At 61.8% G+C, this 55181-nt stretch carries 56 protein-coding genes, 2 tRNA genes and 1 other RNA gene (1 of these 59 running past the window's edge); 32 read left to right on the forward strand and 27 right to left on the reverse strand.

Annotated elements, in window-relative coordinates:
• Nucleotides 1-1452, forward strand: a 1452-nt coding sequence (dnaA, locus tag ACSQ2Z_RS00005) for a chromosomal replication initiator protein DnaA (RefSeq protein WP_436079318.1), incomplete at its 5' end; no start/stop codon positions are given.
• A gap of 247 nt (nt 1453-1699) precedes the next feature.
• Here the strand turns inward: dnaA and ACSQ2Z_RS00010 are convergent.
• Complete coding sequence (locus ACSQ2Z_RS00010) at nt 1700-3091, reverse strand: leucyl aminopeptidase family protein (RefSeq protein WP_436079319.1); 1392 nt, start codon at nt 3089-3091, stop codon at nt 1700-1702.
• 141 nt (nt 3092-3232) lie between these two features.
• Between ACSQ2Z_RS00010 and ACSQ2Z_RS00015 the strand changes: the two genes are divergently transcribed.
• A complete protein-coding gene (locus ACSQ2Z_RS00015) occupies nt 3233-4057 on the forward strand; it encodes a tetratricopeptide repeat protein (protein ID WP_436079320.1) in 825 nt (274 codons plus the stop codon).
• 148 nt (nt 4058-4205) lie between these two features.
• On the opposite strand, the gene ACSQ2Z_RS00020 is transcribed toward ACSQ2Z_RS00015, so the two are convergent.
• The 9 genes from ACSQ2Z_RS00020 to ACSQ2Z_RS00060 form a co-directional block, all read right to left on the reverse strand.
• Nucleotides 4206-5192: a type II secretion system F family protein gene (locus tag ACSQ2Z_RS00020; protein ID WP_436079321.1), complete on the reverse strand. Its 987-nt coding sequence runs from the start codon at nt 5190-5192 to the stop codon at nt 4206-4208.
• 11 nt (nt 5193-5203) lie between these two features.
• Entirely contained in the window at nt 5204-6214 is a 1011-nt protein-coding gene (locus ACSQ2Z_RS00025) for a type II secretion system F family protein (protein WP_436079322.1), read from the reverse strand.
• Nucleotides 6215-6222: 8 nt separating this feature from the next.
• Entirely contained in the window at nt 6223-7701 is a 1479-nt protein-coding gene (locus ACSQ2Z_RS00030) for a CpaF family protein (RefSeq protein WP_436079323.1), read from the reverse strand.
• A 35-nt stretch (nt 7702-7736) separates the two neighbouring features.
• Nucleotides 7737-9026, reverse strand: coding sequence for a CtpF protein (locus ACSQ2Z_RS00035; protein WP_436079324.1), 1290 nt, complete (start codon nt 9024-9026; stop codon nt 7737-7739).
• A gap of 30 nt (nt 9027-9056) precedes the next feature.
• Nucleotides 9057-9701, reverse strand: a complete 645-nt coding sequence (locus tag ACSQ2Z_RS00040) for a CpaD family pilus assembly protein (RefSeq protein ID WP_436082920.1) — start codon at nt 9699-9701, stop codon at nt 9057-9059.
• A gap of 102 nt (nt 9702-9803) precedes the next feature.
• A complete protein-coding gene (locus tag ACSQ2Z_RS00045; protein WP_436079325.1) occupies nt 9804-11324 on the reverse strand; it encodes a type II and III secretion system protein family protein in 1521 nt (506 codons plus the stop codon).
• Nucleotides 11325-11346: 22 nt separating this feature from the next.
• Nucleotides 11347-12162, reverse strand: a complete 816-nt coding sequence (gene cpaB, locus ACSQ2Z_RS00050; protein ID WP_436079326.1) for a Flp pilus assembly protein CpaB — start codon at nt 12160-12162, stop codon at nt 11347-11349.
• 172 nt (nt 12163-12334) lie between these two features.
• Nucleotides 12335-12847, reverse strand: a complete 513-nt coding sequence (locus ACSQ2Z_RS00055; protein ID WP_436079327.1) for an A24 family peptidase — start codon at nt 12845-12847, stop codon at nt 12335-12337.
• Nucleotides 12848-13028: 181 nt separating this feature from the next.
• On the reverse strand, nt 13029-13211 hold the full coding sequence (locus tag ACSQ2Z_RS00060) for a Flp family type IVb pilin (RefSeq protein ID WP_436079328.1): 183 nt from the start codon (nt 13209-13211) through the stop codon (nt 13029-13031).
• A 284-nt stretch (nt 13212-13495) separates the two neighbouring features.
• Between ACSQ2Z_RS00060 and ACSQ2Z_RS00065 the strand changes: the two genes are divergently transcribed.
• The 7 genes from ACSQ2Z_RS00065 to ACSQ2Z_RS00095 all read left to right on the forward strand — a co-directional run bounded on the left by ACSQ2Z_RS00065 (nt 13496) and on the right by ACSQ2Z_RS00095 (nt 19106).
• Nucleotides 13496-13924 (forward strand): pilus assembly protein N-terminal domain-containing protein, encoded by a 429-nt coding sequence (locus ACSQ2Z_RS00065; RefSeq protein ID WP_436079329.1) that lies wholly within the window; start codon nt 13496-13498, stop codon nt 13922-13924.
• Between the two features lie 220 nt (nt 13925-14144).
• On the forward strand, nt 14145-14759 hold the full coding sequence (locus ACSQ2Z_RS00070) for a TadE/TadG family type IV pilus assembly protein (protein WP_436079330.1): 615 nt from the start codon (nt 14145-14147) through the stop codon (nt 14757-14759).
• Nucleotides 14760-14769: 10 nt separating this feature from the next.
• A complete protein-coding gene (locus ACSQ2Z_RS00075; protein ID WP_436079331.1) occupies nt 14770-15366 on the forward strand; it encodes a TadE/TadG family type IV pilus assembly protein in 597 nt (198 codons plus the stop codon).
• 173 nt (nt 15367-15539) lie between these two features.
• Nucleotides 15540-16760: a phosphopentomutase gene (locus tag ACSQ2Z_RS00080; RefSeq protein WP_436079332.1), complete on the forward strand. Its 1221-nt coding sequence runs from the start codon at nt 15540-15542 to the stop codon at nt 16758-16760.
• Complete coding sequence (locus tag ACSQ2Z_RS00085; RefSeq protein ID WP_436079333.1) at nt 16757-17725, forward strand: adenosine deaminase; 969 nt, start codon at nt 16757-16759, stop codon at nt 17723-17725. Before ACSQ2Z_RS00080 ends, ACSQ2Z_RS00085 begins: the two co-directional genes overlap by 4 nt.
• Nucleotides 17726-17833: 108 nt before the next feature.
• A complete protein-coding gene (gene upp, locus ACSQ2Z_RS00090; RefSeq protein WP_436079334.1) occupies nt 17834-18463 on the forward strand; it encodes a uracil phosphoribosyltransferase in 630 nt (209 codons plus the stop codon).
• A gap of 130 nt (nt 18464-18593) precedes the next feature.
• Complete coding sequence (locus tag ACSQ2Z_RS00095; protein ID WP_436079335.1) at nt 18594-19106, forward strand: TIGR02281 family clan AA aspartic protease; 513 nt, start codon at nt 18594-18596, stop codon at nt 19104-19106.
• Here ACSQ2Z_RS00095 and deoA read toward each other — a convergent pair.
• The 7 genes from deoA to ACSQ2Z_RS00130 all read right to left on the reverse strand — a co-directional run bounded on the left by deoA (nt 19096) and on the right by ACSQ2Z_RS00130 (nt 26094).
• Nucleotides 19096-20415, reverse strand: a complete 1320-nt coding sequence (gene deoA / locus ACSQ2Z_RS00100; protein ID WP_436079336.1) for a thymidine phosphorylase — start codon at nt 20413-20415, stop codon at nt 19096-19098. The two genes, ACSQ2Z_RS00095 and deoA, sit on opposite strands and share 11 nt — an antisense overlap.
• Nucleotides 20412-21185 (reverse strand): deoxyribose-phosphate aldolase, encoded by a 774-nt coding sequence (deoC, locus tag ACSQ2Z_RS00105; protein WP_436082921.1) that lies wholly within the window; start codon nt 21183-21185, stop codon nt 20412-20414. The genes deoA and deoC overlap by 4 nt, the downstream gene beginning before the upstream one ends.
• Nucleotides 21186-21267: 82 nt before the next feature.
• A complete protein-coding gene (locus ACSQ2Z_RS00110) occupies nt 21268-22065 on the reverse strand; it encodes a purine-nucleoside phosphorylase (RefSeq protein ID WP_436079337.1) in 798 nt (265 codons plus the stop codon).
• Nucleotides 22062-22454, reverse strand: a complete 393-nt coding sequence (locus tag ACSQ2Z_RS00115; RefSeq protein ID WP_436079338.1) for a cytidine deaminase — start codon at nt 22452-22454, stop codon at nt 22062-22064. Before ACSQ2Z_RS00115 ends, ACSQ2Z_RS00110 begins: the two co-directional genes overlap by 4 nt.
• Before the next feature lie 2 nt (nt 22455-22456).
• A complete protein-coding gene (locus tag ACSQ2Z_RS00120) occupies nt 22457-23428 on the reverse strand; it encodes an ABC transporter permease (RefSeq protein ID WP_436079339.1) in 972 nt (323 codons plus the stop codon).
• Nucleotides 23429-23431: 3 nt separating this feature from the next.
• A complete protein-coding gene (locus ACSQ2Z_RS00125) occupies nt 23432-24562 on the reverse strand; it encodes an ABC transporter permease (protein ID WP_436079340.1) in 1131 nt (376 codons plus the stop codon).
• Nucleotides 24559-26094, reverse strand: a complete 1536-nt coding sequence (locus ACSQ2Z_RS00130) for an ABC transporter ATP-binding protein (protein WP_436079341.1) — start codon at nt 26092-26094, stop codon at nt 24559-24561. Before ACSQ2Z_RS00130 ends, ACSQ2Z_RS00125 begins: the two co-directional genes overlap by 4 nt.
• Before the next feature lie 278 nt (nt 26095-26372).
• Here ACSQ2Z_RS00130 and ACSQ2Z_RS00135 point away from each other — a divergent pair, with 278 nt between their 5' ends.
• Nucleotides 26373-26582 carry a SlyX family protein gene (locus ACSQ2Z_RS00135; protein ID WP_436079342.1) on the forward strand — a complete coding sequence of 70 codons (210 nt, stop codon included), beginning with the start codon at nt 26373-26375 and terminating at the stop codon, nt 26580-26582.
• A gap of 78 nt (nt 26583-26660) precedes the next feature.
• Here the strand turns inward: ACSQ2Z_RS00135 and ACSQ2Z_RS00140 are convergent, their stop codons facing one another.
• The 3 genes from ACSQ2Z_RS00140 to ACSQ2Z_RS00150 all read right to left on the reverse strand — a co-directional run bounded on the left by ACSQ2Z_RS00140 (nt 26661) and on the right by ACSQ2Z_RS00150 (nt 29170).
• Nucleotides 26661-27653 (reverse strand): BMP family lipoprotein, encoded by a 993-nt coding sequence (locus tag ACSQ2Z_RS00140; protein ID WP_436079343.1) that lies wholly within the window; start codon nt 27651-27653, stop codon nt 26661-26663.
• A gap of 443 nt (nt 27654-28096) precedes the next feature.
• Nucleotides 28097-28744 (reverse strand): peptide-methionine (S)-S-oxide reductase MsrA, encoded by a 648-nt coding sequence (gene msrA, locus ACSQ2Z_RS00145; RefSeq protein ID WP_436079344.1) that lies wholly within the window; start codon nt 28742-28744, stop codon nt 28097-28099.
• A 108-nt stretch (nt 28745-28852) separates the two neighbouring features.
• Nucleotides 28853-29170, reverse strand: coding sequence for a hypothetical protein (locus tag ACSQ2Z_RS00150; protein ID WP_436079345.1), 318 nt, complete (start codon nt 29168-29170; stop codon nt 28853-28855).
• 303 nt (nt 29171-29473) lie between these two features.
• Between ACSQ2Z_RS00150 and ACSQ2Z_RS00155 the strand changes: the two genes are divergently transcribed.
• The 4 genes from ACSQ2Z_RS00155 to ACSQ2Z_RS00170 all read left to right on the forward strand — a co-directional run bounded on the left by ACSQ2Z_RS00155 (nt 29474) and on the right by ACSQ2Z_RS00170 (nt 31617).
• Nucleotides 29474-29563 (forward strand) — tRNA-Ser (locus ACSQ2Z_RS00155).
• Nucleotides 29564-29743: 180 nt separating this feature from the next.
• On the forward strand, nt 29744-31009 hold the full coding sequence (locus ACSQ2Z_RS00160) for an alpha/beta hydrolase (protein ID WP_436082922.1): 1266 nt from the start codon (nt 29744-29746) through the stop codon (nt 31007-31009).
• A 279-nt stretch (nt 31010-31288) separates the two neighbouring features.
• Nucleotides 31289-31471: a hypothetical protein gene (locus ACSQ2Z_RS00165; RefSeq protein ID WP_436082923.1), complete on the forward strand. Its 183-nt coding sequence runs from the start codon at nt 31289-31291 to the stop codon at nt 31469-31471.
• Between the two features lie 14 nt (nt 31472-31485).
• Nucleotides 31486-31617: a hypothetical protein gene (locus ACSQ2Z_RS00170; RefSeq protein ID WP_436079346.1), complete on the forward strand. Its 132-nt coding sequence runs from the start codon at nt 31486-31488 to the stop codon at nt 31615-31617.
• Between the two features lie 13 nt (nt 31618-31630).
• Here the strand turns inward: ACSQ2Z_RS00170 and ACSQ2Z_RS00175 are convergent, their stop codons facing one another.
• Nucleotides 31631-31888: a BON domain-containing protein gene (locus ACSQ2Z_RS00175; RefSeq protein WP_436079347.1), complete on the reverse strand. Its 258-nt coding sequence runs from the start codon at nt 31886-31888 to the stop codon at nt 31631-31633.
• Nucleotides 31889-32313: 425 nt separating this feature from the next.
• On the opposite strand from ACSQ2Z_RS00175, the gene ACSQ2Z_RS00180 reads away from it, so the two are divergent.
• Complete coding sequence (locus ACSQ2Z_RS00180; RefSeq protein WP_436079348.1) at nt 32314-33258, forward strand: AEC family transporter; 945 nt, start codon at nt 32314-32316, stop codon at nt 33256-33258.
• A 75-nt stretch (nt 33259-33333) separates the two neighbouring features.
• Here the strand turns inward: ACSQ2Z_RS00180 and ACSQ2Z_RS00185 are convergent, their stop codons facing one another.
• Nucleotides 33334-33978: a c-type cytochrome gene (locus ACSQ2Z_RS00185; protein WP_436079349.1), complete on the reverse strand. Its 645-nt coding sequence runs from the start codon at nt 33976-33978 to the stop codon at nt 33334-33336.
• Between the two features lie 156 nt (nt 33979-34134).
• Between ACSQ2Z_RS00185 and ACSQ2Z_RS00190 the strand changes: the two genes are divergently transcribed.
• The 3 genes from ACSQ2Z_RS00190 to ACSQ2Z_RS00200 all read left to right on the forward strand — a co-directional run bounded on the left by ACSQ2Z_RS00190 (nt 34135) and on the right by ACSQ2Z_RS00200 (nt 37021).
• Nucleotides 34135-34887, forward strand: a complete 753-nt coding sequence (locus ACSQ2Z_RS00190) for a 3-deoxy-manno-octulosonate cytidylyltransferase (protein ID WP_436079350.1) — start codon at nt 34135-34137, stop codon at nt 34885-34887.
• 13 nt (nt 34888-34900) lie between these two features.
• Entirely contained in the window at nt 34901-35755 is an 855-nt protein-coding gene (locus ACSQ2Z_RS00195) for a prephenate dehydratase (RefSeq protein WP_436079351.1), read from the forward strand.
• Between the two features lie 195 nt (nt 35756-35950).
• Nucleotides 35951-37021, forward strand: coding sequence for a porin (locus ACSQ2Z_RS00200; protein WP_436079352.1), 1071 nt, complete (start codon nt 35951-35953; stop codon nt 37019-37021).
• 63 nt (nt 37022-37084) lie between these two features.
• Here the strand turns inward: ACSQ2Z_RS00200 and nudC are convergent, their stop codons facing one another.
• Nucleotides 37085-38059: an NAD(+) diphosphatase gene (nudC, locus tag ACSQ2Z_RS00205; protein WP_436079353.1), complete on the reverse strand. Its 975-nt coding sequence runs from the start codon at nt 38057-38059 to the stop codon at nt 37085-37087.
• A 2-nt stretch (nt 38060-38061) separates the two neighbouring features.
• On the reverse strand, nt 38062-38466 hold the full coding sequence (locus ACSQ2Z_RS00210; RefSeq protein ID WP_436079354.1) for an HIT domain-containing protein: 405 nt from the start codon (nt 38464-38466) through the stop codon (nt 38062-38064).
• A gap of 103 nt (nt 38467-38569) precedes the next feature.
• Here ACSQ2Z_RS00210 and ffs point away from each other — a divergent pair.
• The 5 genes from ffs to ACSQ2Z_RS00235 all read left to right on the forward strand — a co-directional run bounded on the left by ffs (nt 38570) and on the right by ACSQ2Z_RS00235 (nt 43153).
• Nucleotides 38570-38666: signal recognition particle sRNA small type (gene ffs, locus ACSQ2Z_RS00215), an RNA gene on the forward strand.
• A gap of 52 nt (nt 38667-38718) precedes the next feature.
• On the forward strand, nt 38719-40596 hold the full coding sequence (locus ACSQ2Z_RS00220; protein ID WP_436079355.1) for a DNA polymerase III subunit gamma/tau: 1878 nt from the start codon (nt 38719-38721) through the stop codon (nt 40594-40596).
• 39 nt (nt 40597-40635) lie between these two features.
• Entirely contained in the window at nt 40636-40959 is a 324-nt protein-coding gene (locus ACSQ2Z_RS00225) for a YbaB/EbfC family nucleoid-associated protein (RefSeq protein WP_436079356.1), read from the forward strand.
• 71 nt (nt 40960-41030) lie between these two features.
• Nucleotides 41031-41636 (forward strand): recombination mediator RecR, encoded by a 606-nt coding sequence (gene recR / locus ACSQ2Z_RS00230; protein WP_436079357.1) that lies wholly within the window; start codon nt 41031-41033, stop codon nt 41634-41636.
• Nucleotides 41637-41956: 320 nt separating this feature from the next.
• A complete protein-coding gene (locus tag ACSQ2Z_RS00235; protein WP_436082924.1) occupies nt 41957-43153 on the forward strand; it encodes a lytic murein transglycosylase in 1197 nt (398 codons plus the stop codon).
• Nucleotides 43154-43177: 24 nt separating this feature from the next.
• Here ACSQ2Z_RS00235 and ACSQ2Z_RS00240 read toward each other — a convergent pair whose 3' ends face one another.
• Entirely contained in the window at nt 43178-44806 is a 1629-nt protein-coding gene (locus ACSQ2Z_RS00240; protein ID WP_436079358.1) for an MFS transporter, read from the reverse strand.
• 266 nt (nt 44807-45072) lie between these two features.
• Here ACSQ2Z_RS00240 and rimP point away from each other — a divergent pair, with 266 nt between their 5' ends.
• From rimP to ACSQ2Z_RS00265, 5 genes are all read left to right on the forward strand, one after another.
• The gene (gene rimP / locus ACSQ2Z_RS00245; protein WP_436079359.1) at nt 45073-45720 is read left to right on the forward strand and encodes a ribosome maturation factor RimP; all 648 of its coding nucleotides are present in this window, start codon (nt 45073-45075) and stop codon (nt 45718-45720) included.
• Between the two features lie 57 nt (nt 45721-45777).
• Entirely contained in the window at nt 45778-47385 is a 1608-nt protein-coding gene (nusA, locus tag ACSQ2Z_RS00250; RefSeq protein ID WP_436079360.1) for a transcription termination factor NusA, read from the forward strand.
• Between the two features lie 32 nt (nt 47386-47417).
• Entirely contained in the window at nt 47418-48104 is a 687-nt protein-coding gene (locus ACSQ2Z_RS00255; protein ID WP_436079361.1) for an RNA-binding protein, read from the forward strand.
• Nucleotides 48105-48208: 104 nt separating this feature from the next.
• Nucleotides 48209-50899, forward strand: a complete 2691-nt coding sequence (gene infB / locus ACSQ2Z_RS00260) for a translation initiation factor IF-2 (RefSeq protein WP_436079362.1) — start codon at nt 48209-48211, stop codon at nt 50897-50899.
• A gap of 149 nt (nt 50900-51048) precedes the next feature.
• Nucleotides 51049-51498 carry a hypothetical protein gene (locus ACSQ2Z_RS00265; protein ID WP_436079363.1) on the forward strand — a complete coding sequence of 150 codons (450 nt, stop codon included), beginning with the start codon at nt 51049-51051 and terminating at the stop codon, nt 51496-51498.
• Between the two features lie 30 nt (nt 51499-51528).
• On the opposite strand, the gene ACSQ2Z_RS00270 is transcribed toward ACSQ2Z_RS00265, so the two are convergent.
• Complete coding sequence (locus ACSQ2Z_RS00270; RefSeq protein WP_436079364.1) at nt 51529-51978, reverse strand: DoxX family protein; 450 nt, start codon at nt 51976-51978, stop codon at nt 51529-51531.
• Nucleotides 51979-52167: 189 nt separating this feature from the next.
• On the opposite strand from ACSQ2Z_RS00270, the gene ACSQ2Z_RS00275 reads away from it, so the two are divergent.
• Together ACSQ2Z_RS00275 and ACSQ2Z_RS00280 are read left to right on the forward strand one after the other, a co-directional pair.
• Nucleotides 52168-52449: a SelT/SelW/SelH family protein gene (locus tag ACSQ2Z_RS00275; protein ID WP_436079365.1), complete on the forward strand. Its 282-nt coding sequence runs from the start codon at nt 52168-52170 to the stop codon at nt 52447-52449.
• Nucleotides 52450-52513: 64 nt separating this feature from the next.
• On the forward strand, nt 52514-52891 hold the full coding sequence (locus tag ACSQ2Z_RS00280) for a YqaA family protein (protein ID WP_436082925.1): 378 nt from the start codon (nt 52514-52516) through the stop codon (nt 52889-52891).
• A 56-nt stretch (nt 52892-52947) separates the two neighbouring features.
• Here ACSQ2Z_RS00280 and ACSQ2Z_RS00285 read toward each other — a convergent pair whose 3' ends face one another.
• Nucleotides 52948-53367 carry a BA14K family protein gene (locus ACSQ2Z_RS00285; RefSeq protein ID WP_436079366.1) on the reverse strand — a complete coding sequence of 140 codons (420 nt, stop codon included), beginning with the start codon at nt 53365-53367 and terminating at the stop codon, nt 52948-52950.
• 215 nt (nt 53368-53582) lie between these two features.
• On the opposite strand from ACSQ2Z_RS00285, the gene ACSQ2Z_RS00290 reads away from it, so the two are divergent.
• Both ACSQ2Z_RS00290 and ACSQ2Z_RS00295 read left to right on the forward strand, forming a co-directional pair.
• On the forward strand, nt 53583-55010 hold the full coding sequence (locus tag ACSQ2Z_RS00290) for a phosphomannomutase (RefSeq protein ID WP_436079367.1): 1428 nt from the start codon (nt 53583-53585) through the stop codon (nt 55008-55010).
• Between the two features lie 139 nt (nt 55011-55149).
• Nucleotides 55150-55181: transfer RNA gene (locus ACSQ2Z_RS00295), tRNA-Leu, on the forward strand (it continues 55 nt past the right edge of the window).

Here is a 55181-nt window from a genome sequence, read left to right on the forward strand (position 1 = left end):
ATGGGCCATAGCGCACTTTTCGAGCGGGTCAGTGCGCGTTTGAAAGCCCAGGTGGGCGCCGATGTTTTTGCCAGCTGGTTCGGCCGGTTGAAACTGCATTCCGTTTCAAAGAGCGTGGTGCGGCTCTCCGTGCCGACGACCTTTTTGAAATCCTGGATCAACAACCGCTATCTCGACCTGATCACGAGCCTCTTCCAGCAGGAGGACGCCGAGATCCTGAAGGTGGAAATCCTTGTGCGCAGCGCCACGCGCGGTGCACGGCCCGGCCTTCACGAGGATGCCCCGCAGGCAAATCACACAGACACGGTATCATCGGCCACGGCGCGCCGGGCATCGCCGCAGCCGCTTGCCCATCATGCGGCCGCTACGGTCAGCACCCTTCAGAAGCCGCAGCCGGTTGCAGGACCGCTGTTCGGTTCGCCGCTCGATCCGCGCTATACCTTCGAGAGCTTCGTCGAGGGCTCCTCGAACCGCGTCGCCCTTGCAGCTGCAAAGACGATCGCGGAGGCTGGCGCCGGTGCCGTGCGTTTCAACCCGCTGTTCATCCATTCGACGGTCGGTCTCGGCAAGACGCATCTCTTGCAGGCGATCGCGACCGCGGCGATCCAGAGCCCGCGTGTGCCGCGCGTCGTCTACCTGACCGCCGAATATTTCATGTGGCGCTTTGCAACTGCGATCCGCGACAATGACGCGCTTTCGCTCAAGGAGACGCTGCGCAACATCGATCTTCTGGTGATCGACGACATGCAATTCCTGCAGGGCAAGTCGATCCAGCATGAATTCTGCCATCTTCTCAACATGCTGCTCGACAGCGCCAAGCAGGTCGTCGTTGCTGCCGACCGGGCGCCGTGGGAACTGGAATCGCTCGACCCGCGCGTTCGCTCGCGGTTGCAGGGCGGCGTTGCCATCGAGATGGACGGCCCTGACTATGAGATGCGTCTCGAAATTCTCAAGCGCCGCCTCGACGTCGCCCGGCAGGACGATGCCTCGCTGGATATCCCGGCCGATATCCTAAGCCACGTCGCCCGCAACATCACGGCGAGCGGCCGCGAGCTGGAAGGCGCCTTCAACCAGCTCCTCTTCCGTCGCAGCTTCGAGCCGCAGCTCTCGATCGAACGCGTCGACGAACTGCTCGGCCATCTGGTCAATGCCGGCGAACCGCGTCGGGTTCGCATCGAAGATATCCAGCGCGTCGTCGCCAAGCACTACAACGTGTCGCGGCAGGAACTGGTCTCCAACCGCCGCACACGGGTCATCGTCAAGCCGCGCCAGATCGCCATGTATCTCGCCAAGACACTCACCCCCCGCTCCTTCCCGGAAATCGGCCGCCGTTTCGGTGGGCGCGATCATACGACGGTGCTGCACGCCGTGCGCAAGATCGAGGACCTGATCTCGGGCGACACCAAGCTCAGCCACGAGATCGAGTTGTTGAAGCGGCTGATCAACGAGTAGCACTGGTTCCCTCTTCTCCCCGCTGGGGAGAAGGTGGCGCCCCCGGGTCTTGCCTTCGGCAAGCCCGAGGACAGGCTGCGCGCCGGATGAGGGGGGCCGAAGGCACCCTTCTTCTCTGCGCTGGCTCCGGCTTCGCCGGCCCCCTCATCGCCTCGCATCCGCTCGGCACTTCTCCCCGCTGGGGAGAAGAGGGAGATCGGCGACCCCTTCCCGCAAATCGACGGATGGGAATATCCCCACTGCCGCCCTACTTCTTCCCCTTCCAAATCAAATGATAGAGCGCGCGGATTGCCTGCGCCTCGCCGCCAAGTGGCGAGTGCGGGCGCTCCGTCGGTGCCCAGCCGAAGATGTCGAAATGGGCCCAGCTCCTGGTGTTGGTGACGAAGCGCTTGAGGAAGAGCGCCGCGGTGATTGATCCGGCCATGCCACCGGAGGGCGCGTTCGTCAGATCGGCGATACGGGCCGAGATGTCCTTCTCGTAACCCTTGTAGAGCGGCATGCGCCAGAGCGGATCATCGACAGTAAGGCTCGCTTCGGTCAGATCGTGGGCCAAATCCTCGTCGTCGGTGTAGAAGGGCGGCAGGTCCGGGCCGAGGGCGACGCGCGCGGCACCGGTCAGCGTCGCCATATCGATGAGGAGATCGGTATCCTCCTCGTCCGCATACGCGAGCGCATCGGCAAGAATCAGCCGGCCTTCGGCATCGGTATTGTCGATCTGCACCGTCAGACCCTTGCGGCTGCGATAGATATCGCCCGGCCGGAAGGCATTGGCGGAGATCGAGTTCTCGACAACGGGCACCAGCACCCTGAGATCGACCTTGAGCTTCGCATCCATGATCATCAGCGCGAGTCCCATCACATTGGCAGCACCCCCCATATCCTTCTTCATCAGAAGCATCGAGGCGGCCGGCTTGATGTCGAGGCCGCCGGTATCGAAGCAAACGCCCTTGCCGACCAGCGTCACCTTGCGGTGGCCCTTCTTGCCCCAGCGCATTTCCAGCAGGCGCGGCGCCTCCGCGCTGGCGCGACCGACGGTGTGGATCAGCGGAAAGTTCTGCTTCAACAGATCGTCGCCGGACACGACGGAAACCTTGGCTTTATAGTGTTCCCCGAGCGCCCGGAAGGCCTCTTCCAACGCATTCGGCCCCATGTCGTTGGTCGGCATATTGATGAGATCGCGGGCGAGAAAGACGCCGGCAAGCTGGCGCTTGATATCGGCAGCGTCGGCATCGGCCGGGATCATCAGGGTCGGCACTTCGCTCGCGGCAGCCTTGTAGCGGTCGAAGCGGTAGGAACCGAGGCCATAGCCGAGCGCCAGACGGTTGGCCGTCAGCGGCGCCGTCTCGATATGCCATTTTCCGGCCGGCAACGCGCGCGCCAGCTTGCCGGTCAGGAACGGCGCTTCCGACGGATTGGCGCCCAGCCCGAACAGCGCACCGCCGAGCTGGCCGTCGTGCGAGGGGATCAACAGAACCGCGCCGGATTCCGCTTTGAAGCCCGCCTTTCGTGCCCAGTCGAGCGCGATCGGATCGATGGCGCCGAGATCGATATGGGCCGGTGTCACCGCAAAGATCGGCAGGGTTTTTCCGGCGCTGGTGTTGAATGGCGACGGACGGTCGGTGAATTGATAGGAGGCCATGAAAATCCTTGAGAAGGCGCGAGCAGAATCACCCGATTAACGCTCTATTAGGGTTAACAGATTATTGCTGGAGTGAAGATTGCGCCGATGCGTTGGGGATTGCGTCCGGTGTTCAGTCGAATAGCTCAAGGGGCATTGGCAATGACGTCACGCGGATACTCGTCTCTTTCCCATCACCCGTTTCTGAAAGCCGCCTCGCTTGCTGCCTTCGTCGCCCTTGCACTGTCCGGCTGCGCGACGCAGAAGAAGGAACTGACGACCGGCTCCATTCCAACAGCGAGTTTCTCCAAGCCGGTGCCGTTGATGAACGCGACGGAACTTGCAGCAGCGGCGGAGAGCATCGGTAAGGCCTATGAGCGCAATCCCAAGGACCGCAATGCGGGCCTGAACTATGCGAACATGCTCAGAATGACCGGCCGCAACGAGCAGGCGCTCGCGGTGATGCAGCAGGTGGCGATCAGCTACCCGACAGACCGCGAAGTGCTCGCCGCCTATGGCAAATCGCAAGCTGCTGCGGGTCAGCTGGAACAGGCGTTGAACACGATTTCCCGCGCCCAGACGCCGGACCGCCCGGACTGGAAGCTGAAATCGGCCGAAGGTGCAATCCTCGACCAGCTCGGCCGGGCGCCCGAGGCGCGTCAACGTTATCGCGAGGCGCTCGACATCCAGCCGAACGAGCCGACGGTCCTTTCCAATCTCGGCATGTCCTATCTTTTGAACAAGGACCTGAAAACCGCGGAAACCTATCTGAAATCGGCGGTCAGCCAGCCCGGCGCGGACAGCAGCGTAAGGCAGAACCTGGCGCTTGCCGTCGGACTGCAGGGTCGTTTTACAGAGGCCGAGCAGATTGCCCGGCAGGAACTTTCGCCCGATCAGGCGGAAGCCAATGTCAAATATCTGCGCTCGATCATGTCGCAGCAGAACGCCTGGCAGAAACTCTCCAAGGAAGACAAGGCCACGAACTGACACAGGTCAATTCAACGCTTAGCCTTGACGAAGGAAGGCGCAACCTGGATAATCTGAAGACCATCACCCAAAACTGCCCATGACAAAGCACCGCCCCTCGGAGAGCGGTGCTTTGTCATATCTACATTCTGCGGCCGGGTGCTTCGGCTCAGAATTTGTCCGAAACCTGAATGCCTGCCGGGCCGAGAATGACGGCGATCAGGACGGGTAGGAAGAACAGGATCATCGGCACGGTCAGCTTCGGCGGCAGGGCGGCCGCCTTCTTCTCCGCCTCGTTCATGCGCTGGTCACGGCTTTCCTGGGCAAGCACCCGTAGCGCCTGGGCGATCGGCGTACCGTAGCGGTCCGCCTGGATCAGCGCCTGCATGACCGCCTTGACTTCTTCCAGCCCGGTCCGGATCCCGAGATTTTCCAGTGCCATGCGCCGATCAGGTAGGAAGGAGAGTTCCGCAACGGTCAGCACCAGTTCTTCGGCCAGCGGCGCCGATTGGGAGGCGATTTCGTCGGCAACGCGGCGCATGGCAAGTTCCATCGAGATGCCCGATTCCACGCAGATCAACAAAAGGTCAAGCGCGTCCGGCCAGGCCCGGCGGACGGACTGCTGGCGTTTCGAAACGGCATTCGAAATGAAGATGTTGGGCGCGTAGAAGCCAAGATAGCCGATGCCGATGACAGCGAGGATCCGCATCGACAGCGGCTTTTCGCCGAGATAGCCAAGGCCGAAGATATAGAAGGCGCCAACAGCCAGAAACAGGAATGGGAGACTAACGCGGGCGACGAGAAACACGTTCAGTGCGTTCTGCGAGCGGTAGCCGGCCGATTTCAGCCGGTTGACGGTCTTGTCGTCGACCAGTGCCTTGCGCAGGTTGAGCCGCTCGACGATCTGGCGCACCGAGGTGTTGTTCTGGGCGCGGAGTGACGTCTTGCCGCCGGACACCTCCGCATTCAGGCGCGCGCGTTCGCGCGCCCGGATCAGTTCGCGCTCGGTGGCAACGGATTTCATCCGCTTCTCGAGATTTCCCTTTTCGAAAAGGGGAACGGCCAGGGAATAGAACGTCGCCAGCACCGCCAGCGCCACCAGCAAGGCGACGATGATGTTCGGATCCGTCAGGGTATTGATCATGCCCTCGCTCATGCCGGGCCTTCCTAGATGTCGAAGTTGATCATGTTGCGCATCACCCAGATGCCGATGCTCATCCACACCGCCGAGCAGCCCATGATGATGTGGCCGCGCGGATCGGTGAAGAGGATCATCATGTATTGTGGAGAGGTCATGTAGACCATAAAAGCGACGATGAACGGCAGGGCGCCGATGATACAGGCCGATGCCTTGGCTTCCATCGATAGCGCCTGGACCTTGGCTTTCATCTTCCTGCGTTCGCGCAGCACCTTGCCGAGGTTTCCGAGCGCTTCCGAGAGATTGCCGCCGGCCTGCGCCTGGATGGCGATGACGATGGCGAAGAAATTAACCTCCGGCAGCGGAATGCTGTTGATCATGCGGGCGCAGGCTTCCGGGATATTGAGGCCGACCTGCTGCGCCTCAATGATGCGCCTGAACTCGGTCTTCACCGGCTCCTGCCCGTCGCTGGCGATCAGCCGGACGGCATCGTTGAGCGGCAGGCCGGACTTGATCGATCGCACCATGACGTCAAGGGCGTTGGGAAATTCGTTGAGGAATGCCTTGCAGCGGCGGTTGACCAGGAAGTTGACGAACCAGCGCGGAACGCCGGCGGCACCGATGAGGAGAATGCCGGCAACGATCGGCAACATCGTCCCGGCGATCAATGCCATCAGCGCAGCAACCACGCCGAAGACGACGCTCGCGATGTAGAATTGCGCGATCGAGATTTTGAGACCGGCCTGCACTAGCCTGACCTTCATCGAAGGCTTCGCCTTCGCGGATTTCTCTTGCTGCTTTTTCTCAAGATCCTTCAGCGAATCCTGTACCGACTTTCGCCGCTTCGACATCTCGGCCATGCGGTCGCGCGCCGCCTTGACCTTGACCCGGTCCGTCTCGGCCGCCTTGACCTTGCGGACGCGATTTTCCGCCTTCTTCTCCGTTTCGATGCGCGTGAACAGAATGCCATAGGCAAGGCCGGCCGTTGCGAGCGCGACGAGACCGACGATAGCCAGAATGGTGATGTCTATTCCGAACATGAAAACGATCAGTCCTTTTCCATCGCGTCGAGCGTCGCGGCCAGCCGCTTGTCCTCGTTGAAATAGCGGGCACGGTCCCAGAAATGCGGGCGACCGATGCCGGTCGACTTGTGGCGGCCGATGATCTTGCCGTTGGCGTCCTCACCCTCGATCTCGTAGCGCATCAGGTCCTGGGTGATGATGACGTCACCTTCCATGCCGATGACTTCGGAGATGTGGGTGATGCGGCGCGAACCATCGCGCAGACGCGCTGCCTGGATGATGACGTCGATCGAACCGGCAATGATTTCACGCACGGTCTTCGCCGGCAGCGTATAGCCGCCCATGGCGATCATCGCTTCCATGCGGGCAAGGCACTCGCGCGGCGTGTTGGCGTGGATGGTGCCCATCGAGCCGTCGTGGCCGGTGTTCATCGCCTGCAACAGGTCGAAGACTTCCGGTCCGCGCACTTCGCCGACGATGATCCGCTCGGGGCGCATACGCAGGCAGTTCTTGATGAGATCGCGCATGGTGATCTCGCCTTCGCCTTCGATGTTCGGCGGGCGGGTTTCAAGACGCACCACATGCGGCTGCTGCAGCTGCAGTTCGGCCGTATCCTCGCAGGTGATGACGCGTTCATCAAGATCGATATAGCCGGTCAGGCAGTTGAGAAGCGTCGTCTTGCCGGAGCCGGTACCGCCGGAGATCACAACGTTGCAACGGACGCGGCCGATGATCTGCAGGAGCACCGCACCTTCCGGCGTGATGGCGCCGAACCTGACGAGTTGGTCGAGCTTCAGCTTGTCCTTCTTGAACTTACGAATGGTCAGCGCGGTGCCGTCGATGGCGAGCGGCGGGGCGATGACGTTGACGCGCGAGCCGTCGGGAAGACGGGCGTCGCAGATCGGGGACGATTCATCGACACGGCGGCCAACCTGGGAAACGATACGCTGGCAGATCGACAGGAGCTGTGCGTTGTCGCGGAAACGCACCTCGGATTCGATGGTCTTGCCGGCGACCTCGATGAAGGTCTGGCCGGCGCCGTTCACCATGATGTCGGCGATATCGTCGCGCGCCAGCAGCGGCTCCAGCGGACCATAGCCGAGAACGTCGTTGCAGATATCCTCGAGCAGTTCTTCCTGCTCGGAGATCGACATCGCGAAATTCTTGATCGTGATGATGTCGTTGACGATATCGCGGATTTCTTCACGCGCGCTCTCGTTGTCGAGCTTGGCAAGCTGCGAGAGGTCGATCGTGTCGATCAGCGCCGAGAAAACCTGGGACTTGGTGTCGTAGTAGTCCTCGGTGCGAACCGGCTTTTTCCGGATAGGCGGCGGAGATGGCTGCGTACGGGTTACCGGCATTGCTTCGCGGGCAGGCTCCGCAAGAACGGGCGCGGCCTGCCGCTCGGTTACAGCCACGGGAGCAGCGGCGGGCACGGGCGTTTGCACGGGGGCACTAACGGCACCACCCTTTCCGAAGCCTTCGTTTCCTCGTCTACCAAACATGCTCTAAAATCCGATTTTCGTTCAAATATCAGTTGTTATTTGTGCCCAAGCATCCCGAGCATCTTGCCAAGGCCGCCCTTCTTGGCCTTCTTGGCCGTCGCCCTGCCTGTCACGAGATGGGCGAGTTGCGAGAACGTCTCGGCCGTCGGCGCCTTCTTGTCGATCTCGGCGATCATCCGGCCGCTGTTGGCCGCATTGCCGAACAGAACGGCATCGAACGGAATGATCGCCACCGGCTCGATTTCCAGCGAATCACAGAAGTCGCCTGGTGATATTTCCGGCCGTTTCGGCATGCCGACCTGGTTCAGCACCAGATGCGGCATCTTGTCGTTCGGCCGGATTTTCTTCAGCGAATCAAACAGGTTCTTGGCATTGCGCAGGTTTGCGAGATCGGGCACGGCGACGACCACCACCTCGTCGGCTTCCGCCAGCACGGTGCGTGTCCAGTCCGCCCACAGGTGCGGCACGTCGAGCACGGAGACCGGCGCATTGCGCAAAAGGATTTCCATCAGCGGCTGAAACGCCGTCGCGTCGAAATCATAGGGACGATCGAGCATGGACGGCGCCGCAAGCAGCGACAGGTGCTGCGAGCACTTGGTCAGGAGGCGATCGAGGAACACCTCGTCCAGGCGCTCCGGCGAGAAAACCGCTTCGGAAATGCCCTGCGGCGGATCCTGGTCGAAATTGATGTTGGCGGTACCGTAGGGCAGGTCGAGATCGGCCAGCACCACCTCGGTCGCGAACAGGTTCGAAATGCCCCAGGCGCAATTATGGGCGAGCGTCGAGGAACCGACACCGCCCTTGGCGCCGATGAAGGCAATGCTGCGGCCGAGCGGCTCGGCTTCCGGATCGACGAAGATGGCGGCGATGGCGCTCAGAACATCCGGCATGGCGACGGGTGCGACGATATATTCGGAAATGCCGTTGCGGATCAGTTCGCGATAGAGCGGAATGTCGTTGTAGCGGCCGATGATGATGACCTTGGTCGAGGGATCGCAGACAGCGGCGAGCGGTGCCAGTTCCGCCAACAGCAGGCGCGGCTCCGTCGATGTTTCGAGAATGATCAGGTTTGGCGTCGGCGCGCTCGAAAACATGTTGGCGGCAGCGGTAATCGAGCCGCTGTTGATCCTCAGGCTGACCTTGCTCATCCGCCGGTCCTGGCCGCAGCGCTCCATCATCCGCTGCACCGCTTCCGTTTCGCAGAAGGCATGCACCGAGATGCGGGGAAGTGGCCGCAGGTGATCGACATCGCTCGGGCGGACCGCATCGGCGAAGCCGTCCGGCTCACCGGAGGCGGTCTCTATCTTGTAGTCAATCGTGCTCATGGTGCTGTCCCGTCAAACTGCGCGATTTTGTCAATTGTCGCTGTCCGTCTCAATGCCGCGATAATCACTGATCACCTGGCCGCGCTGAACCGCGTCGATCGGCGACATGGCGCGCGGACCGAGCAGGTCCATCGGGTTGGAAACCTGCGCGGCCAGATTGGCCTGGCTGGCGCATCCGAAATTCTCATAGTTCTTGTTCTCGATCGTATTGGCGACCAGATCCTTCGGCCAGTTGCCGCAGGGTGCTGTCTTTGCCGTAATCGCCGAGTAGCTGAGCCGGATCGGTGCGGCGTCATCGTCGCCACCTGCCTGATAGCTCGCCTCGGAAAGCCGCTCCGCCGGAATGCCGGCTCCGACCAGCACACCACGGATTTCCTTGCGCAGCGCCGATGCGGCGTGGGCATTGGCCGAGCCGCTCGGCACCAGGATCTGCACCGTGCCGGTGGCCGAATTGCGATAACCGGACGCAAAACCGCGGATGACGTCGCGCGCGCCCAAGGTCAAGTGCCTGTCGCTGGAGGCTACCGGCACATCGATTGCATGTTCCGCTTCGGCAATCACGATCGGGTGGCGGGTGCGGTAATCGTCGGGCAAGGCGCCGGTCGACATGCCGTCGCGGCTGGCACAGCCAGCAAGCGTCGTGCCAGCCAGCAGCAAGGCGCCAGTCGCCAGCATGCGTGCGAAACGAGCCGAACCGGTAAAGGTGTTTGGCCGCATGGTCGAGTGCCCCTTGATATTGCGGTTCGCGATGATCTTGGTCGTCATGTCCGGTCCCGCTTATTTGTAGATGAAGCCGACATTACCGTGATACTGCCCGACCGGGGCCGCCTGACGGTTGCCGTAGATACGATTGACTTCGCCGAGGAATGCGCTGGACAAATCATCGGTCGGATTGAAATTGTCATCCGGCCGCGACAGGTCTCCGCGCGCCACCGGCTTGACCAGATAGGGCGTCGCGATGATCACAAGCTCCGTCTCGTTGCGCACGAAATCCTTGGAGCGGAATAGTGTCCCGAGAACCGGGATCTTGGAAACGCCGGGGAGACCGGACATGGCCTGGCGGATATTGTCCTGCACCAGACCGCCGATCACGATGGAGCCGCCTGAGGGAAGTTCGACGCTGGTGGACGCCTTGCGGCGGCGGATCGACATGTAGGTCTGACCGGGAACGCTGACCGCATTGGCATTGACGACCGAGCCTTCCCAGGTGGGTTCGGAAACCTCGGTGGCGATTTCGAGACTGATGCGGCCGGGCCCGAGCACCACCGGCGTGAAATCGAGACCGATGCCGTACTCCACCGTCTCGTTGGTTCGCGTTATGGCGCCCTCGTCGTCGATCTCCTGCTCGGAGGGCAAGCGATATTCGCCGCCGACGGAAAAGCTCGCCTTCTTGCCGGAGATCGCGGTCAGGCTTGGCTCGGCGAGCGTGCGCATGACGCCTGCCTGCTCCATGGCGTTGATATAGCTGGCAAAGCCCATTGTACCGGAACCGATCGTCCCGGTGACCGAAGAGGCTATGGCATTGACCGCGTTGCCGAGGTTGGCCGGGTTGCGGAACGTGATGCCGTCGCCGCTCGTCGAACTCCGGATCGAACCGCTGAAGCCAAGTTGCTTCAGAACCTGGCGCGACACTTCGGCCACGGTCACCTTCAGCATGACCTGGTCCTCGCCATCGATCCGTAGAAGATTGACGATCTGCGAAGCCTGACGGTCTTCAGCGAAAATGTCCGCGTCGCCGTTGGTACCCTGGGCGGTGATATTGCGCGTCGTAGCTTCACCACCCTTGATGAAGGCCCTGGCGAGCTCTTCGACGCGGGTCGAATCCAGCGGCGTGCGGACGGTGCCGGTCAGCACGATGTTGTCCGAGATGATTTCCACCTTGATATCGGAATCGGGCAGGAAACGACGCAGATTGGCCTCAAGGTTGGAAATGTCGCGCTCGATCTCCAGATCGAGGCTGACGATCTCTTCGCCATGTGGACCAAACACGAAGATGTTGGTCTGGCCGACCATTTTTCCGAACAGATAGATGCGTCGCGAGGTTCGCGTGACGGCGTCCGCCAGCGTCGGATCGGCAACCAGAATATCATGTGCATCGGTCGGCAGATCGATGACGACGGCCTTGTTCAGCCCCAGCCTGATGGTTTTCTTGACGCCGGGCCCGCTTTCGGCGATGCGCACCAGCGACTGCGACGCGGCTTCTGCGGTAAATGTCTGAGCAGGCAGGCCGGAAAAGGCCAGGCAAAAGGCCAGTCCGCCGGCAACAGAGCTGCGAAGTTTTCTTCCGATCGGGTTCACGTTCCGCTCCTGCTCACGCATGCTAGTTCGCTTCGTTCATGGATGAGCTGCCATCGCTCTTGACGATGGAACCCGATTTGATGACCTGGATGGAGGGGCGGCCGTCGCCGCTCAAGAGATAGTCCGCCGCGATGGTATCCGGTTCCTGCGCGTCGGCGACGCTGCGCAGCGCCAGCGACAGACGCTCGGCCATCTGCTGGGCGACCGTCATGACCTTGGACTGGTCCGGCGTCAGTTCCAGCGTCGCGGTCGTGCCGACGACCGACTTCGACCCATCCTCCTTTTCCTCGATCTGCTGGTCGATGGCGAGCACGCGGACGTTGCTAAGAACGGTTTCGGTGAGGAAGGAACCGCCTTCCGATTTGCGCACCATGATCACATCGACGCGGTCGTTCGGCAGGATGAAGCCGCCGGCGCCGGTCGCAACGGTGATCTCGGTGGCAACGGCACGCTTGCCGGCCGGCAGCAGCGCCGACATGATCCGGCTTGACGAGTCGGCGATCTTTTCCTGCCGTACCGGCTCCCCGTTGAAGATCGGCAGGCGCACGACGACGCCTTCAAGATCCGTGACCGCGTTCGGCCGAAGCTCTTCGGTAATCAGCCCATCGACAACGCCGTCTTTCGGCCAGGATATCCAATGAATGGCATTCGGATCGAGCCTTGAACCGACGGGCAGGCTCTTGCTGGCGACAAGAACGTTGACGGTCGGTTCGCGCTCGATAACCGCTTCGGCCGAGCTTACGACGGCCTTGCCGCTGCTCAGCTTCAGTGCCAGGAATCCAGCCAGCCCCGCCGACACGACGGCCACCGCCAGAATAATAACGCGCACCGGTTTCATGATCTGTCCCTGCTGCAGCCCGAGAATATGCTCGCCGCAGAATGATCAGGAATTGGTGTAATTATGGTTAACGCACTGCTTATATTCGTGGTTAATGAATGATTTGCGCCGCAAACGGCGTCAGCGCGCGTGCGCCCGCGCAATCCCCACGGATCAGGATGATACGAAGACGTTAATGCAGTTGAGAGAGCGCTGCCTGCATCAGCGGCGATGCGGGATAGGCAAGAAAGCCGCCGAGGCCGATGGCAATGCCGTAGGGGATCTTCTTGGCTGTGAAAAGCAGATGCGGCACCGGCAGGCCTGAGGCGAGGATGGCGTTTTCCTGCTTGCGCATCATCAGGATCAGAAGCGTCAACAAACCGCCGAAGATCGAGACATAGAGGACAAATTGGTACAGGGAATTGTTAAAACCGAACCAAACGGCGCTGGCCGTGAGGAGTTTGGCGTCTCCTCCGCCCATGATGTTGAGAGCAAATAGTGTGAAGCATGCCAAAAAAACGATCAGGCCGGCGAGCAAGTGCATGCCAATAACAGGAAGACCAAGGCCGGCCAGCGGCGCGACCACGATGAACGCGCCAAGCAGAATCGCCGAGACGCGATTAGGGATCGTCATCGTGAAAAGATCGGAGAAAGCCGCAACCGCCAGACACAACGGCAGAATCACGAAAATGGCAGCTTCGATCATGTATGCCCCGGTTATTCGCGTTGTGCGGGCACCGGTCCTCGAGTGAATGGGCCACGACCGCATGCTCAAGGGTATGCCCTTTGATTTAAGGAATTGCCAATCCGGCGATCGAATAAAGCGTCTCCAAACGAGAAAGCCGCCCCGGTGGAGCGGCTTTCCAAGAGCGCGTTCGGCAGATCTCTTAGTTTGCGGCGTTTGCGTCAGTCATCCGAGTGCCGAGATCTTCGAAATTATCATTAATCGCACCGCCCAGTGTATTTGCACCGGCGATCAGGGCGACGGAGATGAGGGCGGCGATCAGGCCGTATTCGATCGCGGTGGCGCCGGACTCGTCCCTCAGGAAACGTGCGAAAATCTTGGTCATGTTGTTTCTCCTACTTCACTTGTGTTGTTCAGCACTTCCGCCAACTGTTTCCGTTGATCGGATGAAGCGAACCTACACAGCGTGAATTTCAATCAGCTTAAGGAAAAGCGTTACCAAGGGCTTAACAGCCGATGGCCGGTTTCTTGGTAAAGGCAACGTCAATCCGGACTATCGTTTTTTACCGTTTGCCGATCCCTGCAAACCTCGGCCGAACCGCATGGGATTTAACGCTTCATTCACCAAAACCGAGCATGCTGGAGCATCCGCATCATCAGGACATAGCCATGAATTTGCCCACCACAGCCATCGGCGCCCGGTTGCTGACAACGAGTTTCGCAAGTCTGGCCCTGATCGCCTCCCTTCTGGCGAGCCGCCCTGCCAGTGCCGCCGAGGAGGTGCTGAACGTCTACATGAACCACGCGCGCGTGCTGAAGCTCGACCGGCCGGTCAGCAAGGTCATCATCGGCAATTCGGACGTGGCCGATGCGACGGTCGCAGACGCGAAGACGATCGTTCTGACCGGACGCTCTTTCGGCACGACCAACCTCGTCATCCTCGACAATGACGGCAACGCCATCGTCGACGAGCGTATCCTGGTGTCGATCGACGAGGGAAATACCGTGCGCGTCTTCCGGCAGACGGTTCGCTCCGTGCTTTCCTGCACGCCAAATTGCGAAGAGCACGCCACGCAGAAGACGACAATTGCAAACTGAGGCCTTCCCCCGCGCCGCTGCGCTCGTCACGCGGCAACAGTAAGCTGCCCCTGACCAAAGGGGACCGCCGGCAGCGCCAGATCCTTACCATCTGGTGACACTTTCCATTCAAATGTCCTCGTTGCTTGAATACGAAATATCAATAATCCTTTCCTAATGTACGCCATCGCACTGCGCTTGACGGAACGACACCATGTTGAACACCCTGGATGAACCCACGATGGCTGACCCAACCGTCAAGTCCACTCCGCAACGCCGCCGCGGTTTGCTGCGGCGCTTCTTCAAGGAAAAATCCGGGACGTCGTCGATCGAGTTCGCCATCCTGGCGCTACCCTTTATGGTCGTCATCTTCGCATCGCTCGAGACGTTCGTCGCGTTCACAGGAGAACAGCTCCTTGCCAACGCAACCGAGACGATGGCCCGCAAGGTGCGCACCGGCGAAATCACCTTCGGCATCAACGCGGCAACGGACATGTCGCAGGAACAGTTCCGGCAAGCCTTCTGCAAAGAGATTTCCATCATCATGACCTGCTCGGAGACCGAAGCCAAAAATCCCTCGAAGCTGTTCCTCGATGTTCGCAGCTTCGCCGATTTCTCGCAGATTCCGGCGGCGGTCCCCCGCGTCGCTGGAGCCGATTCCGATCTCGATACCAGCGGCTTCAAATTCGCCCCCGGCGGGCCGACGACGATCAATATCGTGCGCGCCTACTATCGCTGGGAAGTGATTACCGATCTCGTGCGCCCCTATGTCACCAATTTGCGACCTGCAGGCAGCAGCATGCCCAATGACTACCTGATGGTATCGACGGCTGCCTTCCGCAACGAGGCCTACTGAGGAGCACGCCATGAAAGCCGCGATCCGTTACCACATGGCCGTCCTCTCGTTGAAGGCAGAGGCTTTCGGAAAATTCTGGCGCGACCGCAAGGGCACAGGCGCAATCGAATTTGCGATCCTCGCGCCCCTCTTGATCATGGCCTATATCGGCTCGTTCGAAATTTCGCTCGGCTTCACCATCGCCCGCAAGGTTTCCCGCGCCTCCAGCACCGTCGCCGACATGCTGACCCAGCAGGCCAGCGTCGACGTAAAAACGCTCGACGGCATGAAGAATGTCGCCAAAGGTGTCATGTCGCCCTTTGAGATGACCGACTACACGCTGACGATGACCGGCATCAAGGTGACGGGCGCCGGCACCGGCACGGTGGCATGGTCACGGGACGAGGACGGCGGCACGCCCTACAAGGCCGGTTCGGCCGTAACGCTGCCGAGCGACATTTCGTCGGTGAATGCCTTCATCGTCCGCTCGGAACTTGTTGTTCCCCACGAATTGCTGCTGTTTGCACCGGGCCTTGCCGACAGCGAGCTGAAGACGATCAATCTTTCCAAGACCTACTATTTCCGCCAGCGCGTCGGCGACGAAATCACCTGCGCCGATTGCCCCTGAAACGACGGTGGCATGACAATCCTGGCCGTCATTTGCAATCTGACCGGTCGCGGAGTATTTCTCGCCCTTTCGCCGCCGATGCATTGACCGCATCGGATGACGGCAACAACTGTCCTGCCGCAAGCTGCCCCACGCGATGGGAACAAGCCCTGCGGCAGCTTCGCGGGTGATCCATGGCGCGTGCCTTTCTGTTCGTTCTTGATTCCTTCGGCATTGGCGGTGCGCCTGACGCTGCCGATTTCGGCGATGACGGGGCCGATACGCTCGGCCATATCGCCGAATTCTGCGCGGCTGGCGCCGGTGATCGACCTGGCTTGCGCGAAGGTCCGCTTTCGCTTCCCAACATGTCAGCGCTTGGCCTCCTGCATGCGGCAAAACTTGCCAATGGCCGCGTGCCCGCAGGCATGGGGCTGCCGCACAGGGTCATCGGGGTCTATGGCGCCGCAAGTGAAATCTCGCGCGGCAAGGACACGCCGTCCGGTCACTGGGAAATTGCCGGAACGCCGGTGACCTTCGATTGGGGCTATTTTCCCACAGAAGGCGATGCTTTTCCGCCTGAGCTTGTCGAGGCCATTTGCCGCGAAGGCGACGTGCCGGGCATTCTCGGCAATTGCCACGCCTCCGGCACCGATATCATCGCCCGCCATGGCGAGGAGCAGATGCTGACCGGCAAGCCGATCTGCTACACCTCGTCCGATTCCGTTTTCCAGGTCGCCGCGCACGAACAAACCTTCGGCCTCGAAAGGCTGCTTGCCTTCTGCGAGACGGTGCGCCAGCTGCTCGACGACTACAATATCGGCCGTGTCATTGCCCGGCCGTTCGTCGGCACCACGCGCAAGGATTTCGTCCGCACCGGCAATCGCCGCGACTATTCGGTCCTGCCGCCGGAGCCGACGCTGCTCGACCGGCTGAAGGGCGCGGGACGCACCGTTCACGCCGTCGGCAAGATCGCCGATATCTTCGCCCATCAGGGCATCGGCCGGCTGATCAAGGCCAATGGCAATACGGCGCTGTTCGACGCGACGCTGCAGGCCATGGACGAGGCCGAGGACGGCGATCTGGTCTTCACGAATTTCGTTGATTTCGACATGCTCTACGGCCACCGCCGCGACGTGCCGGGTTATGCCGCAGCGCTCGAGGCCTTCGATAAGCGGCTGCCCGATCTCGACCGCAAGCTGAAACCCGGCGACATCGTCATCCTGACAGCCGATCACGGCTGCGATCCGACCTGGCGCGGCACCGATCACACGCGCGAACGCGTGCCCGTTCTCGCCTTCGGCCCGGGTATCCGCACCCGCTCCATCGGCGTCCTGCCGGGCTTTGCCGGCATCGGCGAGACCGTTGCCAAACATCTGGGCGTCGAACCTGGCCTCCATGGGAGAAGTTTTCTGTGACTGCACATCTCAAGAAGGCGGAGCTGCACTGCCATATCGAGGGTGCGGCGCCGCCGGCGCTCGCACTCGTCCAGGCACAAAAATACAATGTCGATGTCAGCGGCATCATCGAGGACGGGGCCTATGTCTGGGCGGATTTCAGCCACTTCCTGAAATGCTATGACGCCGTTGCGGAGCTCTTCCGCACCGAGGAGGACTACGCGCTTCTGGCGGAGGCCTACCTGACGGAGCTCGCCGAGGCGGGCACCATTTACAGCGAGATCATCGTCTCGCCCGATCACGGCAACACGATCGGCATCGGCAGCGATGCCTATATCCGCGGGCTGGCGGCTGGCATCGAAGCGGCCAAGGCGAAGACCGGTATCGAAGGCCGGATGATCATCACCCTCATCCGCCACATGGGACCGGAAGCGGCGGAACGCACGGCGCTCTATGCGTCAAAACGCGAACATGGGCTGGTAACGGGCCTCAACCTGGCGGGCGAGGAGCGCATGCACAAGGTCATGGACTTCGCCCGCGCCTTCGACATCGCCCGCGACGCGGGCCTCGGCCTCACCATCCACGCCGGCGAAATGGCCGGTGCCTTCAGCGTCCGCGACGCGCTCGATCATGTCCACCCGTCGCGTATCAGCCATGGCGTGCGCGCCATCGAAGACGCCGACCTGGTCAAGCGGATCGCCGACGAAGGCGTGGTGCTCGAAACCTGCCCCGGATCCAATGTCTCGCTGCAGGTCTTTCCGGACTTCGCCTCGCATCCGCTACGTGCCCTTCATCAAGCCGGATGCCGGGTAACGCTCAATTCTGACGATCCGCCATTCTTCCACACTTCACTGAAACAGGAATACGAGATCGCCTCGCAGGTCATGGGTTTTTCCGACGAGGAGATCAACGGCATGACCCGCACAGCGATCGAGGCGGCATTCGTCGATCAGGCGACCAAACAGCGCCTGCTGGCAGCATTGTAAGTCTTTCCGGCTGGGGATGATGCGGCAAAGCGCCGGTCGCCCCTTGCGGGGGCTCGCCCTTCTGTGAAAAAAGGATTCCAGATCCGGTTTCCGCAGGAGGACTTGGCCATGGACGGCGTTACAGTCATCAATCATCCGCTCGTTCAGCACAAGCTGACCATCATGCGCAAGAAGGAGACCTCAACCGCCGGTTTCCGCCGCCTCTTGCGCGAAATCTCCACCCTGCTCTGCTACGAGGTCACCCGTGACCTCGAGCTGACGATGGAAACCATCGAAACGCCGATGCAGGTTATCCAGGCGCCGGTTCTCGAAGGCAAGAAGCTGGTCTTCGCCTCGATCCTGCGCGCCGGCAATGGCCTGCTCGAAGGCATGCTGGAACTCGTGCCCTCCGCCCGCGTCTCGCATGTCGGCGTCTATCGCGATCATGAAACGCTGGAAGCCGTGGAATACTACTTCAAGGCGCCGGAAAGCCTGTCGGAGCGCCTCGTCATCGTCGTCGACCCGATGCTCGCGACCGGCAATTCCTCGATTGCCGCCATCGACAAGCTGAAGCAACGCGGCGCCACCAAGCTGCGTTTCCTTTGCCTGCTTGCCGCCCCTGAAGGAATCCGAAATTTCCAGCAGGCCCATCCCGACGTGCCGATCTACACCGCCGCCATCGACAGCCACCTCAACGAGCACGGCTATATCGTGCCGGGCCTCGGCGACGCCGGTGACCGCATGTACGGGACGAAGTGATTTCAGGTTTCTTAACCAGATTTTCACAATCACCAGCCAGCCGCCGGAAATTCCGCGGCTTTTTGCATCCCGTTAGCGCACTTCGTGTTTAGCTGAAAGCTCTGTTTCGACGTACGGGGGTGGGGCGCGAATGCTGGTGCGTTTATCAATTTTTGCCGGAGGCATGGTCGCCGCTGCCATGCTGCTGCCGGGTCTTGCCACCTCCTATCTCGACCGCCCGCACGCTGAAGACGCCAAGCCGCAGCAGGTGAGCACCGCAAGATATGCCGGCGGCAAGGGCGTACTGCTTGAGCCGAGCGTCGGCGGACACTTCTTCGGAACCTTCACGATCAATGGCCGCAAGCAGGATGGCCTGGTCGATACCGGCGCCAGCGTGATCGCCATCAATATATCGACGGCGCGGCGACTTGGCGTTTCGACGGGATCGCTGTCCTTCAATGCGCCGGTCAGCACGGCGAATGGCACCGTCAAGGCAGCACGCGTCATCCTGGACCGGGTCGATATCGGTTCCGTCTCGGTCAGGGATGTCGAGGCGATGGTGCTTCCCGACAAATCCCTGTCAGGCATGCTCGTCGGCATGAGCTTCCTCAACAAGCTCTCGTCCTATCGTGTCGAAAACGGCGCGCTGCACCTTATTCGCTGACTTTCGAGACGATGACAGGTCGCTCTGCAGGCGCCTCCTCGCTGATCGCATAGATCTCCAGAAGCCGGGAACGCGATTTCTGCGCAGCGTCTTCACTCGCGGCATGGACGAAGGCGAAGGGCTCACCCTTGCCGACCTTCGCACCAAGCGGTTTCAGGCCGCTGAAACCGACGCGGTGATCGATCGGCTCATCCGGGCGCGTGCGCCCGCCACCGAGCGCGATGACCTCCATGCCAACATCACGGGCGTTGCAGCTGTGAAGAAAGCCGTCAAACGGCGCCTCGACGGGCAGGATGACCGGTGCCTTCGGCAGATAGGCTTGTGATTGCTCGACAAAGTCGGCGGGGCCGCCGAGCAGGTGCACCATCCGGGCAAACCGCTCCAGGGCCGCGCCGCTTTCAAGGGCGCGGCGGGCAAGATCGGTGCCCTCGGCGGGGCTGACGGCAAGACCCGAAGTCAACAGCATTTCCGCTGCAAAGGACATCACCACCGCTTCAAGACGTGTACCGGCCTTCTCGCCGCGCAGGAAGGCGAGGCAATTCTCGATTTCGACGGCGTTACCGGCGGCATCCGCGAGCGGTTCGTTCATGTCTGTGATCAGTGCCGTGGTCTTCACACCGGCACCAGTGGCAACGCCGACCAGCGCGCGCGCCAGGGTCTCGGCCTCCTCCACCCCGACCATGAAGGCGCCGTTACCAATCTTGACGTCGAGCACGAGCGACTGCAAGCCTGCCGCCAGTTTCTTCGACAGGATCGAGGCGGTGATCAACGGCACGGAATCGACCGTCGCCGTCACGTCGCGGATCGCGTAAAGCCGCCGGTCGGCGGGGGCGAGGTCGGCGGTCTGGCCGATGATGGCGCAACCTGCCTCCCTCACAGTCTGCCGGAGCAGCGCCTCGGACGGCATGATGTCATAACCGGGGATCGACTCCAGCTTGTCGAGCGTGCCGCCGGTGTGGCCAAGACCGCGGCCGGAGATCATCGGCACTGCCAAACCGCAGGCGGCCGCGGTCGGCGCCAGCATCAGCGAGACATTGTCGCCGACGCCGCCGGTCGAGTGCTTGTCGGCAACGGGCTTACCGATATCGGCCCAGGACAGAACGTCGCCGCTGTCGCGCATGGCGAGCGTCAGGGCCACCGTCTCCTCGAGGCTCATGCCGGAGAACCAGACGGCCATGGCGAAGGCCGCCACCTGCCCTTCGGAAATCGAGCCATCGGCAAGGCCACGGATGAAGGCGGCGATCTCCGCCTTGTCCAGCGCCTCGCCGTCGCGCTTGCGCCGGATGACCTCCTGCGGGATCATGGTCAATAGGCCGTGGCGCCGGCAACAGGCTCCCGGTCCTCGAGCACGGAGAGGATGTCCGCGAGCAGACCCGAAGCGCCAAAGCGGAACGTCGAGGGCATCGGCCAGTCCGGGCTGTGGATCGTCGCGGCAAGATTGAGATACATGCGGGCATCACCCACCGTGCGCACCCCGCCGGCCGGCTTGAAGCCGACCTTCCGGCCGCTTTCGCGGATGCAGGTCAGCATGATGTCGGCCGCCTCCAGCGTCGCATTGACGGCAACCTTGCCGGTCGAGGTCTTGATGAAATCGGCACCCTCCTGGATGGCGATGTGCGAGGCGCTGCGGATCAGGCCGCGGTCCCGCAACTCGCCAGTCTCAAGGATCGTCTTCAGCAACACCGGCGCCAGGCAGGCTTGGCGAACGGCCGAAATCATCGTGCGCACAGCCTGTTCGTCGCCGGCCTTGAAGGCGCGATAAGGAATGACCAGGTCGATCTCGTCGGCACCGTCCGCGATCGCCTGCCGCGTCTCAGCAACGACCGTCTCGACCGGAAGATCGCCGGAGGGAAAATTGACGACGGTCGCAATTTTTACCGCACTGCTGGGGCCGAGAATAGCGCGGGCCTGGGCGACGAAACGCGGCCAGATGCAGATGGCGGCGGTATGGCCATGCGACGTACGCGCCGACGCGCAGAGCTTTTCGATCGCTTCCGGCGTGCAATCGTCCGTCAGGTCCGTGAGATCCAGCAACGACAGCGCAAGCGCGGCTATCTGGCGATTGGTGGCTTCGAGCATCATGGGGTCCGTCCATTTCTACGTCGCGATGGTTCGTGGCCCAGCCGGCAGCTGATCACGAAGGCTTGTTCTATACCGCCGGTCAAGCTTTGGCCGAAATCATTTCTGTCAGGATGGCGGCAAGACGGCGGCCGCCGATCGGGGCCATGTCCTTGGTTTCATGATGGCTGAGTTCGCCGCCCGTCATGCCCGCCCCGAGATTGGTGATGACCGAGGCAGCCGCGACCCTCAACCCGAAGAACCGTGCCAGAATGACCTCCGGCACGGTCGACATGCCGACCGCATCGGCACCGAGAATGCGCGCCATGCGAATTTCGGCCGGCGTTTCGAAGTTCGGGCCGGAGAACCACATATAGACGCCCGAGCCGAGCGGAATATCGAGCTTGATCGCCGCAGCGCGCATGCGCTCGGCGAGCTCCGGATCATAGGCAGAAGTGAGACCGACAAAACGATCGTCGCTGTCGACGCCGATCAACGGGCTGACACCGGAAAAATTGATGTGGTCGGTGATCTGCATCACCGAGCCCGGCGGCAGATCTTCCCGCAAAGAGCCCGCGGAGTTGGTGAGAATGAGCGCCTCGACGCCGAGCGCCTTCAGCGCTTCGATCGGCCCGCGCATCGCATTGGCATCGCCGCGCTCATAAAAATGCACGCGTCCCGAAAGCACGATGACGGCAACGCCGCCGATCGTGCCGCCGACCAGTTCGCCCGCGTGACCGGAGACGGCGCTGACCGGAAAACCCGGAATATCGGTATAGGAAATCCGCACCGGATCGACCACCGCCTCGACCAGCGAGCCGAGACCAGAACCCAGCACGATGCCGTAGCGTGGCGAAAGCCCGGAAAGTCGCGTCCTGAGCATGTCGGCCGCGGCGGTCATCCGAGAATCTCGGTCTCGAAGGAATGCGGCAAGAGGTCGGACATGGACAGTGTCTTCTTCACGCCGGTCTCGTCGCAGAGAAAGATACGAGTCGAAGCGCCGGAAAATTCGGCCAGCCGCTGGCGGCAGCCGCCGCAGGGCGGGCAGAGTGCCAGCTTCTCGGCAATGACGGCAACCTCGAGGATCTTGCGCTGGCCGGCCATGACCATGTGGCTGATCGCGGTCGTCTCGGCGCACCAGCCCTCCGGGAAGGACAGGTTCTCGATATTGGCGCCGGTGTAGATCTTGCCGTCCTCGGCGCGAATGGCGGCACCGACCGGAAATTTCGAATAGGGCGCATGGGCCTTCGCCATCGCCTCGCGTGCGGCTTCGAAAAGCTCGTTTTCCATGATCAGCGTTCCTTCACATAGGGTATGCCGCCGGCCTTCGGCGGGATCGCCTTGCCGATGAAGCCGGCGAGCAGGATCACCGTCAGGATATAAGGCAGCGCCTGCATCAATTGTACCGGAACCTGGCCGATGAATGGCAGCGGATTACCCTGGAGGCGGATCGCCAGCGCGTCGAGGAAGCCGAACAGCAGGCAGGCCATCATGATGTTGAACGGCCGCCATTTGGCGAAGATCAGGGCCGCCAGCGCGATGTAGCCCTTGCCGGCCGTCATGCCCTTTACGAAACCGGCGCTCATGGCGAGCGACAGATAGGCCCCCGCAAAGCCGCACAGGATGCCGCAGCAGATGACCGCCCGGTAGCGCAGCCAGATGACCGAGATGCCGGCCGTATCAACCGCGCCCGGATTTTCACCGACCGCGCGCAGGCGTAGGCCGAAGCGGGTGCGGTAAAGCACCCACCAACTGAACGGCACCAGAAGGAAGGCGATATAGGTCAGGATGAAATGGCCGGAGAGCAGGTTGGAATAGATTGGCCCGAAGATCGGCACGTCCTTGACCGCATCGGCAAAGGGAAAGGTAACCGTCTGGAAGCGTGCGTCGCCTCCGAGCGCTGGCGTGCGTCCGCCCTGGCGGAACCAGGCTTCACCCAGAATGACGGTCGAACCCGCAACGACGAAGTTGATGGCGACGCCGGAGACGATCTGGCTGCCGCGCTGGGTGATCGAGGCATAGCCATGCAGCAGAGACAGCAGCACGGAGATGAGGATAGCGGCCAGCAGCCCCATCAGCACGGAGCCGGTGACGGCGGCCACCGCGCCGGCGGCAAAGGCGGCGCCGAGCATCTTGCCCTCAAGCCCGATGTCGAACACCCCCGCCCGCTCCGTGAACAGGCCGGCGAGGGCGGCGAAGATCAGCGGGACCGAAACGCGGATGGTTGATTCAAGGATCGCGACGATCGTGTGAAAAAATTCCATAGCTCAGGCCCCCCTTTGCGCGGCGACGGGGAAACGTCTGGCGAAAGTCGCAAATCCGCGGCCGATCGCCGGGCGGAACATGTTTTCAAGCGCGCCGGCGAACAGGATGACGAGGCCCTGGATGATAACGATCATGTCGCGCGAGATGGACGGCATCTCGAAAGCGATCTCGGCGCCGCCCTGATAGAGCATGCCGAACAGGATCGCCGCCGGGATGATGCCGGCCGGATGCGAGCGTCCCATCAGCGCCACCGCGATCCCGACGAAACCGGCGCCCTGGACGAAATCCAGCTGCATGCGGAACTGCTCGCCCATGATCGGGTTCAGCGCCATGAGACCGGCAAGACCACCGGAAATCATCATGACGATGACGGTGATGCGGGACTCTTTCATGCCGGCATACCGGGCAGCCGAAGGGCTGAAGCCCATGGTGCGCATCTCGTAGCCGAACTTCGTCCGCCAGATCAGCACCCAGACGCCAAACGCCGCAAGCAGGGCCAAAAGGAACGAGACGTTGAAGGGTGCATTGCCGACATTGAGGCCGAAGATGGACAGGAGCCAGTCAAGTTTCGGCAATTGCCCGCCCGCCTCGAAGGTGCGGGTTTGGGTCGCCATTGATCCGAGCGGCTTCATTACCCGGGTCAGAAGATAGACCATGATGCTCGATGCGATGAAGTTGAACATGATCGTGGTGATGACGATGTGGCTGCCGCGCCTGACCTGCAGCCAGCCGGGCAGAAAGGCCCAGAGAGCGCCGAAAGCGGCCGAACCGATGATCGCGACCGGGAAGACGACAAACCAGGGCATGGTCTTGTCGAGCCACAGACAGGCGAGCGCCACGCCGATGCCGCCGATATAGGCCTGGCCTTCACTGCCGATGTTGAACAGTCCGGCGTGGAAGGCGACGGCGACGGACAGGCCGGTGAAGATGAAGGTGGTGGCGTAGTACAACGTAAAGCCGATATATTCACCGCGGCCGAAAGCGCCATTGATCATGTGAAAGGCCGCCTTCAGCGGATTCTCGCCGACCAGAAGCACGACGAGGCCCGCCACCAGGAAGGCGACGACGAGGTTGACCAGCGGGATCAGGCCGTATTCGGCCCAGGCCGGCAGTTTTGCGTATGGATTACTCATTCGGCGGCCTCCTTGCGGCCTTCGACACCGGCCATCAAGAGGCCTAGTTCCCCTTCCGTCGCATCCGGGCCCCGCTCGCCGACGACGCGGCCGGCGAACATGACGATGATGCGATCGGACAGGGCGCGAATTTCATCGAGTTCTACGGAAACGAGCAGGACGGCCTTGCCCTGGTCCCGCATCTCGATGATCCGCTTGTGGATGAATTCGATGGCGCCGACATCGACGCCGCGCGTCGGCTGGCCGATGATCAGCACGTCAGGACCGCGCTCCATCTCGCGCGCCAGCACGATCTTCTGCTGGTTTCCGCCGGAGAAATTGGCGGTCTTCAGCCGCGGATTGGGCGGCCTGATGTCGTATTTCTTGATCTTCTCCTCGGCATCGGCCTCAATCGCCTTGGTGTCGAGGAAGACGCCGTTCAGGTAGCGCTTGTCGTGCTGGTAGCCGAGAATACTGTTTTCGGCCTCCTCGAACTTCAGGACCAGGCCGACATGATGCCGGTCTTCCGGCACATGGGCGAGGCCCCTGTTGCGCAAGTCGCCCGGATCGGCGTGGCCGGTGACATCGACCGGCTCGCCGTTGAGCAGAACCTTGCCGCTCACCGCCTTGCGGATGCCCGAAATCGCCTCGAGCAATTCCGACTGGCCGTTGCCGGCGACACCTGCAATGCCGACGATTTCGCCGGCGCGCAGAGTGAAGGAGACATTGTCGACCATGGTGACGCCGCGGCTGTCACGCACCGTCAGGTTTTCAACCGCAAGCTTGACCGCGCCCGGCTTGGCCTCGCCCTTGTCCACGCGCAGCAGCACCCGACGGCCGACCATCAGCTCGGCCAGTTCCTCGACCGAGGTTTCCTTGGTGTGGCGGGTCGCCACCATTTCGCCGCGGCGCATCACGGAAACCTCATCGGTGATCGCCATGATCTCGCGCAGCTTGTGCGTGATGAAGATGATCGTCTTTCCCTGATCCTTCAACTGGCCGAGGATGCGGAAGAGGTGATCCGCCTCCGGCGGCGTCAAGACGCCCGTCGGCTCGTCGAGAATGAGGATATCAGCCTTGCGATAGAGCGCTTTGAGAATTTCGACGCGCTGCTGCAGGCCGACCGGGAGTTCCTCGATCAGCGCGTCCGGATCGACCTCCAGCGCGTATTCCCGCTCGAGCCGCTTCAATTCGACGCGCGCCTTGGAAATGCTGGTGTTGAGGATCTGGCTGTCTTCGGCGCCGAGCATGACATTTTCGAGCACGGTGAAATTCTCGACCAGCATGAAATGCTGGTGGACCATGCCGATGCCGCTGGCGATCGCCGCGTTCGGGTCCTTGATCGTGACCTTGTTGCCATCGACGACGATATCGCCACTGTCGGCCTGATAAAAGCCGTAGAGGATCGACATCAGGGTCGACTTGCCGGCGCCGTTTTCACCGATGATGCCGTGAATGGTGCCCTTGCGGACGGTCAGGTTGATGTTCTTGTTGGCGTGGACAAGGCCGAAGCTCTTGTCGATGCCGCGCAATTCGATGGCAATATCGTTCATATTGACCCACGTTCCCCAAGTCGGCCGGTTTTCTCCACTTTGACAGCGGTAGCCCGGGCATCGATTTTTTTACCAATTGGTATAAGTTTATCATCGAATTCCGGACGCGGAAGCCCAAATATCGCCGGTTTTCCCACTCTTCCCAGTTCAATGGGGAGAGTCCAGCGCGATTTACGCGCTTCCGAGCGAAACACAATATAGCAGCGGACGAGCCTGTATCCTTGATGTGGATATGATAGAGGATGCATTACAGTTGCGCGATGTCCCGAGGAATCCCGATGAGCGAAGACAGCGAACGTATCACCCGTCTCGAGGAGACGGTCGCCTACCAGGCGAAGACGATCGAAGACCTGTCGGATCAGCTGGCAGAACAGTGGAAGATCGTGGAGCAGACCCGCGCCAAGCTCGACCGCCTGACCGAGCGCTTCCTCAGTCTTGAGGAACAAAGCCTCGACGCGCCCGTGAATACGCGCCCACCGCATTACTGAACCGGCTCAGAGTCAAGCTTGGAAAAAAGCCGCTGATCCAAATCGGATCAGCGGCTTTTTCATTCAATGCCCAAGAGATCAGTAGGCGCAGGACTCGGTCGCCATGTAGTCCTGAACCTGGATGGTGCCGGCAATAATATCGGCTTTTGTCTTTTCGACGGCCGCCTGCATTTCCGGGGTGATCAAAGCTTTGTTGTTGTCATCGACCGCGTAGCCGACGCCATCTTCCTTGAGGCCGAGGTTGGAAATACCGAAGGCGAACTTGTCATCCTTGGCGGACGAGAAGGCGTCATAGACAGCCACATCGACACGCTTGAGCATCGAGGTCAGAACCTTGCCTGGCTGAAGGCCGTTCTGGTTCGAATCGACGCCGATTCCGAGCTTGCCGGCATCGGCCGCTGCTTGGAGCACGCCGACGCCGGTGCCGCCGGCCGCATGATAGACGACGTCCGAACCCTGGTCGAATTGCGACTTTGCAATTTCGCCGCCCTTGACCGGGTCGTTCCAGGCGTCCGGCGTCGTGCCCGTGTAGGCTTCCAGAACCTTGACGTCAGGGCCGGTGGACTTGGCACCGCCGATATAACCACAGGCGAACTTGTGGATCAGCGGAATATCCATGCCACCGATGAAGCTGACGGTCTTTGTCTTCGAGGCCATGCCGGCCAGCACGCCGACGAGGTAGGAGCCTTCCTGTTCCTTGAACACGACCGACTTCACGTTCGGCTTGTCGACCACCATGTCGATGATGGCGAACTTGATGTCCGGATATTCCGGAGCGACCTTTTCAAGGGCTGCGGCCCAGGAGAAGCCGGCCATCACGATCGGGTTATTGCCGTCGCCGGCGAAGCGGCGAAGCGCCTGCTCGCGCTGCGCATCGTTGGCGATTTCGAATTCGCGGTATTCGATGCCGGTTTCGCTCTTGAACTTCTCCGCGCCATTGAAGGCTGCTTCGTTGAAGGATTTGTCGAACTTGCCGCCGAGATCGTAGATGATCGCCGGCTTGATGTCGGCGGCGAGCGCCGTAGCGGACATCATCGAGAAGGCGACGAGACCGTGGAGGGTTTTTTTCATTGTGCAGCCCTGTTGTTGCTATTGATCTTGTTGGGTCCTCCCGCAAGCTCCTCTTTCGGGAGCATGTCTGCGGAACCACCACTCCCTTTTTAAGGGTATGTCTGGCTGGCGCACATCCTTGCACGCCTCAAATCAAAATTCACCCGAAATTTTTCAATTGGTAAAAAAAGGTAGACCGTCCAAAAACCGGGCAAAATCATCGGGTTTGCCGGCACGTGCAGCCCAATATTGAAGCAGCAGGAAAGACCAAAGGCCGCGGCGCTCTCGCCACGGCCTTTGCATCATGGGCTGCTTACCAGGACTTGCTGAGCTTCAGTGTAATGGTACGCTGGTCGCCATAGCAACCAATCAAGAGCCAGCCTCTACCGCTTTGAAAAAATGCCGCGCCTGTTTGGACGCGGGATTTCGCAGACGTAAGGGCCGGCCTCCCCGCAGCGCAACAGTCAGATGGCGCAGCTGACGCCGGTGCCGCGCAGGCCGCAATAGCCGTTCGGGTTTTTCGCCAGATATTGCTGATGATCGGCATCGGCGAAATAGAAGGCGCCGGCCTTGGCGATTTCCGTGGTGATCCTGCCCTTGTGCCCGGCCTTTTCCAGCGCCGCCTGGAAGGTGTCGCGAGCGGCGATCGCTTCGGCCAATTGCGCGTCGTCCTCGACATAGATGGCCGACCGATAGGTGGTGCCGACATCGTTGCCCTGGCGCATGCCCTGCGTCGGGTCGTGCTCCTCGAAGAAAACCTTGAGCAGCGTGGCAAACGACACCTTGGCGGGATCATAGACCACTAGGACGACTTCCGTATGGCCAGTCAGCCCCGTCGTGGTTTCCTGATAGGTCGGGTTCTTCGTGAACCCGCCGGAATAGCCGGCTGCCGTGACATAAACGCCCGGGATTTGCCAAAGCATCCGCTCGGCGCCCCAGAAGCAGCCCATGCCCAGCAGGACCTGCTTGTAGCCGGCCGGATAGGGGCCTTTCAGCGCACGCCCGTTAACGAAGTGGCGGGCGGCGGTCGGAATTTCCGTTTCCCGGCCCGGCAGCGCGTTTTGCTGGTCCGGCATCGTGGACTTCTTGTTGAACATTTCGGTCAGGAACATGCCTGTCTCCTTTCGGCTGTTTTTAGTCGGCGGAAACCTCATCGCCGATTGTCCGCGCCGGTCTCGGGCCGGCACCGCAGTCTTCAATCTGTTGGAGCCCTCCGGCACTCAGGCGGAAAAGCGGCCGGCGACCGGGGGCCGTTTGTAGCCCATCATCCAGAGCAACAGCGCAATCAGCAGGAAAAAGGCAAAAGCCGGCTGCTGCAGCGACCAGCGGATCACCGGATCCCAGAACGCGCCATAGGCATGCGGCCTTTCCAAGACCTCGACCAGCGCCTGGGTCGACGCGCCGCCGGCCGCCAGCGCCGTTGAAAGCGGCGTCAAAACGGGCTGCGACGCCGAGACCGACTGAATGGCATCCACCGAGGCCACCAGAACACCGGCAACGAGCGCCAGAAAACTTGCAAACCGCAGCAAAAACCGCATTCCGCCCCTCCGCCAACTGGCCGGAAACCCATGCCGATCCGACCGGATTTCTCCTGCTCAGCAAGAAATAGGCACAGGTCCGATGAAGTGCAATGCCGCACTTTTGCCGCCGCCCATCACAACAAGTCAAAAAACTGTCAGAAACCAGTTGATCCCACTGGGTTCATCGGTATATATCGCGCCGGTCCGCTAGGTTTTGCACTTGCCGGACACCCCGATTTGGCCTTGCCGAACGGGCTTCAGGAGAAAGCAAGCGCTTGTCTCTGATCCACCGGACCCAACCGCCGGTGCGATTGACAAAACGGACAGGTGGCCGAGTGGTTGAAGGCGCACGCCTGGAAAGTGTGTATACGTGAGAGCGTATCGCGGGTTCGAATCCCGCTCTGTCCGCCATCCTTTTCCGCCCATAGGCACCAGTTTTCTAATACAAACCGGACTCCGTGCGGCTGGAGCACGCAGCCCCTCAAGTTTCCCGTCACGCACTTGACGGGACCTGTCGTTATGTGCGGAGTCGGCCGCAAGCTGGGGCGGTTTGCGGCGTGTTGCTCGGATGGAAGCGTAGTCATGAGAAAAATGTCGAATGGCGTCTCGGCGACCGCAGCAACGGCGAAGCGCATTCGGCGGGTTGCCGTCGCACTGTCGCTCTCGACCGCGCTCAGCGCCTGCGGCGGTCATGTGAAAGGCGTCATGGAGCCGCTCAATCTGGCCGAGGAGCCAAAGGGCAACGCCGTCGTCGACATGCTGGTGGCGACCAGCCGGCGGCCGTCCGACAATCCGGCCACACTGTTTTCGGGCGAACGCAGCACAAATCCCTCCGTCACCGACGTTGCCGTCTCCATTCCCTCGAGCAGGGAGCGCATTGCCGGCACCGTGCAATGGCCGAAGAAACTGCCGCCCGATCCGGAAACGGACTTCGCCGTAGTGCGCGTCCAGCCGGTCGAGACCGTCCAGCAAGCCCATGACTGGGTGCGGCGGCATTCGAAGGCCGGCCATGCCATGGTGTTCATCCATGGCTTCAACAACACCTATGAGGATTCGGTCCTCCGCTTTGCCCAGATCGTCCACGATTCCGGCGCCGACGTGACGCCGATCCTCTTCACCTGGCCATCGCGCGCAAAAGTACTCGATTATAACTACGACAAGGAAAGCACCAACTATTCGCGGACCTCGCTGGAAAGGGTGCTGAAGGCGCTGGTCGATGACAGGAACGTCAAGGACATCACCATCCTCGCCCATTCGATGGGCACCTGGCTGGCGATGGAATCGATCCGCCAGATGGCGATCCGTGACGGATCGCTGCCGAAAAAGATCGAAAACGTCATTCTCGCCTCACCGGATATCGATGTCGACGTCTTTGCCCGGCAATGGAGCGAGCTGGGCGACAAGCGGCCGAACTTCACCATCTTCGTCTCGCAGGACGACCGGGCGCTGGCCCTCTCCCGCTATATATCCGGCGACGTCCAGCGGCTGGGCCAGATCAATCCGGCGGAAGAGCCCTACAAGACCAAGCTCGAAGCTGCCGGCATCACCGTCGTCGATCTGACCAAGGTGAAATCCACCGACCGGCTGAACCACGGCAAGTTTGCCGAAAGCCCTGAGATCGTGCAGCTGATAGGCCAGCGGCTGGTAACCGGTCAAACGCTGACGGATTCAGACGTCGGTCTTGGCGACGGCATCACGGCAGTGGTCGCCGGAACCGCAAGCAACATCGGCAAGATCACCGCCTCCACGGTCGCGACGCCCGTCGATCTTCTTTCGGGGAACTTCAAGCCGGCGCCGAAAAAGAAGCCCGGCAATCTCGACACGACGCTGCGAGGCGAAAACGCCCCATTGAACTAGGAGGGGACCGAAACGCTTCTCTTCGGAACCATCCGGCCACCGGCATCGTTCTCCTGCAAAAGAAGGAGATTTGTCATGCCGAGCACAATTCCTGTTTCGCCAGCGGACGATACGGGGCGCGGCCCGCAACCGGCGCCCGGCGTACCCGATCCCTCGAAGGACAAGCCCGCGACACCGCCTGTCACAGACGAGGATGATGCGAAGAAACCCGACGACGCAGTGCTCGATCCGGCCCTGCTGCTATCGGCGATCCGGCCGGCATGGCCTGAAGAGGCGGCGATGTCGACCACTGACAGTAACGTGACGCCCGAGCAGAAAAAGCCGCGGGACGTGCACAGGCCGCCCGGCAAGCCCTCGCATGCCGACGAGAAATCCAAGGCACCGCCCATGGTGCAGCCCGCCGGCGCCAGGGATGAGAGCGAAAAACCGGTCGTGAACCCGGTTACCGGCGGCGTGCTTTGAAAAGGATCCTTGCGATGCCGGTATCCGAAACACAACGAAAGTCTGTCCGCCGCGAATACCGGCAGCTGATGTTTCGCCAGTTTCTGATGTGGCTGCTTGGCGTCTCGCTACCGGCCCTCCTGGTGGTTGCGTTATGGGTCTATTGAACCGGCGTTCGATTTAGTGCTGGCGCACTTCCAACCGGTTCTCCACCAGATGCACGCCGATCACCGCGGCAGCTGCCTGCTCGGCGCAACCGACCTCCGCCTCGCTGGAGACATAACCGCTGAGCAACACGGTCCGGCCGATGGCCATGACCGAAAGCCCAGACGTATCGATCAGCGCGATATACTGGATGTAGCGCAACACCTTCTCGGCAAGATCGTCGCCCGTTAAATCCGGGTGATCGTCCTCATGGACGTAAATCTGCTTGTGCATGGCCGCCTGCCCTTTCAAGCAGGGCTATTGCATGTGGATCGAAGGCGTTTGCGACAAGCACCCTCTTCTCCCCGCGGGGAGAAGTGCGGGGCGCATGTGAGGCGATGAGGGGCCTTCTCGGCGTTTTTCTGCGCCAACCGCCCCCTCATCCGGCCATTCGGTCCACCTTCTCCTGCTGGGGAGAAGAGAAGAGGAAGAAAACCGCAAAACCATATGCCCTGCCCAAGGGACAACGCAAGCTTTTCGGGAAGGTTCCCTCTTTCGGATGGATGAAGGCACCGCCACAAATCCGGATCGCGTGTGTCGCGAACGACGCGGCACTCCCCGATTTGTCGCGTTCCAGGACAGCGGGCTCCCCCACCGGTTGCGGCATCGCGCCGAATGGGTCTATGGCGGTAGCTCAACTCGCCAAGAGGCAGCACCCGATGTCCGATGTCTTCCTGAATGTCGTGCCGATTTTTGTCCTCATCCTGCTCGGCTGGCTGATCGTGCGGATGAACTATCTGGAGGCGGCGGTCGGGGAAGCGCTTGGCGATTTCGTCTTCCGGGTGGCGGTGCCGGTCCTTCTGTTCCGCACCATTGCCGAGGCCGACTTCAAGGAAGGGTCGCCCTGGGCGCTCTGGCTCGCCTATTTTTCCGGCGTTGCGGTCGCATGGACGCTCGGGCATCTTGCAGCCACATTGTTTTTCAAGAAGGATGCGCGCGTCGGCGTGCTCTCGGGCGTTTCCTCCGCCTTTGCCAATACGGTTTTCATCGGCCTGCCGCTGGTCTCGCGCAATGTCGGCGAGGACGGGGTGGTGGCGCTGTCCATCCTGCTTTCGGTGCACCTGCCTGTCATGATGATCGCCGGCACGATCCTGATGGAGCGGGCCGAGCGCAAGACCAGCGGCAAGCCCGGCCAAAGCCCCTTGCGGCTGTTAAAGGGTATTCTGCGCAATCTTGTGCGCAATCCGCTGGTCATCGGCCTTTTCTGCGGAGCGCTCGTTCATCTCGCCAGCATGCCGCTTGGCGGGCCGGTCAAGGTCGTCGTCGACCAGCTCGCTTCGGTCGCCGCCCCCGCGGCGCTCATCTCGATCGGCATGGCGCTCGATAGGTATGGCCTCGTCGGCAATACCGGGCTTGCCTCGATCACCAGTCTCCTGAAGCTCGTTGTTCTGCCGGCAACCGTCTATGGTGCCTGCCAGCTGCTCGGCCTCAACAGCAACTGGACGGCCGCCCTGGTGCTGACCTCATCCGTGCCGACCGGCATCAATGCCTGGCTGATCGCCAATCATTTCAATGTCGGCCACGGGCTCGCCTCCTCGACGATCACCATCACCACGGCGCTGGGCGTCATCTCGGTTTCGGCCTGGGCGTATGTCCTGCTCTGAGGTTCTGTCCGAAGCAGGCGCAAAAAAGCCCGGCACATGGCCAGGCTTTGTTTGATCTATCGATGGACGCAAGGCTTATTGAGCCGGTGCGGTTTCCGTCGCAGGCTTCGTTGCCTCGCCTTCGGCAGCAGGTTTTGCAGCTTCACCTTCAGCGGCAGGTGTTGCAGCAGCGGAAGCGTCGGGCAATGCCACCGGCGAATCAGCCTGTTCACGCAGCCAGGCAATCAAATTGGCGCGCTCTTCCGGCTTCTTCAGACCGGCAAAGCCCATCGCGGTGCCGGGAACGTGCTTCTTCGGCGCTTCAATGAAGAAGCTCAGATGGTCATAGCTCCAGGTCTTGTTGGCTTCGGCGAAGGTCTTCATGCCGGCCGAGTAGCTGAAGCCCTCGTGCGAGGCGATCGGACGATCAACCACGCCCCACAGGTTAGGACCGACCTTGTTCGGCCCGCCCTTCTCCGAGGTGTGACAGCTTGCGCATTTCTTGAAGATGGTCGCGCCGGCGGCCGGATCGGCCGATGCGAGCAGCGGCTTGATATCGACTTCGGCTTCTGCTGCGCCGCCGGCACCGGCTTCCGATGCGCCTTCCTCGGCGATGATTGCAAAGCCTTCCTTCTCGGGAGCTTCCGAATGGAAAATGCCTTCCGATCCGATCGATACGGACATCAAAACAAAGACCGTACCAAGAAAGGCACCCACGCCCATGTTCACATATGAGTTCATCTGTAAACGTTCCCCTTGCAACCGGCGCAAACAAAACGCCGGCCTATCTTGAAATCGCGCGGAACCTATGTCTTTTGGCTTTGCGTTGCAACAGACATTATAAGCTCCGGACTGAGACCTTTTGACACTTTTCCGGCGCGTTTTGAAGGCCCAGGCATGAACAGCGACAATTTGGACAAAACCCTCATTCTCATTCCTGCCCGCATGGCCTCGACGCGCCTTCCAGGCAAGCCGCTCGCCGATATTTGCGGCCTCGCGATGATCGTCCAGGTCGCCTTGCGGGCGAAAGACGCTCAAGCCGGACGGATCGTCGTCGCCGTCGATCATCAGGACACGTTCGATGCCGTGACCGCTGCCGGTTTCGAAGCGGTGATGACCCGGGTGGATCACCAGTCCGGTTCCGACCGCATTTATGAAGCGCTTCTGAAGAGCGATCCCGAAGGCAAGGTGGACATCGTCATCAATGTCCAGGGCGATCTGCCGACGATCGAGCCGGAGACGATCCGCGCAGCACTCAGGCCGCTGGAAAACCCGGAAGTCGATATCGCCACGCTGACCGTGGAGATCGAGGATGAGGAAGAAAAGCTCAATCCGAACGTCGTCAAGGTTGTCGGCACGCCTCTGTCGGCGACGCGCCTGAAGGCGCTTTACTTCACCCGTGCCACTGCGCCGCACGGCCCGGGGCCACTCTACCACCATATCGGCCTCTACGCCTATCGGCGGTCGGCGCTGGAAAAATTCGTATCGCTGTCGCCCTCGACGCTGGAGAAACGCGAATCGCTCGAGCAGTTGCGGGCGCTCGAAGCCGGCATGCGCATCGATGTCGAAATCGTCAAATCCATACCGCTCGGTGTCGATACGCCGGCCGACCTTGAAAAAGCCCGGCGCCTTCTTTCGGTAAAAGCCTGATTGGAACCCCGTGATGATCACCAAGACCAACCGCATCTCGTTCCAGGGCGACTACGGCGCCAACTCCGACATGGCTTGCCGCGACATGTTCCCGGACATGGAGCCGCTGCCCTGCCAGACCTTCGAGGACGCGTTTCTCGCCGTGGAGAACGGCGAGGCCGATCTTGCGATGATCCCGATCGAAAACACCATCGCCGGCCGCGTCGCCGACATCCATCACCTGCTGCCCGACTCGCGGCTGCACATCGTCGGCGAATATTTCATGCCGATCCGCTTCCAGCTGATGGTGCTGCCGGGCGTGTCGCGCGACGAGATCCGCACGGTGCACAGCCATATCCATGCGCTCGGCCAGTGCCGCATGATCGTCCGCGCCAACGGCTGGAAGCCGGTCGTGGCCGGCGATACCGCAGGCGCTGCCAAGCTGGTGGCGGAAAAAGGCGACCGGTCGATGGCAGCCCTTGCGCCGCGGCTCGCTGCCGATCTCTACAAGCTCGAGATCATCGCGGAAAATGTCGAGGACACGGAAAACAACGTCACGCGATTCGTGATCCTCTCGCGCGACGCAAAGGAGATCAAGCGGCAGTCGGACAAGGACGTCATCGTCACGACCTTCGTCTTCAACGTCCGCAACATTCCGGCTTCGCTCTACAAGGCGCTGGGCGGCTTCGCCACTAACGGCATCAACATGACCAAGCTCGAGAGCTACCAGCTCGGCGGCAAGTTCATCGCAACCCAGTTCTACGCCGATATCGAAGGGCATCCGGACGATCCGCATGTGCGCCAGGCCCTCGACGAATTGCGGTATTTTTCCGAGAAGGTCCGCATTCTCGGCTCCTATGCCGCTCATCCGATGCGGCTCGTCCTATAGGAACGCTTTGGCCTGATTTAAAGGGCCAAAACTAACGGCTATCCTTTGTGGCCGGAAGATGGTTATTTTGCGGAGGACCCTCAGCGGTTTGTTTGACGCAGAATTCTCGTATTGCTTCGACGATGCGCCATCATCATGTCCGACAACACTTCACGCATGCCGCCTTCCCACGGCATACGCCACAAAGGTTAGCCTATGATAATCAAGACCCTCCTCCTCGGCTCGGCGGCTGCATTGACGGTCGTAACGGGCGCCCGTGCAGCCGACGCGATCGTTGCTGCAGAACCCGAACCCCTAGAATATGTTCGCGTCTGCGACGCCTTCGGCACCGGCTTTTTCTATATCCCCGGCACAGAAACATGCCTGAAGATCAGCGGCTATGTGCGATCCGATTCAAGCTTCGGCGACGACCCCTATAGCGGCGAGGATCTCGGCTGGGCCGGATTTGCGCGCGGAACCATCCGGCTCGATGCCCGCAACGATACGGAATACGGCACGCTGCGTTCGTTCATCGAACTACGCAGCCAGGCGTCCGTCGATGCTGGCTCGACCTATATCAACAGCGCCTATATCGAGCTGGCCGGCTTCCGTGCGGGCTATGACGATTCGCGGTTCGACACCTGGCTGAATTCGGCCGGCAACATCATCAACGACGATGTCATCGACTACACCGGTGATCGCACGAACCAGGTCAGCTATGTCTATGAGGCTGGAAACGGCTTCTCTGCCCTGATCGGGCTGGAAGAGGGCTCCGGGGACTACGATACCGGCTTTGCCCCCGTTCCGTCCGCGTCCTACAGCGGCGACAACGCTCCGCACATTCTCGGCGGCGTGAAGTACGAGCAGGACTGGGGCGGCATCGCCGCTGTCGGCGGCTATGACAACAATGCCGATGCCTTTGGCGGCAAGATCCGCGTCGATGTCAAGTTCAACGATGCGTTCTCGGTCTTCGTGATGGGCGGCTATCAGTCGGATTGGGACAACGACAATGGTCCCGGCGGCAGCCGTCAGCGGAACTACTATGGCCCCTGGTATGGCGATTGGGCGGCCTGGGGCGGCTTTTCCGCGACGCTGACGGAAAAGGCATCCTTGAACGGCCAGCTTGCCTATGAGGAGGATGGAACGCTGGCGGCGGCGTTGAACGTCGAATACGCGGTGGTACCTGGCCTCACAGTGCAGCCGGAAATCAACTACACCGATTTCGGCGGCGAGCGCGGCAGCGGCGAAGCCTTCGGCGGCATCCTGCGCGTCCAACGCAATTTCTAAGCGCAAACCACCTGGGCAAGAAAACACATCGGCGTCCGCCTCCCGGCGGTCGCCGATTTTCGTTTATCGCGGCCAGTCCAGCCAGTCGCGCATCAGCTGGTGGGCGATGGCGCCCTTCGGCGGCGGGCCGAGCTCGCCGTCAGCCAGCGCCACGCCGGTATTGCGGGCCAGCATCGCGGCCGTCTCCTCGCGGGTAAACCAGCGGCAATCCTCCAGCTCCTGCTCGTCGCGATGGATATCGCGGGACTGGGCCTCGGCGTAGCAGCCGATCATCAGCGTGTGCGGCATCGGCCAGGGCTGCGAGGCATGATAGCGGACGCGGCCAATGCGGATGCCGGACTCCTCGTGGGTTTCGCGCCGCACGGCGTTCTCGATGGTTTCGCCCGGCTCGACGAAGCCGGCGAGGCAGGAATACATGCCTTCCGGAAAATGCGGGCTGCGGCCAAGCAGGCAGAGATCTCGCTCGACGTCGATGGTCAACATGATGACGACCGGATCGGTACGCGGGAAAACCATATGGCCGCAGGCGGTGCAGACGCGGCGGTAGCCGCCGGCCTTGCCCTCCATCGCCGAGCCGCATTTGCCGCAGAAGCGGTTCGCCGCATTCCAGGTGATCAGGCTCGAGGCCTGCGCGAACTGGCCGAGCAGTTCGTCGGGCAGCATCTGCTGGCGATAGAGCGTGCGTCCGTCGGCAAGCTTGAAGGGTTCGGGAAGCGTTTCTTCAGTCAAGCCGACCGGAACCGCCAGCCGCGGCTCGCCGTTGGCCAGGAAGCCAAGCAGGATCGCATCGTCAAGCTCGGGCTCGAGGCCTGCGAGCTCATAGGGCGCGAACAGCGGATCGATGATCTTCTCATCGTGCTTGACGACCAGCTTGCCACCCGAAAAGGCGTATACATGCGCGCCCTCCTTGCGGAAAGCGACTTCGACACAATCGTCGGGTCGATGTTCGGATTGCCGGTCCAGATGATTCTCGGCGAAGGCAACGAGCGTGCTCGGCTCGGGGTGCGGGCTGTGCAGTTCGAAGATCGATTTCGTCATGATCAAAGATTTTCCAGTATCCGTGCTGCGAATGCCTTGCGCTCGTCATCGCCCCAGGGTTCGGCTGTCCCGAAACCCCAGACCGGCCCCGGCCAATTGGCATCGCCCTCGCTGCGGGCGATGACATGGACGTGAAGCTGGCGAACGATATTGCCAAGCGCGCCGACATTGATCTTCGTCGCCCCCGTCGCCTTTTTCAATGCCGAAGCGGCCATGTTCGTCTCGAAAGTCAACATCGCCTGGTCGAGCGGCGTCAGGTCGAAGATTTCCGACACGCCGTAGCGCTGCGGAATGAGCACCAGCCAGGGCCAGCGGCGGTCGTTGTTGATGCGAAGCTGGCAAAGTCCAAGCGTGACGATCAGCAATCCATCGCGTTCAAGGCGTTCATCGATATCGAAGGCAGGCAAGCGTATCTCCCGGATCGGTGATTTTTCTTTTGTTTGCACAAAGATAGCAGTTTTTTGAAGGCGTGGCTTGCATTTGGTTTCGATATTGCCGATATGAGAGCCGGGAGGTTGGTGGTGGACGAGCCACTCGCCAACCGGGTCAGGTCCGGAAGGAAGCAGCCCCAACGAGCCAGGCACGGGTCATCGTGCCAGCCTCCCACCCTTTTCCTTCTGTCCTGTCTGGACACGACTTGGTGCCAAGCGGCAGGGGCGATGAGCGAAAATACGTTGATCCCGACATCTGAAAAACCCGCCGCCTACCGGGTTCTCGCGCGCAGATACCGCCCCAAGGATTTCTCCGATCTGATGGTCGGCCAGGAACCGATGGTGCGCACGCTGACCAACGCGTTCGACACCGGCCGCATCGCCCAGGCCTACATGCTGACCGGCGTGCGCGGCGTCGGCAAGACGACGACGGCGCGCATCCTGGCGCGCGCGCTGAACTACAAGACGAGCGAAATCGACACGCCGACCATCGACCTGCGTATCCCCGGCGAACATTGCCAGGCGATCATGGAAGGCCGCCATGTGGACGTCATCGAGATGGACGCGGCCTCCCATACCGGTATCGACGATATTCGCGAGATCATCGAGCAGGTGCGCTACCGGCCGGTTTCGGCGCGCTACAAGGTCTATATCATCGACGAAGTGCATATGCTCTCGACCCAGGCCTTCAACGGCCTGTTGAAGACGCTCGAAGAGCCGCCGGAGCATGTCAAGTTCATTTTCGCGACGACCGAGATCCGCAAGGTTCCGATCACGGTGCTGTCGCGCTGCCAGCGCTTCGATCTGCGCCGCATCGGCGCGTCCGATCTCGTTGGCCTATTCACCACCATTCTCGGCAAGGAAGGCATTTCGGCCGATCCCGACGCGCTCGCGATGATCGCACGCGCGGCCGAAGGTTCGGCGCGCGACGGTCTCTCTCTGCTCGACCAGGCGATCGCCCATGGCGGCGGCGTGGTCGAAGTTGAAGCAGTGCGCTCGATGCTCGGGCTTGCCGATCGCGCCAGGATCGTCGATCTGTTCCAGCATATCGTCAAAGGCGATGTCGCGGCAGCGCTCGAGGAGTTCAACGGACAGTACGAGGCGGGCGCCAGCCCGTCGGTGGTGCTGACCGACCTTGCTGACTTCACCCATCTCGTCACCCGGCTGAAATATGTGCCGGATGCCGCGAACGACCAGTCGCTGAGTGAGATCGAACGCACCCGCGGCGCCGAATTCTCCTCCAGCATCGCCGTGACGACGCTGTCGCGCATCTGGCAGATGCTCTTGAAGGGCATTCCGGAAACGGAAAGCTCGTCGCGTCCGGCCGGAGCCGCCGAGATGGTGTTGATCCGCCTTGCCCATGCCGCCCACCTGCCCTCGCCGGAAGATGCGGCCCGCCGGCTGCTCGAACTGTCCGGAGGCGACCTCGCGCGGCAGCCTTCCGCGCCGAACGGCAGCAACGGCAGCGGGGCGCAGGCCACCCTTGCGAGCAGCGCCATGCAGGTCCGCGGCAGCGATATGCTGCCGGCACAGCGCGCGACAGGAAACGGTGCGACCATGTTGCGCGCCGTGCCGAACGCAGCACCCCAACCGGAAATGCCAGTCGGCAAGACGGAAGAAAAGCCGGTCGAAGTCTCCTCAGCAAAAGCGGAACCGAAGGTCTCCGTCAAATCGGCGGGCGACATTGCAGAGCTGTGCGCCGCAAACCGCGATATCAGGCTGAAGACGCTGGTGCGCAATTTCGTCCGTCTCGTCAATCTGGAGCCCGGACGGCTGGAACTCAACCTGCCGGACGATGCGCCGAAAACGCTGGTTGCCGAGCTTCAGAAAAAGCTGGAGGATTGGACGGGCATCCGCTGGATGGTGATCCTCAGCCGCGAGCCCGGCCAACCGACGCTCGTGGAGGCCGAAGCGGCCACTAAGGAGCGACAATTCAACGACGCTCGGCAGGACCCGGACGTCGTCGCCATCATCGCACGGTTTCCCGGCGCAAAGATCGCCGACGTCAGGATAAAGGGGCCGGAACCGGAGGAAGAGCCGCAGGCTGTGGCCGCCGCCGAATCCGAGGAAGGCGATATCCTTCCCGGCGACGATATTGAGCACTAAGTCTACGAGATCACCGCGAGACAGGAAGAGGACACGGCGATGCGCGACATCATGGGCATGATGGGCAAGGTCAAGGAAATGCAGGCCAAGATGGAGAAGATGCAGGAAGAGATTTCTGCGCTCGAAGTCGACGGCTCCTCCGGCGGCGGTCTGGTCACCGTTCGCATGGACGGCAAGGGCAACCTGAAAGGCGTCAAGATCGACCCGTCGCTCTTCAAGGAAGACGATGTCGAGATCCTCGAGGACCTGATCGTCGCCGCCCACAAGGACGGCAAGGACAAGGCCGAGGCGATCACCGCCGAAAAGACCCGCGCGCTCACCGCCGGCCTGCCGATCCCTCCCGGCATGAAACTGCCGTTCTAGGCCGCAACGCCTCACGAGAGACTCGCGTTTGGGCGATTCCGTTCGCTACAGATATGGAGTAGAACCGCCGCATGGCAAAGCGAGTCACCGGCCCCGAAATCGAAAAACTCATTCAGCTTCTGGCGAAGGTGCCCGGGCTCGGGCCGCGCTCGGCCCGGCGCGCAGCACTTCATCTCGTCAAGAAGAAGGACCAGCTGCTCGGCCCGCTCGCCGACGCGATGGGTGATGCCTATGCCAAGGTTCGGATCTGCTCGTGCTGCGGCAATGTCGATACCAGTGATCCCTGCAGCGTCTGCTCCGACGACCGGCGCGACAATTCCGTGATCATCGTCGTCGAGGACGTCTCCGACCTCTGGGCGCTGGAGCGGGCAGGCGCGATGAGCACCGCCTATCACGTGCTCGGCGGGACGCTCTCGCCGCTCGACGGCGTCGGGCCCGACGACCTCAACATCAAGGGGCTGATCGAGCGCGTCGGCAAGGGCGGCGTGCGCGAACTGATCATCGCCGTGAATGCCACCGTCGAGGGCCAGACCACCGCCCATTACATCACCGACCAGCTCGGCGGCCTTGATGTCAAGATCACCCGTCTCGCCCACGGCGTCCCCGTCGGCGGCGAGCTCGACTATCTGGACGAGGGCACGCTGACGGCGGCGTTGCGGGCGAGGACGGTGATTTGACGAAGAACTCTACGCCCGTCATTCCTGTGCTTGTCACAGGAATCCAGCCACGGGACGTCCGTCGCGTGAAAGAGTCTCTTGCGCCATGGACATGGCGCGGCTGGATCCCCGCCACAAGGGCGAGGATGACGGAGTGTGCGGACACGCCACGCGGGACACAGCTACTGAATAGCATGTTGGAAATACTAAAGACCATTCTGAAAAGCCGGCAACGGATACGACTGATCTTCCCCCTTGAGGGGGAGATGTCGGCGACGCCGACAGAGGGGGGTAAGGCGCGGCATACTCTGGCGATTGTGATCGCGACGATTGTATCGCTGATGCCCCTGCCCGCGCTCGCAGCCTCCAAGGCCAAGACCGAGGCGCAGTTCCGCCAGTGGCTGCAGACCGACCTCTGGCCGGAAGCTGAGAAGGCCGGCATTTCGGAAAAATCCTTCACCGCCGCCTTTGCCGGCGTGACGCTCAACTGGGACCTGCCGGACCTCGTGCCGCCGGGCACCAAGCCGCCGAGCGAGCAGAAGCAGAGCCAGGCGGAATTCTCTTCGCCCGGCGCCTATTTCTCCGAACAGCGCCTGCAGGGATTGACTGCCTCCGGCCGTAGCCTAGCCAAGACCCATGCCGCGACGCTCAGGCGGATCGAAAAGACCTATGGCGTGCCGGGACCGGTCGTGCTCGCCATATGGGGCCGCGAATCAGGTTTCGGCCGTGCGAAGATCCCGCATCCGATCATGGACGTGCTGGCGACCAAAGCCTTCATGTCGACGCGCGGCGATCTCTTCCGCCGTGAACTGATCGCCGCCCTTCATATCCTCGACAGCGGCGACGTGCGTGAAGCGGAGATGATGGGCTCGTGGGCCGGCGCCATGGGCCAGCCGCAGTTCCTGCCGACCAGCTTCTTGAAATATGCCGTCGATTTCGATGGCGACGGTCGCCGCGATATCTGGAAATCGGTGCCGGACGTGCTCGGCTCAATCGCCCATTATATGTCTGAAAAAGGCTGGCAGCGTGACCGCGACTGGGGTTTTGAAGTTAGCATCCCCTCGAATGTCTCCTGTGCCCAGGAAGGGCCGGACCTTGCCAAGCCGATCGCGCAATGGGCCTCGAGCGGCATTGGGCGGATTTCCGGCAAGGCCTTTCCGGCCGACGAAACCAAGGCCAGCGGCATGATGCTGGTGCCGGCCGGTCGCCATGGACCGGAATTCATTGTCACGCCGAATTTCTACGTGATCAAGGAATACAACAACTCCGACCTCTATGCCCTGTTCATCGGCAACCTCGCAGACCGGATTTCATCGGGTGGCGGCGCCTTCAAGGGCCAGTTCGGCGACGTCGGCAAGATGTTGCGCTCGGACGTCTTGAAGATGCAGAAGAACCTGCAGGCGCAGGGCTATGATATCGGCAAGGCCGACGGCCTCGCCGGCTACAAGACCCGCCGCTCGCTGGGCGACTGGCAGGCAAAGAACGGCCTGGCACCGACGTGTTTTCCGGATGCCGGGCTGAAGGCCAAGCTACGCTGAGCAGAAGCGGCAGCACCATCCCGCTCAATGCATGTCCATCTGCTGCTTGTAGCGTTCGTAGTCGTAGGGAAGGATGGTCTGGCGTTCGATCATCCGATGCACGCGCGGCGGGGTCTCGCCGCGATGCAGTTCCAGCAGTCGGTCACCGATTTCTGCGTCGGCCTGCGTGCGGCGCTGGTTGTGGCGGACATATTCGACCCAGGTCGGCACGTGATAGGTCTCGGTCCACACCGTCGGGTTTTCCAGATCCCGCATCAACCCCCATTGCCCGGCACCATCGCGGATGCGGACGCGGCGGCGTTCGGCCATGGCGGTCAGGAAGTCCGGCACGTCACCGTCGGCGATATCGTAGTCGATCATCACGACGATCGGCCCGCTGCGGGGCTTGAGATCGAGCTTCAGGAGCGGCTCCGAGAAACGGTTGAGCGGATCGAGATTGAGCGATTGGAATTCCGGCAGCGGCAATCTCAGGCCGATGGCGGCGCCGACAATCATCAGCCCAGCGGAAGCGATCAGCGCATTGGCCGGGCCATAGGTCTCGGCCGCCTGCCCCCACATCCAGCTGCCCGCGGCGATGCCGCCGAAGGTGGTGGTCTGGTAGAGCGACAGTGCCCGCCCGACGACCCAGCGCGGGGTCGAAAGCTGCACCGTCGTATTGAACAGCGACAGCGCCAGTACCCAGCCGGCGCCTGAGAGAAGAAGCGCAAGGCTGGTCAGCCAGCCATAGGGGCTGGACGCGGTGATGAGAGCGCTGACGGCAAAACCGGCAAAGGCGATGCGCACGATCCACTCGCTCGACAGATCCTCCCGCAGCCGGGCGCTGAGCAGCGCCCCGGCAATGGCGCCGAGGCCGAAGGCGCCGAGCATGATGCCGTAGGTGAGCGGCCCGCCAGCAACGAGATCGCGGGCGACCAGCGGCAGGAGCGCCAAGATGGCGCTGGCCGACAGGCCGAAGACGAAGCCGCGGAACAGCACCTTGCCGATATTGGGCGACATCGCGACGTAGCGTAGGCCGGCGGAAATCGCCCGGCCCATCGATTCGCGCGGCAGCGTCGAGAGCGTCACTTCCCGCCGCCAGCGGATGAGCGCAAAGAGAAGCGCGAAATAGCTCAGCGTATTGGCGGCAAACGCCGCGGCCGCGCCGGCCGCCGCGACGATGGCGCCGCCGATCGCGGGGCCGACCGAACGGGTAATGTTGAAGCCCATGCTGTTCAGCGCCACGGCGGCGGGCAGCACGTCGCGCGGCACCATATCGCCGACGGAGGCCTGCCAGGAGGGATTGTTGAGCGCCGTGCCGCAGCCGATCAGGAAGGTGAAGAGCAGAAGCAGCCACGGTGTGACAAGGCCAAAATGGGCGCAGACCGTCAAAAGCGCCGAGACGGCCAGCATGAAACACTGGGCGATCAGCATGATCCGGCGCCGGTCGAAATTGTCGGCGAGCGCGCCGGAGACAAGCGAAAACAGCATGATCGGCAGCGACGTCGAGGCCTGCACCAGCGCCACCATGTTCACCGAATCCGAGATCGACGTCATCATCCAGGCGGCGCCGACGGCCTGGACGAGGCCGCCGAAGTTGGAGGCGAGGCTCGCTACCCAGATGATACGGAACGTGTCGTGCCTGAACGGCGCCAATGGCGATAGTCGATGCGGCAAGCGCTGTCCCCCACCCTGTCTTGTTCTGAAGTACTTGTGAGGCCCAATCTAGGCCAGAACAATTGCCGGGCAAGCAAAAGCACGACCGCCGGCAGGATTTTGCCACTTGAGCTTCGCTCCAGCGGTTTTACCGGCGCAGACTCGGCATATCTTGCATTTGCCGATGATCGAGCGTATATGACGCTCAAATTCTTGATCGGTTGATGAAGAGTGGGCCCGTCAGGACCCGCTCTTTTTTATTAGCCGATGGTTTGGGAGAGCATCGTTTGTCCGACACGACAGCGACAGAAAACACGCAGGAACCGCGGCTGATCACCGAAACCGGAATCGACCGCCGCATCGCCGACATCATCGAGCCAGTGCTCGTTCCGATGGGATACCAGCTGGTGCGGGTTCGCCTGACCTCGCAGAACGGTGCGACGCTGCAGATCATGGCCGAGCGGACCGACGGCACGATGACTGTGCAGGATTGCGAAGCCATCTCGACGGCGATTTCGCCGGTTCTCGATGTGGAAGATCCGGTCGACAAGGCGTATCATCTCGAAGTGTCGTCGCCCGGCATCGACCGGCCGATGGTGCGCAAGTCGGATTTCAGCCGCTGGGCCGGCCATCTGATCAAGTGCGAGACCTCGATCCTGGTCGATAATCGCAAGCGTTTTCGGGGTAAGATCGTTGCGGCCGACGATGAGGGTTTCACCATCGAGCGCGATCAGCCGGCCTATGGCGAAGAGCCGCGGGTCACCATTCCGTTCACGGCGCTGGCCGAAGGCCGGCTGATCCTGACGGACGACCTGATCCGTGATGCGCTGGCGGCGGACAAGAAGGCCAAGGCGGCCCAAGCCGCACATGGCCAAGCCGCACACGGGACAGCGGCGAACGAAAACTTCGAAGACGAAGATTCGCCGATCGAATGAGTTTAAGGCGCGGAACGCTTCAGGATGAAGCCCCGGCAATCAGACGGAGACTTGAAAATGGCAGTGAGTGCTAACCGGCTCGAACTTCTGCAGATCGCGGATGCCGTCGCGCGCGAAAAGGTGATCGACCGCGAAATCGTTCTGGCCGCCATGGCCGACGCGATCCAGAAGGCGGCACGCTCGCGCTATGGTTCAGAGAGCAACATCCGCGCCGACATCAATTCCAAGACCGGTGAGATTCGCCTGCAGCGCCTGCTCGAGGTGGTCGAGGCTGCCGAGGATTATTCCACGCAGATCCCGCTCGAGCTCGCCCGCGACCGCAATCCGGACGCCAAGCTCGGCGACTTCATCGCCGATCCGCTGCCGCCGATGGATTTCGGCCGCATCGCCGCCCAGTCTGCCAAGCAGGTCATCGTCCAGAAGGTGCGCGAAGCCGAGCGTGACCGCCAGTTCGACGAATTCAAGGATCGCATCGGCGAGATCGTCAACGGCACGGTCAAGCGCGTCGAATACGGCAACGTCATCGTCGATCTCGGCCGTGGCGAAGGCATCATCCGCCGTGACGAAATGATCCCGCGCGAGAACATGCGCTATGGCGATCGCGTCCGCTCTTACGTCTATGATGTGCGTCGCGAACAGCGCGGGCCTCAGATCTTCCTGTCGCGTACCCATCCGCAGTTCATGGTGAAGCTGTTCACCATGGAAGTTCCGGAAATCTACGACGGCATCATCCAGATCCGCTCGGTTGCTCGCGACCCCGGCTCGCGCGCCAAGATCGCCGTGATCTCGAACGATAGCTCGATCGATCCGGTCGGCGCCTGCGTCGGTATGCGCGGTTCGCGCGTCCAGGCCGTCGTCGCCGAACTACAGGGTGAAAAGATCGACATCATTCCGTGGAGCCAGGATCCGGCGTCGTTCATCGTCAACGCGCTGCAGCCGGCCGAAGTCGCCAAGGTCGTTCTCGATGAGGACGCGGAGCGCATCGAAGTCGTGGTTCCGGACGAGCAGCTTTCGCTCGCCATCGGCCGCCGCGGCCAGAACGTTCGCCTCGCCTCGCAGCTGACCGGCTGGGACATCGACATCATGACGGAAGCGGAAGAATCCGAGCGCCGCCAGAAGGAATTCAACGAGCGGACCAACCTGTTCATGGAAGCGCTCGATGTGGACGAGATGGTCGGCCAGGTTCTGGCTTCGGAAGGCTTCGCCGCCGTCGAGGAACTGGCTTACGTGGAACTCGATGAAATCGCCTCGATCGACGGTTTCGACGAAGACACGGCAAACGAACTGCAGACCCGCGCCCGCGAATATCTCGAGCGCCTCGAAGCGGAAATGGATGCCAAGCGCAAGGAACTCGGTGTTTCCGACGAACTGCGCACGATCGACGGCATGACCGGCCAGATGCTGGTGGCTCTCGGCGAAGACGGCATCAAGACGATGGAAGACTTTGCCGGCTGCGCCGCCGACGATCTCGTCGGCTGGTCCGAGCGCAAGGACGGCGAGACGAAGAAGTTCGAAGGCCTGTTCTCCAAGCTTGAAGTCTCGCGCATCGAAGCCGAACGCATGGTCCTGCAGGCGCGTCTCGCTGCCGGCTGGATCACCGAAGAGGACCTGGTACGCGAAGAGCAAGCGCTCGAAGTCGTGGAAGGCGCGGAACAGGACGCCTGAGGAGGCGTCGCTGATCGTGATCCGGGCCGCCGATGCTGCTTGAAGACAAAGACCCCGCCGGGGACATCGAAGGTGAAGCAGTGAACGGCCGCATGTGCATCGTGACACGGCAGAGCGGAACGCCGGAAACGCTGATCCGCTTTGTCGCCGCCCCCGATGGCCGGGTGGTGCCAGACCTGAAGAAGCAGCTGCCGGGCCGCGGCTGCTGGGTCAGCGCCGAACGGACGGTGCTTGAAAAGGCAATCGCAAAGAAGCTGTTTGCCCGCGGCCTGAAGAAGGCCGATGTGACGGCCGGGCCGGAGCTCGCCGACGAGGTGGACCGGCTCTTGTCGCAGCAGCTCGCCGGCATGATGAACATGGCGCGCAAGGCAGGCCAGTTCATCAGCGGCGCCTCGAAGGTGGAGCAGGCGGTGCGCGGCATGGCGGCGCTTGCCACGTTCCATGCGGTCGACGCGGCCGCCGACGGCGTTCGCAAGATCGACCAGGCGCGCAAGGCGATGAGCTTTGTCGCCGATGACGGAAAGGAAATACCCTCCTTCCGCTTCTTCACCGAGGCGGAAATGGGAGGGCTTTTGGGCCAGAATGCTTTTATCCATGCTTGCGCGCTTGCAGGGCAGGCGGGTGAGGGTGTAGTGAAGCGCGCAAACATGCTCGAAAGGTACCGGGGAACCGTCCCGGTCCGAGCCGTCGGCGCCGAAACTGGCTTGCCGACACAATGACGCGGGTCACCGGCGAAGGCCGGCCAAACTGCGATTGTAGATATGAAATCGAACGACGGGGTCTGGTGATACGCATCCGGCCCTGATCTTAGGAACGGAACGGAATGACCGACAACAACGACGACAAGACATTCGGCGGAGCCAAGAAGACGCTGACCCTGAAGCCCTCCGGGGTCAGTCAGGGAACTGTTCGGCAGGACATGGGTCGCGGCCGGACGAAGGCGGTCGTGGTCGAAACGCGCAAGCGGCGGCCGCATCGGCCCGAAGACGAAAAGCCGGTTGTTCCGATCACAGCACCTTCCCCTGTGCCGCGGGTCGCCGAGCAGCGCCCGGCTCCGGTGCAGCAGCCGTCGCGCTCTGTCCCTCAGGGCCAGCAGCCGCGCCAGGACAATCGCCAGCCGGACAATAACCGTCCGCGCGTCGGCGTGGTCCTCAACCAGCTCTCCGCCGGCGAGATCGATGCGCGCCGCCGCGCTTTGGCAGAAGCGCAACTTCGCGACGCGGAAGACGCCAAGCGCCGCGCTGCCGAAGAGGCGGTCCGCCAGGCCGAGGAAGCCGCCCGTCTGAAGCTGGAGCAGGAAGAAGCAGCCCGCCGCGCCGCCGAAGAGGCTGCCCGCTCGCCCGCCGAACGCGAGGCCGACAGGGTCGCAGCCGAAGCGGCGAAGGCCGCTGAAGCAGAAGCGGCCGCCGTCGAAGCCCGCAAGGCCGAAGACCGGGCACGCGCACAGGCCATCAAGCCTGCGACGACGCCAGCGGTTACGCCGCCGGTCGGCCTGCGCGCCCGCAAACCGGAAGCCGAAGAAGAAGAGAACCGTCCGAACCGTGGCGCCACCGCACCGGTGCGCGGCAAGGTCGTTCGTCCGGAGCCTGCCAAGGCGCCTGCCCGTCCAAAGACGGAAGAAGAGCGCCGCAAGGGCAAGCTGACGCTGACGGCTGCTCTCGATGACGAGGGCAATCCGCGCGGCCGCTCGATGGCTGCCATGCGCCGCCGTCAGGAGAAGTTCCGTCGCAGCCAGATGCAGGAAACCCGCGAAAAGGTGATGCGCGAAGTGATTTTGCCGGAAACCATCACCATTCAGGAACTGTCGCAGCGTATGTCCGAACGGGCCGTCGACGTGATCAAGTACCTGATGAAGGAAGGCCAGATGATGAAGCCGGGCGACGTCATCGACGCCGACCTTGCCGAACTCATCGCCAGCGAATTCGGCCATACCGTCAAGCGCGTTTCGGAATCCGACGTTGAAGAAGGTCTCTTCGATGCGGCCGATACCGGCGAAATGCTGCCGCGCCCGCCGATCGTGACCATCATGGGCCACGTCGACCACGGCAAGACCTCGCTGCTCGACGCCATCCGCCATGCGAACGTCGTGTCGGGTGAAGCCGGCGGCATCACCCAGCATATCGGCGCCTATCAGGTGGAGCAGAACGGCAGCAAGATCACCTTCATCGATACCCCAGGCCACGCTGCGTTCACCGCAATGCGTGCCCGTGGTGCACAGGCGACCGACATCGCCGTTTTGGTGGTTGCAGCCGACGACAGCGTCATGCCGCAGACGATCGAATCGATCAGCCACGCAAAGGCTGCCGGCGTTCCGATCATCGTGGCGATCAACAAGATCGACAAGCACGAGGCAAACCCGGACAAGGTGCGTCAGCAGCTGCTGCAGCATGAGGTGTTCGTGGAGTCCATGGGCGGTGAAGTGCTCGACGTCGAAGTGTCGGCAAAGACAGGCCTCGGCCTCGACAAGCTGCTCGAAGCCATCCTGCTCCAGGCCGAAATCCTCGATCTGCGCGCCGATGCGGACCGCACGGCAGAAGGCACCGTCGTCGAAGCCCAGCTCGATCGCGGCCGCGGTGCGGTTGCCACCGTTCTCGTTCACAAGGGTACGCTGAAGCCGGGCCAGATCATCGTTGCCGGCGACCAGTGGGGCCGCGTGCGCGCACTCGTCAACGACAAGGGCGAACACGTCAAGGAGGCTCCGCCGTCGATGCCTGTGGAGATCCTCGGTCTTTCCGGCACGCCGCTGGCGGGCGACAAGTTCGCTGTCGTCGAGAACGAAAGCCGTGCCCGCGAAATCTCCGAGTACCGTCAGCGGCTGACCCGCGACAAGGCCGTTGCCCGTGCATCCGGCCAGCGCGGTTCGCTCGAGCAGATGATGATGACGCTGCAGAACACCGGCCTGAAGGAATTTCCTCTGGTCATCAAGGGCGACGTGCAGGGTTCGATCGAAGCCATTGCCGGTGCTCTCGACAAGCTCGGGACCGACGAAGTCCGCGCCCGCATCGTGCATTCCGGTGCCGGCGGCATCACCGAGTCCGACATCTCGCTGGCGGAAGCCTCGAATGCCGCGATCATCGGCTTCAACGTCCGTGCCAACGCACAGGCGCGCACCGCGGCTGAGCGCGCCGGTATCGAAATCCGCTACTACAACATCATCTACGATCTGGTGGATGACGTGAAGGCGGCGATGTCGGGCCTGCTCTCGCCGGAACGCCGCGAAACCTTCCTCGGCAATGCCGAGATCCTCGAGGTGTTCAACATCACCAAGACCGGCAAGGTCGCGGGTTGCCGCGTCATCGAAGGCAAGGTCGAGCGTGGTGCCGGTGTTCGCCTGGTTCGCGACAACGTCGTCATCCACGAAGGCAAGCTCAAGACCCTCAAGCGCTTCAAGGACGAAGTCTCCGAAGTGCCGATGGGCCAGGAATGCGGCATGGCCTTCGAGAACTACGAGGATATCCGCGCCGGAGACACGATCGAGTGCTTCCGTGTCGAGCACATCACCCGCACGCTGTAAGCGTTCCTGGGTTGATTTTCCAGAATGGCGGCTTCGGCCGCCATTTTGCTGTGTGGGGTTCAAACCGCAGCGAACACTGCGACGGGATTTCTGACGCTTGATGCGGAAATACTGCGCGGAACATCTTCCACCGGCTGATCCGCCTGAAAATGGCCATGGCGGCGGCGGTTGGCAGCGGCTACGTTGCTGGAATTAATCCATTCGGAAGGTTCCAGATGCTTGCCCAATTCCTCGCCATTACCCTGATCAACACGTTCACCTGGTTCGGCGGGCAAGGGTATTGTGCCTACGACTTTGCCGTTCTGGGGAACGGCGAAGAACTGACGGATATTTCGCTGACGCTGCGGCCGCAATTCGATCCGCAGAACACCGCGACCGGCAACACCGAACTGCCGGATGAAACCATCAGTTTCGACACTCTCGGCGGCTCGGCGGACAATGCGGGGAATACGGCGAAGATCGAGACCGACTGCAATGTCGAAGGATTCGATATTGTCGCTGCCACGGGGACGGCCGATGGGGAGGCCCTGGATCTCGTCGCGACGGGGCGTGTTGAGATCGACACCTACAAGCCGCTGACCCTGAAAATCGGAGAATAGCGCCACGGCGCGAACCGCGGCGCCACTGACTTAGATTTGTTTGCCGATTTTGGCGTCGACAGACTGCGCGTTCGATCCCCTAATGGCAAAGAAGAGGAAGATCGCGGCCCAGAGGATCGATTTTTCAGCACCGGCGAGACCCTCGCCCGTGACGATGCCGTGGAAATAGACCGTGACCAAAAGCACGATCATTGCCGCGAAGGAGGCCGGCCGCGTGAACAGGCCGATCGCGACCATGATGCCGCCGAAGAATTCGGTGGCCGACAGCAGCGGTGACCAGAAGACGCCGGGGTAGAAGCCGAGGCTCTCGACCATGCCGACTGCGCCGAAGGGATTGATGATCTTGCCGTAGCCATGGGTGACGAGAAGGACGCCTGCGACAACGCGCAGCAACGTTTCCGCCGTCGTATCGAGTGGCAGATAGAACCGCTGCAGCGCGGGCAGCATGGCTGGCGGCCGGGTCGATGAAATGTCGGTCATGTTGACTCCTCATGAATGTTCGCAACGCAACACTCTCTTGCTGCGGCAACTGCGACGATCAAGGCATCCCGCATAAAAACATGATAAATTTAGTTGACAATTTCGTGAGGCCTTCGTGCACTCATGCGATTGCGGCTTCGGCCGGCGGCCGCTAAGTTGCGGCCTCTGAACGCATTGACGGACCCTGACATGAGCGAAAAGCCCCGCATCACCATCCTCTATTGCACCCAATGCAACTGGCTGCTGCGCGCCGCCTGGATGGCGCAGGAACTGCTCTCCACCTTCGGCGACAGCCTCGGCGAAGTGGCGCTCGTTCCCGGCACCGGAGGCAATTTCGAAATCCGTGTTGGTGAGACGCTGATTTGGGAGCGCAAGCGCGACGGCGGTTTTCCCGGGCCGAAGGAGCTGAAGCAGCGTGTGCGCGACGTGATCGAACCGGAGCGTGACCTCGGTCACACGGACCGGACCTGACGTTTTGACGGCAGGCCTGCTTTTCTCTGTTTTCTGCGCCGCCTTCCTGTCCGCGACGCTGCTGATGGGCGTGTCCGAGGCGGCTCTCGTTGTCGCGGCCACGCAGCCGGACGCCCAGCCCTTTCAGCTCTTTTTTGCCGCGACCGCCGGCAACGTGCTTGGCGCGGTCGTCAATTTCGCGCTCGGGCGTTCTCTGCTGCGCTTCGAAGGCCGCCGCTGGTTTCCCGTCAGCCCGGCGAACCGGCGCAAGGCCGAGGCACTGTTTTGCCGCTATGGCCGGCCTGTTCTGCTGTTTTCCTGGCTGCCGGTGATCGGCGATCCGCTGACGCTTGCGGCCGGGTTGCTGCGAACGCCTTTTGCCATTTTTCTCGCCTATGTGACGATCGGCAAGGCGGCACGCTATGCCGTGCTGCTTTGGCTCTGGGACGTCATCGCCAGATGACCTTTCCAAACAAAACGGCGGGGATTTACCCCGCCGTCGATCAAACGAGCACACGCTCAACGATAGGGCGAATAGCAGATCCTGTAGACGCCGCCATAGCTCAGGAACCGGTTGGTCGCCGGATTGTAGGAGCGATACCGCTGCAGGCACCAGTTTACATGCGCGCTATAACCACGGCGGACATAGCGATCGCGGTAATACGGCCGGGGCGCGATGTAGACCTCGACATTGGGCCGCCGGTAGTAAGGCCGGTACGGCCGGTAGCCGTAGGGCCGATAGTAGCGGCGGTCGCCATAATAAGGCCGGTAGTCACGATACGAGCCGCCATAGTCACGACGGTAGTACTGCACTTGCGTCGGTTGATCGATCTTCACATCCGGAACGGCAAGCGGAATCGCCTGCGCAGAAGCCACAGGTGTCATGATGGACGCGGCGCTCAACGCGCAGCCAATAACGAAATTTCGAAATCCCGCCATTTGTTTCCTCATTTCTCCCAAAAGGGTTTGCTTCGGTTGATGTCCCTGTTTCATATAATGGTCAGTATTTTTGTTTATTCGTGCTTCGCCCTTTGCCCGACTGCAATTCAGCGTCTTTCGACGTCTCGCCCCTTCCAACTGGGCAGAATGCGCCAATATTTCCTGTAAGTCACTCGCCCCGTTATCAAAATCCTGTCAACCAGACGGAGGATAGATTGAGCTTGAAATTCGGAACCAGCGGCCTGCGCGGCCTCTCCATCGACCTGAACGGCCCTCCCGCGGCCATCTACGCAACCGCGTTTGCACGCTATCTGCTGTCGTCCGGCCAGGCGAAACCCGGCGATCCGATCCTTCTCGGCCGGGATTTTCGCGATTCGAGCCCGGCGATCTCGGCCATCTGCGCCGGCGCGCTCTCGCGTGCTGGCCTCACAGTCCTCGATTGCGGCACGGTGCCAACGCCGGCGCTGGCGCTGTACGGCCTTGAAAAGGGCGCGGCCGGGCTGATGATCACCGGCTCGCACATCCCCGCCGACCGCAACGGCATCAAGTTCTACCGGCCCGACGGCGAGATCGCCAAGAGCGACGAAGAGGCAATCAGCGCCGAGGCAGCCAAGCTACAGGCATCCTCCGCCGGTGCCATCCCGGGCGCGGCGGAGGACCATTCGGAGCAGGCGAAGGCCCTCTTCCTTGCCCGCAACACGAATATCCTGCCCACCGGGGCGCTATCCGGCCTGAAGGTCGGTGTTTATCAGCACAGCACCGTCGCCCGCGACCTTTTTGTCGATGTCCTCTCGCACTATGGCGCCGAGGTCATGCCGCTCGGCCGCTCCGGGACCTTCATCCCCGTCGATACCGAAGCCGTTTCTCCCGCGACGATCGATCTGCTCAAGACCTGGACCGCCGAACATGGCCTCGATGCCATCGTCTCCGCCGATGGCGATGGTGACCGGCCGCTGGTCAGCGACGAAACCGGCCTGCCGCTGCGCGGCGACCTCATCGGACTGATTGCCGCCCAGTTTGCCGGCGCGGCGGTTGCCGTCACGCCCGTCACCTCCAATTCGGGCCTCGAGCGTCAACCGGGCATTTCCATCCGGCGTACCCGCGTCGGCTCGCCCTTCGTCATTGAAGGCATGCTGGAAGCCGTGCACCAGGGTCAGACGGGCGTCGCCGGCTTCGAGGCCAATGGCGGCACACTGACCGCCACGGATTTCACGCTCAACGGCACCGTGCTCAAGGCCCTGCCGACGCGCGACAGTTTCCTCCCGGCGCTTGCCGTGCTCGCCCGTGCCGCACGTGCAGGCAAGACCCTCTCGGCGCTGGCCGCAAGCTATGCCCTGCCGGTGGCGCTGAGCGACCGGATCGAGAATTTTCCGCTTGAGACCAGTGCTGCACTCATGGCCTATCTGCGCGGCGGCCGGGACAATCTGGCGCAATGCCTCGAGCCGATCGGCACACCGGAAAGCATCAGTGACATCGACGGATTGCGGGTCACGCTCACGGATGGCCGCGTCATCCACTTCCGTCCGTCCGGCAATGCGCCGGAGATGCGCTGCTATGTCGAGGCGGAAACTGCCGAGCAGGCGCAGGCGCTGCTCGAACAAGGCCTCGACCGTATCCGCGCTTTCGCCCGGCAGCAGGGATGAGGCAGGTTATCATGCAAATTCATTTCGGCCGAAAAGCCTTGTAATCCAAGCCTTTGTCCGACATTTCAGCAGGGTTTTCAAGAAAACTTCAAAAACCCTGTTGACACCAAAGCGTCAGCCCCTTACATGCCGGTCCGTCGCCCAGATGGCGGAATTGGTAGACGCGCCAGC

The organism is Pararhizobium sp. LjRoot235 (genome assembly GCF_964254145.1).
GTDB lineage: Bacteria > Pseudomonadota > Alphaproteobacteria > Rhizobiales > Rhizobiaceae > Pararhizobium.

Bases quoted from the DNA above. Each gene is read 5' to 3' on its own strand.
- ACSQ2Z_RS00010 (WP_436079319.1), bottom strand. From the start codon at position 3,091: ATGGCCTCCTATCAATTCACCGACCGTCCGTCGCCATTCAACACCAGC.
- ACSQ2Z_RS00015 (WP_436079320.1), top strand. From the start codon at position 3,233: ATGACGTCACGCGGATACTCGTCTCTTTCCCATCACCCGTTTCTGAAA.
- ACSQ2Z_RS00020 (WP_436079321.1), bottom strand. From the start codon at position 5,192: ATGAGCGAGGGCATGATCAATACCCTGACGGATCCGAACATCATCGTC.
- ACSQ2Z_RS00025 (WP_436079322.1), bottom strand. From the start codon at position 6,214: ATGTTCGGAATAGACATCACCATTCTGGCTATCGTCGGTCTCGTCGCG.
- ACSQ2Z_RS00030 (WP_436079323.1), bottom strand. From the start codon at position 7,701: ATGTTTGGTAGACGAGGAAACGAAGGCTTCGGAAAGGGTGGTGCCGTT.
- ACSQ2Z_RS00035 (WP_436079324.1), bottom strand. From the start codon at position 9,026: ATGAGCACGATTGACTACAAGATAGAGACCGCCTCCGGTGAGCCGGAC.
- ACSQ2Z_RS00040 (WP_436082920.1), bottom strand. From the start codon at position 9,701: ATGCTGGCGACTGGCGCCTTGCTGCTGGCTGGCACGACGCTTGCTGGC.
- cpaB (WP_436079326.1), bottom strand. From the start codon at position 12,162: ATGAAACCGGTGCGCGTTATTATTCTGGCGGTGGCCGTCGTGTCGGCG.
- ACSQ2Z_RS00055 (WP_436079327.1), bottom strand. From the start codon at position 12,847: ATGATCGAAGCTGCCATTTTCGTGATTCTGCCGTTGTGTCTGGCGGTT.
- ACSQ2Z_RS00060 (WP_436079328.1), bottom strand. From the start codon at position 13,211: ATGACCAAGATTTTCGCACGTTTCCTGAGGGACGAGTCCGGCGCCACC.
- ACSQ2Z_RS00065 (WP_436079329.1), top strand. From the start codon at position 13,496: ATGAATTTGCCCACCACAGCCATCGGCGCCCGGTTGCTGACAACGAGT.
- ACSQ2Z_RS00070 (WP_436079330.1), top strand. From the start codon at position 14,145: ATGGCTGACCCAACCGTCAAGTCCACTCCGCAACGCCGCCGCGGTTTG.
- ACSQ2Z_RS00075 (WP_436079331.1), top strand. From the start codon at position 14,770: ATGAAAGCCGCGATCCGTTACCACATGGCCGTCCTCTCGTTGAAGGCA.
- ACSQ2Z_RS00080 (WP_436079332.1), top strand. From the start codon at position 15,540: ATGGCGCGTGCCTTTCTGTTCGTTCTTGATTCCTTCGGCATTGGCGGT.
- upp (WP_436079334.1), top strand. From the start codon at position 17,834: ATGGACGGCGTTACAGTCATCAATCATCCGCTCGTTCAGCACAAGCTG.
- ACSQ2Z_RS00095 (WP_436079335.1), top strand. From the start codon at position 18,594: ATGCTGGTGCGTTTATCAATTTTTGCCGGAGGCATGGTCGCCGCTGCC.
- deoC (WP_436082921.1), bottom strand. From the start codon at position 21,185: ATGCTCGAAGCCACCAATCGCCAGATAGCCGCGCTTGCGCTGTCGTTG.
- ACSQ2Z_RS00110 (WP_436079337.1), bottom strand. From the start codon at position 22,065: ATGACCGCCGCGGCCGACATGCTCAGGACGCGACTTTCCGGGCTTTCG.
- ACSQ2Z_RS00115 (WP_436079338.1), bottom strand. From the start codon at position 22,454: ATGGAAAACGAGCTTTTCGAAGCCGCACGCGAGGCGATGGCGAAGGCC.
- ACSQ2Z_RS00120 (WP_436079339.1), bottom strand. From the start codon at position 23,428: ATGGAATTTTTTCACACGATCGTCGCGATCCTTGAATCAACCATCCGC.
- ACSQ2Z_RS00125 (WP_436079340.1), bottom strand. From the start codon at position 24,562: ATGAGTAATCCATACGCAAAACTGCCGGCCTGGGCCGAATACGGCCTG.
- ACSQ2Z_RS00130 (WP_436079341.1), bottom strand. From the start codon at position 26,094: ATGAACGATATTGCCATCGAATTGCGCGGCATCGACAAGAGCTTCGGC.
- ACSQ2Z_RS00135 (WP_436079342.1), top strand. From the start codon at position 26,373: ATGAGCGAAGACAGCGAACGTATCACCCGTCTCGAGGAGACGGTCGCC.
- ACSQ2Z_RS00140 (WP_436079343.1), bottom strand. From the start codon at position 27,653: ATGAAAAAAACCCTCCACGGTCTCGTCGCCTTCTCGATGATGTCCGCT.
- msrA (WP_436079344.1), bottom strand. From the start codon at position 28,744: ATGTTCCTGACCGAAATGTTCAACAAGAAGTCCACGATGCCGGACCAG.
- ACSQ2Z_RS00150 (WP_436079345.1), bottom strand. From the start codon at position 29,170: ATGCGGTTTTTGCTGCGGTTTGCAAGTTTTCTGGCGCTCGTTGCCGGT.
- ACSQ2Z_RS00160 (WP_436082922.1), top strand. From the start codon at position 29,744: ATGTCGAATGGCGTCTCGGCGACCGCAGCAACGGCGAAGCGCATTCGG.
- ACSQ2Z_RS00165 (WP_436082923.1), top strand. From the start codon at position 31,289: ATGTCGACCACTGACAGTAACGTGACGCCCGAGCAGAAAAAGCCGCGG.
- ACSQ2Z_RS00170 (WP_436079346.1), top strand. From the start codon at position 31,486: ATGCCGGTATCCGAAACACAACGAAAGTCTGTCCGCCGCGAATACCGG.
- ACSQ2Z_RS00175 (WP_436079347.1), bottom strand. From the start codon at position 31,888: ATGCACAAGCAGATTTACGTCCATGAGGACGATCACCCGGATTTAACG.
- ACSQ2Z_RS00180 (WP_436079348.1), top strand. From the start codon at position 32,314: ATGTCCGATGTCTTCCTGAATGTCGTGCCGATTTTTGTCCTCATCCTG.
- ACSQ2Z_RS00185 (WP_436079349.1), bottom strand. From the start codon at position 33,978: ATGAACTCATATGTGAACATGGGCGTGGGTGCCTTTCTTGGTACGGTC.
- ACSQ2Z_RS00190 (WP_436079350.1), top strand. From the start codon at position 34,135: ATGAACAGCGACAATTTGGACAAAACCCTCATTCTCATTCCTGCCCGC.
- ACSQ2Z_RS00195 (WP_436079351.1), top strand. From the start codon at position 34,901: ATGATCACCAAGACCAACCGCATCTCGTTCCAGGGCGACTACGGCGCC.
- ACSQ2Z_RS00200 (WP_436079352.1), top strand. From the start codon at position 35,951: ATGATAATCAAGACCCTCCTCCTCGGCTCGGCGGCTGCATTGACGGTC.
- nudC (WP_436079353.1), bottom strand. From the start codon at position 38,059: ATGACGAAATCGATCTTCGAACTGCACAGCCCGCACCCCGAGCCGAGC.
- ACSQ2Z_RS00220 (WP_436079355.1), top strand. From the start codon at position 38,719: ATGAGCGAAAATACGTTGATCCCGACATCTGAAAAACCCGCCGCCTAC.
- ACSQ2Z_RS00225 (WP_436079356.1), top strand. From the start codon at position 40,636: ATGCGCGACATCATGGGCATGATGGGCAAGGTCAAGGAAATGCAGGCC.
- recR (WP_436079357.1), top strand. From the start codon at position 41,031: ATGGCAAAGCGAGTCACCGGCCCCGAAATCGAAAAACTCATTCAGCTT.
- ACSQ2Z_RS00235 (WP_436082924.1), top strand. From the start codon at position 41,957: ATGCCCCTGCCCGCGCTCGCAGCCTCCAAGGCCAAGACCGAGGCGCAG.
- nusA (WP_436079360.1), top strand. From the start codon at position 45,778: ATGGCAGTGAGTGCTAACCGGCTCGAACTTCTGCAGATCGCGGATGCC.
- ACSQ2Z_RS00255 (WP_436079361.1), top strand. From the start codon at position 47,418: ATGCTGCTTGAAGACAAAGACCCCGCCGGGGACATCGAAGGTGAAGCA.
- infB (WP_436079362.1), top strand. From the start codon at position 48,209: ATGACCGACAACAACGACGACAAGACATTCGGCGGAGCCAAGAAGACG.
- ACSQ2Z_RS00265 (WP_436079363.1), top strand. From the start codon at position 51,049: ATGGCCATGGCGGCGGCGGTTGGCAGCGGCTACGTTGCTGGAATTAAT.
- ACSQ2Z_RS00270 (WP_436079364.1), bottom strand. From the start codon at position 51,978: ATGACCGACATTTCATCGACCCGGCCGCCAGCCATGCTGCCCGCGCTG.
- ACSQ2Z_RS00275 (WP_436079365.1), top strand. From the start codon at position 52,168: ATGAGCGAAAAGCCCCGCATCACCATCCTCTATTGCACCCAATGCAAC.
- ACSQ2Z_RS00280 (WP_436082925.1), top strand. From the start codon at position 52,514: ATGGGCGTGTCCGAGGCGGCTCTCGTTGTCGCGGCCACGCAGCCGGAC.
- ACSQ2Z_RS00285 (WP_436079366.1), bottom strand. From the start codon at position 53,367: ATGGCGGGATTTCGAAATTTCGTTATTGGCTGCGCGTTGAGCGCCGCG.